We start from the raw sequence: 48,643 nt of genomic DNA, 5'->3' as shown, positions 1-48,643 counted from the left end.
GAGCATGTCGCGCAAAAGTGGGACCCGGTTTTGCGCAAAAAGACATGCGACACAATAAGGTTAGAGTGGATGGCGTGAATGCGAATGAACGCGATACTCTCTAAAAAACGCCCCGAAGGGGGGCGTTCTTGCACGTTCAGGAAACGCGTTCAAACTGCGTGTATCACTGCCCCCGCAGCTTTTGGGCGCGCAGCTCAGTGCACGCTGACCGGGGTGTAATCATTCTGTCGCGCCATGACAAAGGCCAATGTCCGGTCGGTGACCACTGCCATTTGCTCGCCTTCTTCGTGGTGAATTGCATATAGCTGCACAACATCAGGCAATTGCGCGCGAATTTCTTCGGGCAGGTCGCTGGCCTTGATGGGCCGGACATAGACGATGGGCCGGTTGGATGATTTCACGGGATAGGCATTTTCCATAGGGGTATCCTTTCCTTGATGCCGGGTGCGGGAACTGGTGTTCCCCGATGCACGCCCGCAACCTTCGCAGGTTACGGCATAAACCTTAACGTCGCGTGACACTGCGATGCGCTAGCCCCGCTTGATTGCGATGGTTTGCACCGTGTCTTCGGGTTCCTGACGGATCAGGTCGATATGCAAAAGGCCGTTTTCCAAACGAGCCTGATCCACATCAACCCCTTCGGCCAGGGCAAAAACCCGCTGGAACTGGCGCGCGGCGATGCCACGGTGCAGAAAAACGCGGTCTTCCCTGGTGTCGTCCTGCTGTTGGCCGCGCACCATAAGCTGCCGTTTTTCCACCGTGATGGCCAGATCCTGTTCGCCAAACCCCGCCAGTGCAAGGGTAATGCGAAAGCTGTTCTTGCCCGTCACTTCAATATTGAAGGGGGGATAACCATCTGCGCCCGTGCGTGCCGTGCGTTCCACAAGGCGTTCAAGCTGGTCAAACCCCAATAACAAGGGGTGGGACGGAAATGTAAGTTTGCTCATCAGCCCGGCCCTTTCATAAGCGACATTGCTGCAGGCCCCGTCGCGGCGGCCTTGGTTAAATATATGGGGCCGATATGCCAAACCGCAAGATATGCCCGCCTTGAAAGATGAATCCGCGCCCAATTGCACAAAAGCTTTTGCGACGCGGAATTTCCGGCTATTGTGCAGGCAGGTTACAAAAAGATGACGGGCAAAAATGAACTCTCCTGTGGAATTGGATCATGAAGGCGTGCTGCGCGTCAAACTGGAAGTGTTGCGCCAGAAACACCGTGATCTGGACGAGGCGATTGACGCCTTGCAGGAAAAGGGCGCGTTGCAGCAATTGACCATCCAGCGCCTGAAGAAGGAAAAACTGCGCCTGAAGGACCAGATTTCCCGCATCGAGGATGAACTGACCCCCGATATCATTGCCTGATGCAATTGCACCTGCGCGGCCCATCGCTATAGTGCGCGCAATCATTTTTTTGCGGGGGCAAGATGTCAGGTGTGAAGGTGGGAATCATCATGGGCAGCCAGTCCGACTGGCCGACCTTGCGTGACGCGGCAACAGTGCTGGATGAACTGGGCATACCCTACGAGTGCCGAATCGTTTCCGCGCATCGCACGCCTGACCGCCTGTGGGACTACGGGCGCACAGCGGTTGCGCGCGGCTTGCAGGTCATTATTGCAGGGGCGGGGGGGGCTGCGCATTTGCCCGGCATGATGGCGTCAAAAACCCGCGTGCCGGTCATTGGCGTGCCGGTTCAGACCCGCGCCTTGTCGGGGGTCGACAGCCTGTATTCCATTTTGCAAATGCCGCGCGGTTTTCCAGTGGCGACAATGGCCATCGGGGCCGCAGGGGCGGCAAACGGGGCGCTGTTGGCGGCGGGCATTCTGGCGCTGAATGATGCGGAGATTGCCGCAAGGCTGGACAAGTGGCGCAGTGATCTGTCCGCCTCCATACCAGAGGAACCGATTGATGAGTGAAGCGCTTGAACCGGGCCGGGTGATCGGCATTCTGGGCGGCGGGCAATTGGGGCGCATGCTGTCAGTGGCGGCGGCGCGGCTTGGCTATCGCTGCCACATCTTTGACCCGGCGCCGCAACCGCCTGCGGGCCATGTCGCTGAAAAGGTGGTGACGGCCCCTTGGGATGATGCGCGCGCCCTGCGCGACTTTGCCGCCGGTGTTGATGTGATTACGTTTGAGTTTGAGAATATCCCCACTGCCACGCTGGATGTGCTGGAACCGCTGCGCCCCATTCGTCCGGGCAGGCGGGCGCTGGCGGTGTCACAGGACCGCTTGACCGAGAAGGATTTTCTGCGCGATCTGGGCTTGCAGACCGCGCCCTATGCCGCTGTCAGCAGCGCGGCCGACCTGAACGCCGCGCTGGCCGCGATTGGCACCCCTGCCATCCTGAAAACCCGCCGTCTGGGCTATGATGGCAAGGGGCAGGCGCGGTTGCAAACCCCCGATGACGCAGCCGCCGCATGGGACGCCGTGCAAGCTGCCCCCGCCATTCTGGAAGGGTTTGTCAGCTTCAGCCATGAAGTGTCTGTCATCGCAGCGCGTGGCCTGACGGGCGAAGTGGCGGCCTATGACCCCGGTGAAAACCTGCATCAGGACGGGATATTGCGCGAAACCCGCGTGCCTGCGCGCCTTTCGCCTGCGTTGCGCAGTGATGCTGTGTTGATGGCGGCGCGCATTCTGAATGCGCTGGACTATGTGGGCGTTCTGGGCGTGGAATTGTTTGTTACCGCTGACGGGCTGGTGGTCAATGAAATTGCGCCACGCGTGCATAATTCTGGCCATTGGACACAGAATGGCTGTGCGGTTGACCAGTTTGAACAGCATATCCGCGCGGTTGTGGGCCTGCCCTTGGGGGATGGCGGGCGTCATGCAGATGTGGTCATGGAAAACCTGATCGGGGATGATATGGACAGGGTGCCTGCGTTGCTGAAAACGCGGGATGCGGCGGTGCATCTGTATGGCAAACCCGAACGCCGCGCGGGGCGCAAGATGGGGCATGTGAACCATATCCTGCGCCCGAAAGGCTAGACCGCTGCGGTCAGCCGCCGTTTTCGGGCGCGGGCGTCAGGTTGCGCAGAATATCGGGTTTGACCCAGCGGCTTAGCGTGTCCTGATCGGGCATATGCTGCAGCACGTTGCGCTCCAGCATGGATTGGAACGCGCCCGGTTCTGTCAGGCTGCCCAACGGGGTGGGCGTGGCCAGATAGCGCAGCGCGTCGGGCAGGGTCATGTCATGGTCAAACTGGCCTTCTTCCAGAAATTCCAGCGTATGGGCAATGACAAGCGGGTTGTTCATGATGAATGTATGCGTTGCCGAAATCACGATATGGTCGCGCATTCCGTCCAGTCTGGTGCTTTCGACCGACACTTTGCCATCATCCGCCCCGTCGATCAGCGCAGATAAAAGCGGGTTCAGCGACACATCCCCTGCGATGATGCCAAGGTCATAACTGGGAAAGGCGGGCAGGGTCTGCGGGGTGGAGTCGTCGCTGGTGCCCAGTTCCAGACCGGCGGGGCCGTTGATCCATGAAAAAGCTTCAATATCGGAAAAATAATCGACCAGTTCCGACCCGTGATTGGGCGGTGCCAGCATGACCACGCGGCCCATCATGTGTTGGGGGCGGTTGCGTGCCAGCCAGCCCCGCGCCAGAATGCCGCCCATGGAATGGGTTACAAAATGCACCGGGCCAGCGTCGCAGTCCTGCACGGCCAGCCCCACATGCCCCAACAGCTCGTTTATGGGCGCAGCCGTTGACGGGTAGCCGTGATTGACAGTCTGGTAGCCGTGCAGTTGCAGCGCTTCTTCCATCACAGCCATCGAATGCTCGCTGCGTGCCAGCCCGTGCAGCAGCACGACGCAATCGGCCATGGCGGGGGCGGGCAGAAGAAAAAGTGTCGTCAGAAGTTTTTTCATACCCCCAGTATAGGCCCGCTGTCGGGGCTGCACCAGTGGCACAACGCACCGATGACGCATTTGGGACATGCCAAGACAGGGGGCATTCCCCCATCCTGGCCCGATATGCGTCCGGGTGGGGACGTCAGCCCTGTTCGGCCAGATATTTTTCCGCGTCCAGCGCAGCCATGCACCCCATCCCCGCGCTGGTCACGGCCTGACGATAGGTGTGGTCGGTCAGGTCGCCTGCGGCAAACACACCGGGGATTGAGGTGCGCGTGCTGCCCGGTTCCACCCAGACATAACCGCCTTCCTGCATTTTCAGCTGGTCCTTGACCAGCGCGCTGGCGGGGCTGTGGCCGATGGCGATGAACACACCCGCGCAGGCGATGTCCTGTGTCGTGCCTGTGGCGACATGGCGCAGGCGCACCCCTTCGACACCGGGGGCGGCAGAATCGCCCAGAACCTCGTCCAGATTGTGGTCCCACAGAACCTGAATCTTGGGGTGGTTCAGCAAACGGTGCTGCAGTATTTTTTCCGCACGCAGGCTGTCGCGGCGGTGCACCAAGGTGACCTTGGACGCAAAATTGGTCAGAAACAGCGCTTCTTCCACAGCGGTATTGCCCCCGCCAATGACCACGACTTCCTTGCCGCGATAGAAGAACCCGTCACAGGTGGCGCAGGCGGATACGCCCATACCCTTGTATTTCTCCTCGGACGGCAGGCCCAGCCAGCGCGCCTGCGCGCCTGTGGCCAGCACAATGGCATCGGCGGTATAGGTGGTGCCCGTGTCGCCCTTGGCGGTGAAGGGGCGCTTGGACAGGTCCAGTTCCGCAATATGGTCCGAGATGATTTCGGTGCCCATTTCGCGCGCATGCGCTTCCATGCGCACCATCAGGTCCGGCCCTGTGACCATGGAATCGCCGGGCCAGTTTTCCACTTCAGTGGTGATTGTCAGTTGCCCGCCGGGTTGAATGCCCTGCACCAGCACTGGTTCCAGCATCGCGCGCGCGCCATAGACCGCCGCAGTATAGCCCGCAGGGCCAGAGCCGATGATCAATAGCCGTGTGTGGCGGGTGTCCGTCATGGTCATGTCCTTCATCACTGTCGTTCAGGCGCAATGTAGGCATGTAGAGGGTCAGCACAAGGCCCATTGATGGTGCCCATTGCGTGCGGCGGGGCTGCGAACAATTTATTGCGCAACTTTGAAAGATTATTGCGCGTGCGCCTGCTTCGGCATACATAAGGCGCAAATATCAAGGAGAGTTCGCATGTCAGGCAGCAAGCTTGATCCCATTGACCGCAAGATCTTGGCGGAATTGCAGGCCGATGGCCGCATGACCAATGTCGAACTGGCCAAGCGTGTGGGAATTTCGGCGCCGCCCTGCCTGCGGCGGGTGCGCACGCTGGAAGATGCGGGGTATATTCGCGGCTATCACGCGCAGGTCAATGCGCGCGATCTGGGCTTCGAGGTGCAGGTCTTCGCAATGGTGGGCCTGAATTCTCAGGCCGAGGCCGATTTGTCGCGGTTTGAACAACGCTGCCGGGATTGGCCCTTCGTGCGCGAATGTCACATGCTCAATGGCGAGATTGATTTCATCCTGAAATGCGTGGCCCCTGACCTGTCCAGTTTTCAGCGCTTCCTGACCGAAGACCTGCTGGCCGCCGACAATGTGGCAACTGTCAAGACCTCGCTGGTCATTCGCTGCGCGAAGGCCGAACCGGGGGTGCCGTTTGACGTGCTGGAAGCGCGCGCCGTGGATGTGGGCTAGGGTATGTCGCGTTCATCCGCATTCCCGCCACATACCATAACTTATTGATTTTCAAGGTTCGAGAAACTCAAAACCGGTTCCCACTTTTGGGCAACCTTCTCCTGCTTGGCTAGCTGTTTGCGGCCCATGGGGTGGCATTGCTGCGCCCCGGCCCGCGCCAGAACCGCCACATCAACGCCAGCGCTGCCGCACTTAGCCCGACCGCAAGCCCGGCCCATATCCCCTCGCCGCCCCAGCCCAGACGAATGCCCAGCACATAGGCCACAGGCAGGCCCAGCCCCCAATAGCTGAAGGCCGCAATCCACATGGGCATGCGCGTGTCCTGCACGCCGCGCAACAACCCCATGCCCATGACCTGCGCACCATCTGCCAGTTGAAAGAACGCGGCAATCACCAGAAATGACGCGCCAATGGCAATAATCGTGTCGCGCGCCGGTTCATCAGGCCCAAGGAACACGCCCACAAGTTGCGGGCCAAAACCGATATACACCACCATGGTGGTCAGCGCGAAACTGATCGACACAAAACTGGCCGCCAGCGCCGCCCCGCGCAACGCGCGCTGGTCGCGCTGCCCGCGCGCACGCCCCACAAGCACTGTGCCCGCATTGGAAAAGCCCAGATGCACCATGAACAACAACGCCGTGATTTCCAGCGCGATGCCATGCGCGGCCAATTCATGCGTGCCCAGCCAGCCCACCATCACGGCCGCCGCCGAAAACAGCGCCGTTTCCGCAACCAGGGCCACCCCGATGGGCCAGCCCAACCGCCACACAAGGCCCATCGCCACCCAATCGGGCCGCCAGAAGCGTTGAAACAGCGCATAGCGCCGCAGCGCGGGCAGCATTGCACAATACAGCGCCAATCCCGCAATCGTGGCAAGCTGCACCCCAATGGACGCCAGCGCCGCCCCGCGCACGCCCAGTTCGGGCGCACCAAGATTGCCGAAAATCAAAACCCAGTTCAGCCCGATATTCAGCACCACCGCACCCAATGTCAGCAACAGCGCAATCTGTGTGCGCCCCAGCGCTGCCAGATAGTTTTTCAGCACCATCACCGCCAGCGCAGGCACCATCGAAAACCCGATAATCCGCAAATAGGCTTCGGCAAGGGGCACCACATCGACAGGCTGGCGCACAAGCGTCAGAAATGCGCCCGAGAACCAGAAAAACGGCAACACCCCGATGCCAAACGCGATAGACAGCCAAAGCCCCATACGGGTGGTGCGGCGCACCTCTGCGTCGTCATCTGATGCGGCTGCCGTGGCCACCATGGGCATGACTGCATTGGCAAAGCCGGTGCCGAATATGAACACTGTGAAAAACAGCGCCGCCCCTATGACACCGGCTGCCAGATCAAGCACCCCATACCAGCCCAGCATGATGGTATCGGTGACTGCCAGCAGAAATTGCGCCAGATGGCTGCCGGCCAGCGGCACCCCCAGTGCAAGCACTGCGCGCAAGTCCTTTCCGAAAGGGTGTGTTCGCCACATCATGCGCCACGCTTTACGCGCGCGGTGACACTTACGGCAAGGGGGGTCATAGGTTTTTTAACATGTTCAGCGCCAAAATCACGATGATCAGCCCCGCGCCCAGTTCCAGCACCGGCACAAGTCCCGACACGCGCCCCAGACGCCGCGCCGCCCCCAATGCGCCATCGCGCGCCAGCACCGCCAGCGCCGCAACCCCCATCGTCACCGATGCCGTGCCAAGCGCCATGACCAGCGCCCCAGCGATACCTTGCCAGACCAGCCCCATGCGCCATGTCAGGATCAGCAGAAACAACGCGCCGGTGCAGGGGCGCAGCGCAATTGCCCCGATCAGCGCTGCAGCGTCGCGCCAGCCTTGCAACTGCGCCACGTCTTCCACACTGGGGCCATGGCGGTGACCGCAGGTGTCGCATATCCCCGCGTCAGGCCCATGCGTGCTGACCGGCCCGGCACGCCCCTGTGCGCGCAGGCACCGTCGCGCCCCGCGCCACACCAGCCACAGCCCCACCATGGCAATGGCCACAAGGCTGGCACGGTCCAGCCAGACTTCGCCCATATGCTGGACACTGGCCCGCGTGGCATTGAACACCAGCACCCCGCCATAGACCAGCACCACCGCGCTGATCCCTTGCGCAACGGAAGCCGCAAGCCCGACGCCCATCAGCCGCCCCATGGGGGCGCGGGTGCCTGCACCATATGCCCCCAGCAGGAACTTTCCATGCCCCGGCCCGGCGGCATGGGCAACGCCATAGGCAAAGCACATCGCCCACAACGCCACCAACGCGCCCGGCTGGCCCGCATGCAAGGCGCGCAACCCGTCTGCCAGCTGTGACTGGAACCTGTGCTGCGCCGCTTGCGCCCAATCACTGACGCCGTTCAGCCCGTCCGCGCCCCACAGCACCAGCAACGCAAGCGTCCCCAGCGCGGCCAGTGTCAAGATGGCGGCGCGCATAGGATGCGGACCTCCTCGGAAAACAGGGCGCCAACAGGGGGAAATTCGGCCTCCATATCGCCGCCTGCGGCCAGCAATTCGTCAAGGGCCGCGTCCAGTTGCGTGCCCGCCGCGTCCCAGTCGGGTTCGAATATCCGCATCTCGCAGCGCGCGTCGCCAATGACCTTCGGTATCGTGGTCAAGGTATAGCTGGTGTAATAACTTGGGTCATGGATGGAGACGGTCCATTCGACCCCCGGTTCGGGCAGCTCGTCAAACCGGCGCAAATGCGAGGAGCGCAATTGCCCCTCCACATAATCCGATGTCCAGTCCACAGGGCCGCTTAACCCAAGCGCGCGCCCGTCCTGCGCCACATGGGTGTCGCCATGATACCCGTCAATCCAATTCATGTCGAACCCGTCCAGACGCGGGCGTTCCGCTTCGGTCACGGTGCCGCTGAAACTTGGGTCAAGCCCCAGATCGCTGACCAGAAGCATGGAAAAAAACGGGTCATATTCCCAGTATATGCGCAAGGCTTCGGGCTGGCCATTTGCGTCAAGGATCAGATCAAACTGCGCTTCCACAAAGATATGGGGATGGGCCTGCGCGACCTGACCGACCACACACAGGGCCAGTGCTGCGCTGGTCATACGGTTGGTGATCAGTGCCATTGCATCCATCCTACCCTTTTGACAGCGGCCCGGGGCCTGCGCGTGGAACCGCGCGCGCAGTGCTGCACAAAACCTGACATCATGCCCGCGCCGGGGCCAGACCGCAGGCGTGCGATGTCATGCGTAGCGGCCACCCTGATATGGTTCAACCAACGCATGGGCGCAACAGGCGGCATTCTGCCCGTGGGGTGGTGCGCAAGGGGGGGCGGGTGGGGCGTGCCGCCCCACGGGCAGGGTGCCGCCTGCATGACCGCCCTAGAAATCCAGCCCCAGATCCAGCACCTGCGCGGAATGCGTCAATGCGCCCACTGAAATGTAATCAACCCCTGTTGCCGCCACTTCAGCAATACGGGCCAGCCGCATGTTCCCCGAGGCTTCCGTCACCAGACGTCCGGCCACCATGGACACTGCGCGCGCCAGCGTTTGTGTATCCATATTGTCCAGCAACACCACATCCGCGCCGCCCGTGTCCAGCACCTGTTGCAACTGGTCCAGCCGGTCCACTTCAATTTCAACGCGCATCATGTGGCTGGCGCGCGCGCGCGCGGCGCGCAAAACGGGGCCAATCCCCCCCGCCGCCGCAATATGGTTGTCCTTGATCAGGATCGCATCCGAAAGCCCGAACCGATGCGCAAACCCGCCGCCATGCAGCACAGCCTGCTTTTCAACCACACGCAGCCCCGGCGTTGTCTTGCGCGTGCAGGTGATGCGCGCCTTTGTTCCCGCCGCCTGCGCCACAAAGGCCGCTGTCAGGGTGGCAATCCCCGACAGGCGGCCTGCAAAATTCAGCGCCACCCTTTCGCCCGACAAGATGGATGCGGCCGCGCCGTCCAGTGTCAGGATGGTCTGGCCCGCTGCAACCTGCGTCCCGTCCGGTGCCAGAACATCAATCTTCAGGTCCGGGTCCACCAACCGGAAGGCAATGCAGGCCAGTTGCACGCCCGACACCACGCCCGCATCGCGCGCATTCACCGCCGCGCGGTAGCGCACGTCCTGCCCGATGACCGCGCGCGTTGTCACATCGCCATTGGGGCCAAGATCTTCCAGCAGCGCCGCGCGCACCAGCGGTTCCAGCAACAGATCGGGCAAAGGGGGGAAGTCGGTCATTCCTGTGGCATCCTGACAGTGGCGCGCAAGGCGCGCGCCTGTTCAAAGGTCATAAAACTGCGATGGGCCTGCGCGGGGTCGGCCTGCGGGAAGTCATCGCGCCAATGGGCGCCGCGGCTTTCGCACCGCGCATAGGCGCTGGCGGCAATCATCGTCGCAGTGGCACACATATTCCTGAAATCGGGGCTGTCTGCATAGGTGTTTTCCAGATCTTCCAGCACCGAAAGCGCGACCGCCAACCCTTGCGCGGTGCGCCGCACACCGACATGCGCGCTCATGGTCTGGCGCAACTGCGTGACCGCACTGCCATCCAGCCCCACCCCGCCCGCAGGAAAGTCCAGCGCGACTGCGGGCACATCGGACGGGCCGTTCAGCCCCAGCGCCATATCGGCAGCCGCCGCACGCGCGAAAACCAGCGCTTCCAGAACCCCGTTCGAGGCCAGACGGTTCGCCCCGTGCAACCCCGTGGACGCCGCTTCGCCGCAGGCCCACAGCCCTGGCAAGCTGGAACGGCCCTGCCGGTCGGTGGAAACTCCGCCCATATGGTAATGTGCCGCTGCCGCCACAGGCACGGGCGCTGCGCAAGGGTCCAGCCCCGCGCGTCTGCAGGCGTCAAACACCGCAGGGTAGCGCTGCGCCAACTGCCCCCCTGCGCCAGCGGCGCGCATATCCAGCATGGGGCGTTGCCCTGCCTGCATCTGGGCAAACACTGCCCGGGCCACAATGTCGCGTGGCGCAAGGTCGCCCAGCGGGTGCTGGCCATCCATGAAATACACGCCCTGATCATTCACCAGCCGCGCCCCAGCACCGCGCAGCGCTTCGGTGGCAAGGGGGGCAGGGTCCAGACCCAGATCCATGGCTGTGGGGTGGAACTGGATGAATTCCATATCGGCCATCATGGCCCCTGCACGCGCCGCCAGCCCCATGACCTGCCCGCGAATGCGCGGCGGGTTGGTGGTCAGCGCGTATAACCCGCCCGAGCCGCCACCGGCCAGCAACACTGCCGGTGCGCCCAGTTGCACGGCCTGCGACCCGCCCGCCGCGCGCGCCAGCCATATGCCTGTCACGCGCCCGTCTGCCACGTCCAGCGCCTGCGCCACGACGCCTTCCATCACCTGCACTGATGGTGTGGCGCGCACTGTGGCAATCAGCGTTTCCATGATCTTCTTGCCCGCCTGATCGCCCTTGACGCGCACAACGCGCGCTGTGGAATGCGCGGCTTCATGGTTTAGCTGGAACTGCCCGTCCGCATCGCGGTCAAACGGGGTGCCGCGTGCGGCAAGGTCAAGGATATGGTCCCGCGCGGCCAGGGTGACCATGCTGGCCACACCCGCATCAACCGTGCCTGCACCCGCTGCCAACGTGTCGCTGGCATGGGCTTCGGGGCTGTCATGGGCGGCCATTGCGGCCGCGACCCCGCCCTGCGCCCAGGCTGATGATGCCCCTTCGCCCAACGCCTCGGGCGAGATGACAAGCACGGGGTGCGGTGCCAGCGACAACGCCGCATATAACCCGCCAAGCCCCGCGCCCACAATAACCACACGGTCCGTGCGCAACACCCGTTCAGGCCTTCTTCGCTGAAAGGTCAATCATGCGCTGCACTGCCAGACGCGCCTTGTCGGCCACAGCGGGGTCAACCTCAATGGGGGTGGTCATGGTGTGCAGCGACCACAACACCTTTTCCAGCGTAATCATTTTCATATAGGGGCACATGTTGCATGGCCCGATGAATTCCACATCCGGGTGCGCATCCGAGATGTTTGACGCCATGGAACATTCGGTCACCAACATGGCGCGGTCGGGGCGTTCGCGGCTGACATAGTCCAGAATTCCTGCGGTAGAGCCGGAAAAATCAGCCTCGGCCACCACATCGGGGGGGCATTCGGGGTGGGCTATGATCCGGGTGCCGGGGTTCCAGTCGCGGAAGTCGCGGATATCCTGCGCAGTGTATTGTTCATGCACGATGCACGACCCATCCCACCACACAATGCGCTTTTCGGGCACCTGCGCGGCCACATTCTGCGCCAGATACTTATCGGGCGTCATGATGATGGTTTGGGCATCCAGCGCGCGGATGATCTGCACTGCATTGGACGATGTGCAGCAAATGTCAGATGCGGCCTTCACCTCGGCGGTGGTGTTGACATAGGTCACCACGGGCGCGCCGGGATAGCGCGCGCGCATTTGCGCCACACCCTCGGCGGTAATGCTGTCGGCCAGCGAACAGCCCGCGGCCATATCGGGCATCAGAACCGTTTTCGCGGGGTTCAGGATTTTCGATGTCTCCGCCATGAAATGCACACCGCATTGCACGATGACATCAGCCTGCGTGCGCGTTGCCTCGATCGCCAGTTGCAGGCTGTCGCCCACCACATCGGCCACACCATGGAAAATCTGGGGTGTCATGTAATTATGCGCCAGAATGGCAGCATTGCGTTGTTTTTTCAACGTGTTGATGGCGGCCACATAGGGTGCGTGAATGGCCCAGTCCACGGGCGAGACAACCCGCGACATGCGCGCGTATTCCGCCCCCATGCTGGCGGCCAGTTCCGGGTTTGGGGCCAGATCATAAATCGCGCGCAAATCCTGACGAATGGCAGGCATATCCAGCATGGCAAGGCTCCGGTCACAATCCACGCCGATAGCGGCGAGAGGGTTTGATATGGTGAGAAGATGATGCGGTTCAAGAATTATCAAGCCCAAAGGGCCTAATTCTGCGCGGAGTGTTCCGCGGCTTCGGGGGGGTGGCGTTTCCTCCTGCGGCCTTTGACCCAAGGTCTTGACGCACCACTTAACCCTTTGGACCTGCGCTGTCCAGCCAAGCGCGAAAGCGCGATGTCGCTTTGGACCCTATTGCGCCGCAAACCGGCGATTGGCACAGCGCGAAGGCAAGTATCAAGATGGCATGAATCAGCACGCCCTGTTCCGCCGGTTTGCTTTGGCATATTCCGGCGGACCTGGGCGACCATGCAAAAGGGCGGGGTGTCCAACACATGACAGAAGCAGCAGAACAGGCGGCAGCACGGCGCGGACGCGGGGGCGGGGGGGCAGCACGGCGCGCCGCGCGCAGTGCCGTCAGCGTGGAAACCGCGCGTTTTATCACCCGCAACATTCCTGATTTTGACGTGTTGAACGAAGAAGCGCTGTGCATCATCGAAGCTAACGCTGAAACTGTGCTGGCCGAAATCGGCGTAAATTTCGTGGATAACCCCGAAGCGCTGGACCGCTGGCGTGCCGCCGGCGCCGAGGTGTCGGGCGAACGGGTGCGCATACCGCGCGGCCTTGCGCGCCAGCTATGCGCCACAGCGCCCGCCAGTTTCACCCAGCATGCCCGCAACCCCGCCCGCAATGTCGATATTGGCGGGCGCAATCTGGTGCTGGCGCCAGTCTATGGCCCGCCGTTTGTGCGCGATGCGGCCAGCGGGCGGCGCTATGCCACGATGGAAGATTTCCGCAATTTCGTGAAGCTGGGCTATATGTCGAAATGGCTGCACCATTCGGGCGGCACTGTGTGCGAACCCACTGACGTGGCCGTGAACAAGCGCCATCTGGATATGTTGCAGGCGCATATGCTGTATTCCGACAAGCCCTTCATGGGGTCGGTCACCGAACCCGTGCGCGCTGCGGATTCGGTGGAAATGGCGAAACTGTTATTCGGGGGCGATTTCGTTGACCAGAATACGGTCATGACGTCGCTGATCAATATCAACAGCCCGCTGACATTTGATTCCGTGATGATGGGGGCGCTGGAAATCTATGCGCGCGCCAATCAGGCCTGCATCATCTCGCCCTTTATTGTGGGGGGGGCGATGGCCCCCACCACGGTTGCGGGCACCCTGACACAGGTTCTGGCCGAGGTGTTGGCGGGCGTGGCCTATAGCCAGCTGGTGCGCCCTGGCGCGCCGGTGATTTTCGGCGCCTTCGTCACCTCCATCGACATGAATTCCGGCGCGCCCACCTTTGGCACGCCCGAAGCGTCATTGATTACCTATGGCGCGGGGCAACTGGCGCGGCGACTGGGGTTGCCCTACCGGTCGGGGGGGTCGTTTTGCGGGTCAAAACTGCCCGATGCGCAGGCCGCCTATGAAACCGCCAACAGCCTGAACATGGCGCTTCTGGCGGGGGTGAATTTCATGCTGCATGCCTGCGGCTGGCTGGAAGGCGGGTTGGTGTCATCATATGAGAAATTCGTCATGGATGCCGACCAGCTGGGCGCGCTGCACCATCTGGCGCGTGGGGTGGATATGTCGGACAATGGCCAAGCCATGGACGCGCTGCGCGAAGTAGGGCCGGGCGGGCATTTTCTGGGGTGCAACCACACGCAGGAGAACTTCAAATCCGCCTTCTGGCGGTCCGACCTGCTGGATTACAAACCCTTCGAGACATGGGACGAAGAAGGCGCGCGCGACACGCAAGCGCTGGCCAGTGCGCGGGTGGCGAAAATGCTGGGCGATTATCAGCAACCCGCCCTTGACCCGGCCATTGCCGAGGCGCTGCAAGCTTTCGTGGACAAGCGCAAGGCGTCCGAACCCGATGCATTCGGCTAGAGCATGTCGCGCAAAACTGGGACCCGGTTTTGCGCAAAAAGACATGCGACACCATAAGGTTAGAGTGGGTCGCGTGAATGCGAATGAACGCGGGCACGCGCTAGCGCATATCGTGCAAAAGTGGTTTCCACTTTTGCGCGATATCCTCTAACTTATTGATTTTGAGTGTTTTATAAGCTCAAAACCGGGAACGGTTTTGGGCCTGTTGAACATGCGGATTGAAGAAACCGCCCCGTGTTGCGTGCGTTCTATCGGGCAACCAAACAGTCAGCCGCGCGCATGCCAATGAATGCGGCACATTTTAGTCTGTGCTGCGCTGCGCCAGCTTGCGCACCAAAACCTCGCGCAAATCCTGCATGGCCCACAGCAATTCATCTGTTGCCGCGTCCAGTTCTTCGGGGCTGGCGCGAAATTGCGCCCAATGTGCGATATGGCCAATGTCTGTTACGGCGCGCGCGGCGCGCCCGTCCAGCCCGTTGCCATGGGCCAGCCAATCCGCAATCAGCGTGTGTTCTTCATCTGTCAGGGTGTGGTTCTGGGCCACGCGCACCTCGCCTGTCGCGGCCTCAATCCCCGCGATGCGGTGCATTTCCGTGCGCCGCAAGCGCGGGTCATGGCGGATTTGCAGCAGCATCGCGCCATTGGGGCGCGGGCGAAAATAATATCCGCGCGCGCCCTGCGTCATGTCACTTCAACCCTGCGCAGAAGGACTGGATGCGCGTGCAGGCTTCGCGCAGGGCCTCGTCAGATGTGGCGTAACTGACGCGGAAGCAGGGCGATGTCCCAAAGGCCGCGCCAAACACCACCGCCACGCCGGTTTCTTCCAGCAGCGCGGTTGCAAAGGCTTCATCATCGACAATATGCGCGCCGCCTTCCGATGTCTTGCCAATACAGCCCGCGATGCTGGGATAGACGTAGAACGCGCCTTCGGGCACCGGGCAGTCAATGCCTTCGGCGGCGTTGAGCATGTCCACGACCATATCGCGGCGGCGCTGGAACACCTTGTTGTTTTCGGCAATGTAATCCTGCGGGCCGTTCAGCGCCTCGACCGCGGCCCATTGGCTGACCGAACAGGGGTTCGATGTGGATTGGGACTGAATCTTGCCCATGGCCTTGATCAATTCCACCGGCCCCGCCGCGTAGCCAATGCGCCAGCCCGTCATGGCATAGGCTTTTGACACGCCGTTTACAGTCAGCGTGCGGTCATACAGTTTCGGTTCAACCTCGGCAGGGGTGCAGAAGGTGAAATCATCATAAACAAGGTGTTCATACATGTCATCGGACATGACCCATACATGGGGGTGGCGCAGCAACACATCGGTCAGCGCCTTCAATTCGTCCCATGTATAGCCCGCGCCAGTGGGGTTGGACGGCGAGTTGAAGATCAGCCACTTGGTTTTCGGCGTGATCGCGGCTTCCAGCGCGTCGGGCGTCAGTTTGTAAGCTGTGTCTGCGGTGGCTTCGGCAATCACCGGTTCGCCGCCCGCCAGCAGCACCATGTCCGGGTAGCTGACCCAATAGGGCGCGGGAATCACCACCTCATCGCCGGCATTCAGCGTGGCCATCAGCGCATTATACAAAACCTGCTTGCCGCCTGTGCCAATGGTCACTTGCGCGGGCGTGTAGTCCAGCCCGTTATCGCGCTTGAACTTGGCGCAGATGGCTTTTTTCAATTCGGGAATGCCATCAACGGCGGTGTATTTCGTTTTTCCCGCATCAATGGCCGCTTTTGCCGCGTCCTTGATGTTGGCGGGCGTGTCAAAGTCGGGTTCACCCGCGCCCAGTCCGATGACATCCTTGCCTGCGGCTTTCAACTCCGCGGCCTTGGTGGTCACCGCGATGGTCGGCGAAGGTTTAACGCGAGAGAGAGTGTCGGACAGGAAGGCCATGAGGCATACTCCGTTGCAGGGCAGAAATTTGTATCTTGGGCGTGCATGTCATAGGTTGCCCGTGACACCCGTTCAAGCATTATTCAATCCCGTTCAAATCCGGAAGGAAGAGATATGACCGAACAGACGCAGCCCAATGACTGGTATGCCCCTGACCATGCCACATTCGGTGACAGGTTGACAGCGGCGCGCGAAGCGCAGGGATTGACACAGTCGCAACTGGCCGGGCGGTTGGGCATCAAGCTTCAAACCCTGACGGGGTGGGAAAACGACCGGTCAGAACCGCGCGCCAACAAGCTGCAAATGGTTGCGGGGCTGTTGAATGTGTCCATGGGCTGGTTGTTGACAGGCGAAGGCGAAGGCGTGTCCGAACCTGCAACCCCCGAAGAACTGGCTGAAGATGCACAGGCCCTGCTGAAAGATTTGCGCGCCATGCGCGCCGAGACGATGCGCCTTGCAAACCGGATGGGAAAAGCGGAAAAACGGCTGCGGATGATCCTGAAAGAGACGATCTGAATGACCCTGACCCCCGAACAGACCCGGTTGAAAATGTTGCGCATGCGGTCCTGGCGGCGCGGAATGAAGGAAATGGACCTGATCCTTGGTCCCTTCGCCGACCGCCATCTGGACAGCCTGAGCGCGCCTGAACTGGACGATTATGACAGGCTGCTGTCGGAAAATGATCAAGACCTGTATTTGTGGGTAACAGGGGCGCAGACGGCCCCTGACGACCTGCTGCCGATGCTGTCCATGGTTGCGCGCGCGGCAGGTGTCACAAAAACTGGATAGTCCACCGCCGGGTTAACCCAATATTTGGGTGTTGCTGTCATTCTTGCCACTGAGCCGCGATGATGGAGATGATGGTGAGTGTTCAGCAAAACCTGGGAACGGCAGCGCGTTCGGAATACATGCGCCGCTATCTGGAAAATCTTGCGCTGCTGGAGCGGTTGCACCGGCTGATGCTGGACCTGATCAAGGACGAATTCGAACGTCTGGGGGTTGTGAATGTGAACCCTGTTCAGGCGTTGTTGCTGTTCAACATTGGCGAGAATGAAGTGACAGCGGGCGAATTGAAATCGCGCGGGTATTATCAAGGGTCCAACGTCTCGTATAACCTGAAAAAGCTGGTCGAACAGGGGTATATGCACCATCAGCGCTGCCCCGTTGACCGCCGCGCCGTGCGCGTGCGCCTGACGCCGAAGGGGGTTGCGGTGCGTGACCGTGTTTCGGCACTGTTTGAACGCCACGCACAGGAATTGCAGGCCGAAGGGATTGTCGATTTCGATGCGCTGGACGGTGTCGCCCGTAGTCTGCGCAGGATTGAACGGTTCTGGGGCGAACAGATTCGCTATATCTACTAAGGGGCGCCGCCATTGCGGGCCAGTTTTGGACAGATGATGATGAATATTCACCGCAATAGCCCCTGTTGACGTCAGGGGGCATCCTGCGGCCCGGACGCAGACAGCGCTGTCGCGCAGGAAAAAACGCTGCCATAACGGGGCAGGGCCGGTTCTGGGACTGTTGCAGGATGCGCGACATGCGAAACGCTTTCGGGAAAATGCGCGCCGCGTCACATGTTTATTTTGCGCATGCGCCGGGCAAAACGCACCCCGCCAGCGCGGGAACATGCCCAATTTGCATCACCCCTGCGGCATTCGGGGGGCGGGGGCGCTGCGGCGGGTGAAATCCATAATATGATATGCCATGCTACAGCTGTTGAAGCGATATTTTCGCCGGGGTCGCAAATAACGGGCCTTCGGGGGTTTTGCCGCCTGTGCGGTTGAATAGATATTTGCAGCGCTGTCGCAACGCCAGCACGCAACCATGTCTGGACAGCCTTTGTCAGGCGGGTTAGACAGGGCATGATAGCGCTAACGCGGTCATTGCGCCGCAGGATCAGGAGGGGTTTCATGGTCGCTCGCGTCATTCCGGTAGAGTGTTTTGATCTTGTTATATTTGGTGCCACAGGCGATCTGGCGCGGCGGAAAATCCTGCCGGGGCTGTTTCGCAGATGGAAAGAAGGCCAGATCCCCGAAGGCTGCACAATCGTGGGGGCCGCGCGCAGCAGCTTTACCCAGACGGAGTTTCGCGCCACGGTGCGCGACGCGCTCAGTGAATTTTTACCTGCCGCGGAACTGGAACCGGCAACTGTCGACAGTTTTCTGGGCATGCTGGATTATGTCACTATTGATGCGCGCGGCACAGATGGCTGGGAGGAACTGGCGGGCAAAATGCGCGCGGATGTGGTGCGCGCGTTCTACTTCTCGGTGGCGCCCGCGCTGTTTGGCGATCTGGCGCAGCGCCTGCACACGCGCGGCATCGCGCACCGCCAGTCCCGAATCGTGGTTGAAAAACCTTTTGGCAATGATCTGGCCAGCGCGCGCGCGCTGAACCAGACGCTGGCCGAGTATTTCAACGAGGATCAGATTTACCGGATTGACCATTATCTGGGCAAGGAAACGGTCCAGAATCTTATGGCCGTGCGCTTTGCCAATATCCTGTTTGAACCGCTGTGGAATGCGCAATTCGTGGATCATGTGCAAATCACGGTGGCCGAAACTGTGGGTGTGGGGGGACGCGGCGAATATTACGACAAATCCGGTGCAATGCGCGACATGGTGCAAAATCATATGATGCAATTGCTGTGCCTGATTGCGATGGAGCCGCCCCATTGTTTTGAACCTGACGCCATGCGCGACGAAAAACTGAAGGTCATTCGCGCGCTGGACCCTGTGACACCTGCCGAAATTGTGCGCGGTCAATACCGCAGCACGGGCAAGGATGATTACCTGACCGAATGCGGCGACCCCGCATCGCGCACCGAAAGTTTCATTGCGCTGAAGATGCATGTGTCCAACTGGCGCTGGAAGGGCACACCGTTTTATTTGCGCACTGGCAAGCGCCTGAAATCGCGCGTGTCCGAAATTGCCGTCAGCTTCAAGGAACCGCCCCATTCGATTTTTGGCGAATCGAACCAGTGGCGCGAAAACGTGCTTGTCATACGCCTGCAACCTGATGAAGGTATGGATTTACGCGTGATGATCAAGGAACCGGGGCCAGGGGGGATGCGCCTGAAGGATGTGGCCCTGGACATGAGTTTTGCCGAGGCACTGGGCAGTGATCTGGATATTCCCGACGCCTATGAACGGCTGATCATGGATGTGATCCGGGGCAACCAGACGCTGTTCATGCGCGGCGACGAGGTGGAGGCCGCATGGGCATGGGTTGATCCAGTCATCGGCGCGTGGGAAAAGCGCGAGGATCAGCCCGAACCCTATGAGCCGGGATCAACCGGGCCGGAAGGGGCGCTTATGCTGATGCACAAGGACGGACGCCGCTGGCGGGAGATCAGATAATGGAATTGCACACCTATCCTGACCGCGAAATGATGATGCTGCGCGTGGCGCAGCGTATTGCGTCGGAATTGGGGGAAACGCTGCGCGCCACGGGACGCGCCAGCCTGTCGGTGCCCGGTGGCACCACGCCGGGGCCTGTGTTTGACACGCTGTCGGGCGCGGATCTGGATTGGGGCAATGTGGCGGTCATGCTCAATGATGAACGCTGGGTGCCCGAAGACAGCCCGCGCTCCAACACCCGGCTGCTGCGCGAGCGTTTGCTGACGGGGCGCGCTGCGGGCGCGAAACTGGTGCCGCTTTATGCCAACACGCCCACCCCCGAAGAGGCGCTGGACGATCTGGCCGCTGGCGTGGCAGTGCATGTGCCGCTATCGGTGCTGCTGCTGGGCATGGGGGCGGATATGCACACGGCCAGCTTGTTTCCGGGCGCGGACAATCTGGCGCTTGCGTTGAAAAACGACGCGCCCCCCCTGATGGCCATGCGTGCCGATGCCGCAGGCGAGCCGCGCATCACCCTGACCGCGCCGGTCCTGAAATCGGCGCTGCGGGTGCATATTCTGATTACCGGGCCTGAAAAGCGCGCGGCGCTGGAACGGGCGCAGAAACTGCGCGCGCAGGACGCGCCGGTGGCCTGTGTTCTGGATCAGGCGCAGGTGCATTGGGCGGAATGATTTAAGACCGGGGCTGACGCCCCGGTTTTTTTGAGTATTTTTGGCAAGATGAAAACTGTTGGAACAGTGCAAGCAACAAGGGGCAGGCGATGAGTGTGTGGGGCGAGCTGGCGAAGAATCAGCGTTTGGCAGAGGGGCGGCATATTCTGGACCTGTTCGCCGCTGATGAATCCCGCGGCACGGATTTTACAGTGCGTGCGGGCGAGATGGTGCTGGATTACGCCAAGACCAATATAGACCCTGATGCGCGGCGGTTGCTGCTGGCGCTGGCGCATGAGTGCGGGGTTGAGGACCGGCGTGCCGACATGTTTGGCGGGGTGCGCATCAATGAAACCGAAGCGCGCGCGGTGTTGCATATCGCCCAGCGTGCGGGGGATGAGGCGGTTATATCTGTTGACGGGGTGGATGTGATGGCGCGGTTGCGCGCCATTCGTGCGCGCGCCTATGGGTTTGCGCAAGATGTGCGGCAGGGCCGGTTTCGTGGACAGGGCGGGGCCATCACCGATGTGGTCAATATTGGCATTGGCGGGTCCGATCTGGGCCCGGCGATGGCGACGCTGGCGCTGGCGCCATGGCATGACGGGCCGCGTGTGCATTATGTGTCCAATGTGGACGGTGCGCATATTGCCGATACGTTGAGGGGGCTTGATCCTGAAACCACGCTGGTGATCGTTGCGTCCAAGACGTTTACCACGATTGAAACCATGACCAATGCGCGCACTGCGCGCGAGTGGATGGGCGCGCGCGTGTCCGACCCTGCCGCACAATTTGCCGCTGTGTCCACTGCGCTGGACAAGACCACTGCCTTCGGGATTGCGCAAAAGCGTGTCTTCGGGTTCGAGGATTGGGTGGGCGGGCGCTATTCGATGTGGGGGCCAATCGGTCTGGGGCTGATGATGGCGGTTGGCGCGCAGAATTTTGAGGCGATGCTGGCGGGCGGGCGGGCCATGGACGCCCATTTCTGTGAGGCCCCGCTGGAGCAGAACATGCCGGTTTTGCTGGCTTTGGTCGGCTTGTGGCACAACCAGATTTGCGGCCATGCCACGCGTGCGGTTTTGCCCTATGACCAGCGGCTGGCGCGGTTGCCGGCCTATTTGCAGCAATTGGAGATGGAGAGCAACGGAAAGCGCGTGGATATGGCAGGCCGCGATCTGGACCGCCAGTCCGGGCCGGTTGTCTGGGGGGAGCCGGGCACCAATGGCCAGCATGCCTTCTACCAGCTGATCCATCAAGGGACGCGCGTTGTGCCATGCGAATTCCTGCTGGCCGCGCAAGGGCATGAACCGGATCTGGCGCATCAGCACAGGCTGTTGGCTGCCAATTGTCTGGCCCAGTCCGAGGCCCTGTTGCGGGGCCGCACCCTGGAGGAGGCGCGCGCGATCATGGCCGCCAAAGGGCTGGAGGGGGAGGAGTTGGACCGCCAGGCACGCCACCGTGTGTTCCCCGGAAACCGCCCGTCCACGACGCTGGTTTACCCGCAATTGACGCCGTTTACCCTTGGCCAGATCATTGCGCTGTATGAACACCGCGTCTTTGTGGAAGGGGTGGTTCTTGGCATCAATTCCTTTGACCAGTGGGGGGTGGAACTGGGCAAGGAACTGGCCGTCGCACTTGCCCCCTTGCTGGAGGGGGATGCGGCGGATGCGGCGTCAAAAGACCCCTCTACGCGGCACTTGCTGGCCTATCTGCGCGCGCATCAAAGCGCCTGAGGCATGGTGGGGCACAAGCGATTGGCGCTTGTGCCCCACACGCTGGTTCAGAATTCCACGATCGTGTCGAAATCGCCCGGGGCTTCGGCGGCGGGGGCGAAATAGCTGTCAACATCGAGGGTGACTGTCGCGCGGGTGCCATCTTCGGAAATGACGCCGCTGGAACTTTCGATGCGGGCACCGGTCACGGACAGGCTGATGGACATGCCCGCCAGCATCTGGCGCATCATCGCCATCATGGCGGGGTCTGCATCTTCGCCAGCCAGATCTTCGGCAATGGTGCTAAGCGGCAACATGACCTGTGTGCGGTTGCCCCCCAGATGGGTGATGGAGCCTTGCATGTCGTCATTGGGCGCATCAACCCCGTCAGGGCGCATGATTTCGTCATAGGTGCCGGTCTGGTCAAAATCGCAGCGCGCATGCGTGTCCGTCAGGGTCAGGGTGCCGCCGTCTTCTTCGGAACAAAACGACCCGTCCCCCCCGCTCATGTCAAAGACCTGGCGTTGCATTTGCATGAAACCTGTCATGCGGGCGGTATCTTCGTCCAGAATTTCAAGGGACAGGTCCACTTCAATACAGGCCGATAGCGCCAGAACGGCAGGCAGGGTGAACAGAAACTTGCGCATGGCGTATCCTTGTTGCTGTGGGGTTTTCCCGCACAGCAAATCAGAAAATACCGGCCGGGGCCAGATGAAACTCAGGCTATTGCCGTGGCGGATGGGGGAAGGGTCAGCTGCCCGTGCAATGCGCGCCGGTAGGTGCCTCGCCCGATCCCAGTGCGAAGGGGGCGGGGGCGGCGAACAGGTCCGGCGCACCGCTGCGCGCCAGATCCAGTGCCAGAATGACCAGCACCAGCCCCACAGCAAGCCCGCCGACCACGGGGCGCGGCATCATGCGAAACCCGGTCATGCTGCCACCCCGCGCGCGAAGGCGGGCCGCAGCATGTGCGGGCGCAGCCTGATTCCCAGCAGGGACCCTGCGAAGGCCGCCACCATCCAGACCCAGCCATGCAACGAGCCTGTGGAAATGCCGCTGAAGAACGCCCCGACATTGCACCCGAACGCCAGCCGCGCCGAATAGCCCAGCACCACGCCCGCCAGCAACACCCAGCCATAGGTTCCGGCGGTCAGCGCCTGCGCGGGCGCGCCGGGGTCACTGCGCCAGCGCATGACGGCAAACGCGCCCACCAGCAGCCCGATATTGGTCAGTGATGTGACATCGGTCAGGATGGATGCGTCCAGGCGCGCAGCATTGCCGGGGGCCGCCCAAAACGCTATCGCGCCGACATCCGCGCCCCCCGCCTGCGCGATTTTGGCCCCCCACAGCCCCAGCCCGTAAACAATGCCCCATGGCTGGCCTGCCACCACCAGATTGGCCAGTGCCAGCGCCGCAATCAACGCCGCAGCCCACCACAGGCGCGCAGGCGGAAGGCGTTTGCCCGGTGCCGCGCGCAGCGCGGTAACCACCGCCAGTGCGGCCAGCCCCGCCAAGGTGACGATCAGCCCGCCTTGCGCGCCCAGCATCCCTTGCAGCGACATCACCGGCAATGCGCCAAGGCCCGTCCACCAGCCCAGATGCACTGTGCCCGCGAAACTGCCAATGATGAACCCCGCCAGCGCGATCAACCCCACCAGATTGCCGCTGCCCGCGTTTATCAGCGTGCCCGACCCGCAGCCCATGACCAGTTGCATGGCCGCGCCAAACACGAACGCCCCCAGTATCATGGCCAGCCCGACAGGGGCATGCGCGCCGTTCAGTTCCTGTGGATGGGCCGCCATCAGCGGGAATGCCACAGCCGCCACCAGGGCTATGGCGATGAATTGCGCGATCAATCCGCGCCCGTCGCGGTCGGTTACAATCATGCGCCATGGCCCGGCAAAGCCGAAGCGCAACCCTTCCAGCACCAGCCCGAAGCCAAGCCCAATCATGACCAGAAGCCCCGCGCGCGGCCCCGCCATGATGAATGTGAACCCTGTCAGCACAAGCAACAGCAGGGCCACGGAAAACCGGCGCATGAACATATGGTTGGACCTTTCTGAATGGCGTGACGCGCGCAATTTGCGCGCGCCATCAAAAACCTTGGAAACGCCGGGTTTGCTTAGAACAACCCGTCAACCCAACGCTTGGTAGACATCCACAGATACGCAATGCGGCTGGGTTCATTGTCCAGTGAATTCCCGCTGGCAGCATATTCGGCCATGCTTTCGGCGTAAAGGCGGGTGTTTTCGACATTTGCCAATTCGCTTAGCGCAAACCAGTTCAGCGCCGCCCAGTGGCCGGTATTGCAAAACGACACTGTGATGGGCGCTTCGGTCAGGCCCTGCTGCGTGGCGATTTCGCGGGCGCGATCCGGGCTAACCATGCGGTTGCCTTCGAAGAAATCCGAGAATTCAAGGTTTTCGGCCCCGCGCACAGTCCCCGGTCGTGCGATGGACCATGTGAGCCCCTGAAAGAAGCCTTCGGGGCGGCTGTCAACCAGACGCGCATCGCCAGTATCGACCAGTTCGGCCACTTCCGCAGTTGAAATATACCATTCATTCGACCATTCCCCGACAAAATCGGATACTGTGGGGTCAACCGCTTGCGTGGAGACGGGCAGGCCCGCTTCCGCCCAGGCCGCGAACCCGCCGTTCAGCAACGCCAGATCCTGCACGCCAAGGGATTTCAGCGTCCAGTATACCCGCGCCGCTGCGCCCATGTCTGACGGGGTGGTGCCCGCATGCACGATCACAGTTGGAATATCAGCCGTGATGCCAACGCGCGTTGCCTCTGCCTCATACTCAAGTTCATCGCGCAGGGCACCGGGGTTGTCGGGGCCACCGCGCCATTGCGCATAGGGCGAGAAGGCAGAACCGGGGATATGCCCCTGCTCAAAATCGCCGGTAACATGGATCACGCGGATGTCTTCGTTGCTGTCCAGATACGCCGCAAGTTGGGCGGGTTCCAGCAGGGGCGACCAGTCTTGCGGGGCAGCAAAAGCAAGACTGGGCAGCGCGGCAAGGGTCAGGGTCAAGGCGGTGTGGCGCAGCATGTGCAGGCTCCTGTTAAAATCGGGGCAGAAGGGGCGGTCCCTTCTTGATGCGCCCCAGCTAGGGGCGTGGGGGCGTTTGGGCAAGGGGCAGTGCAGGCGCGCATGCCTGCCGCGCGTGGCGAATTTCCGGCATGCAGGCGCAAAGGTGGAACAGTTTCCAGCCCTGCCACCATAGTGGGAAAGACGTCCTGATTTACGCCAGTGCCGCGATGATACTGGTCTTAATTTCCATCTGCGCCGCCGAAACGGGCATATGCATCGTCATGCGGCCCGCGGGCTTGCCATCAGGGCGTGGTCAGTCTAGCTGTCTGCGGGAAATGAAGGAGCACCCGCCATGGCTGAGACATTGCTGGATCAGGCTTTTGCCGCATCAGAGGCCGCGCCCGATGATGTGGCCGCGCGCCTGCGGTTTTATTCGCGGCTGGTCGAGGGGGAGTTGTATCTGCTTCTGGAAAGCGAAGCCACCGGCGACAACATAACCCCCAAAGTGTTCGAGCTGGAAGACGGGCCTATTGTTGTCGCGTTCGATCTGGAACAGCGGCTAAGTGAATTTACCGGCCTGCCTGCGCCCTATGCGGCGCTTTCGGGGCGGGCGCTGGTGGAAATGCTGGCGGGCAGTGTGCCGCCTTTGGGGCTGGGGTTGAATTTGGGGGTTGCGCCATCGGCGCGGTTGCTGCCGCCCGAAATCATGGACTGGCTGGCCCAGACGCTGGCCGACCACCCCGAGGAATTGCACGAACGCGCGCAAGCGCTGCTGCCGCCCAAGGGCCTGCCCGAAGCGCTGCTGACCGCGCTGGACCAACGCCTTGCGCGCATGGAGGGGCTTGCCGACATGGCCTATCTGGTGGCCGCGCAATATGACGGGGGGCGGCGGGGGCATATGCTGGCCTTTGTCGATGCCGCAGACGGGGCCGAGGGGGCGCTTGCGCGTGCCGTGCATGGTGCCCTTAGCTTTTCGGGCATCGAGGCGGGCATGCTGGATGTCACCTTCATTTCATCCACGGACGGGCGGGCGGCGGAATTTGCGCGTGTGGGGTTGCGGTTCGATTTGCCCCGCCCGCAGGTTGCGCCCGCGCCCAAACCGCCCGGAATGGACCCCGATGTGCCGCCAAAACTGCGCTAGGGGTCGCTATTTTTGGGGTATTATTATACCTAAATAATAAATCATTGAAATAAAACAATTTTATTGGAAAATTCCCGCTTGACCTGACTGCGAAAACCCCTAAAACGCAGCAATCCCGCATGCAACCCGCATGTGGCAATGTTCAATCTCTCTGCAAGGTCTCATCATGAAAACCTACACAGCCAAACCGGCGGAGATCGAAAAGAAATGGATCCTGATTGATGCAGAAGGCATCGTTCTGGGCCGTCTTGCTTCGATCATCGCAATGCGCTTGCGCGGCAAGCACAAGGCAACCTTCACCCCGCATATGGACATGGGCGACAATGTCATTGTCATCAATGCCGACAAGGTGCAGTTGACTGGCAACAAGCGCAACAAGCCCAATTACTGGCATACTGGCCATCCCGGCGGAATCAAATCGCGCACCACTGGTCAAATTCTGGAAGGCAAGTTTCCGGAACGTGTTGTCATGCAAGCGGTCAAGCGCATGCTGCCCGGTGGCCCCCTGTCGCGCCAGCAAATGACCAATCTGCGCGTTTATGCCGGTGCCGAGCATCCGCATGAAGCACAACAGCCCGATGTGCTGGATGTGCGCGCGATGAACACCAAGAACACGCGGAGTGCATGATCATGTCTGAAGATCTGAAAACCCTCGACGATCTGAAATCCGCCATCACCCCAGTGGCTGAAGATGCCCCTGTGCGTGAACCCGTGCGTGACGATCTGGGCCGCGCCTATGCGACCGGCAAACGCAAGGATGCGGTCGCCCGCGTCTGGATCCGCCCCGGTTCCGGCAAGGTTGTCGTGAATGGCAAGGAAATGTCCGTCTATTTCGCGCGCCCCGTGCTGCAGATGATCCTGCGCCAGCCGTTTCAGGTTGCCGGTGTTGTCGACCAGTTCGACGTGATGGCAACTGTGGCCGGTGGTGGCCTGTCGGGTCAGGCCGGCGCGGTCAAGCATGGCATTTCCAAAGCCCTGCAACTGTATGATCCCAGCCTGCGCGGCGCATTGAAGGCGGCAGGGTTCCTGACGCGCGACAGCCGCGTTGTGGAACGCAAGAAATACGGCAAGCCAAAAGCACGCCGCAGCTTCCAGTTCTCCAAGCGTTAAGCTGCGTTTCCTGCCTGCAATACACCGTCCGAACAGCGATGTTCGGGCGGTTTTCTTTTGCCCTTTCCCTTTCCGGCCAGAGTTGATTAACTGACCCTGAACCAAAGGAGGGATGCATGTATAAACATATTCTGGTGACCGTCGCCTATGATGAAGGCCATGACGCTGCCCCTTCGTTGCACGTGGCGCGCGCCCTGGCCGAGGAGGGGGCGCAGATCAGCCTTATTCATGTCATGGACCCGCCGCCGAGCTTTGCTATCAGCTATTTGCCTGACGGCTGGCGCGAGGATCTGCGCACTGCAATCGAAGCCGATTTGCAGGCGCTTGCGGGCGGCTGGGACAACACGGCCGTTCATGTCACCGAAGGGGATGCGGCGCAGCAAATTCTGGATGTTGCGCAAATGCAGGCGGTGGATTGCATTGTCATTGCGTCGCACAGGCCGGGCACGCAGGGGCTGTTTCTGGGGTCCACGGCGACCAAGGTTGTGTCGCGCGCGCAATGCGCCGTGCATGTGGTGCGCCGCGCGTGAGTATTACACAGGTTGCAGACCATCGGGTGATGTTTGTGATGGCTGTTCAGGCGGAATACGGGCCGAACCTGCGCGCAAGATTCGCGCCTGTGCTGACAGGCATCGGCCCGGTCGAGGCGGGCGTGGTCACAAGCGCCACCCTTGCCGCCCTGTGCAACGCGGAAGGGGGGCTGCCTGACCTTGTGGTGTCGCTGGGGTCTGCGGGGTCGGCGCGGCTGGACCATTGCGGTGTCTATCAGGCGTGCGCGGTTGCTTACCGCGATATGGATGCATCGCCCTTGGGGTATGTGCGCGGGGTGACGCCGTTTCTGGACATGCCTGCCGAACTGCCGCTGGGCCATGCAATCCCCGGCCTTGCACAAGCCAGCCTGTCCACGGGGGGCGCTGTGGTGTCAGGGAATATGTATGATACGATTGCGCAGGATATGGTCGATATGGAAAGCTTCGCAGTGCTGCGCGCCTGCCAGCGTTTTGATGTGCCATTGATTGCGTTGCGCGGCATTTCGGACGGCAAGGCCCCGCTGGCGGGGTTGCATGACTGGACCGAATATCTGCACATCATTGACGAAGGGCTGGCGCAGGCTGTGGACAAGCTGGAAACCGCCTTGGGCGCGCGCCAGATTGACCTTCGCGCAAAGCATTAAGTGCGACCTTCAAGTATATGATTTATATGTAAATCCTGGTATATCTCTGGCCAAGGGATGTCAGGATTTCATAGCCGATGGTGCCGATCTGGTCGGCAATGTCATCGACGCCTTGATGCGCGCAGAGCAGGTCCAGCGTTTGCGGGGCTGCCTCCAGCGCGCTGACATCAATGGTCAGCAAATCCATCGACACACGCCCCACCAGCGGGCAGGCCGTGGTCCCGTGCCACAGCGTGGCCTTGCCAGACAGGGCGCGATGAATGCCATCCGCATACCCCGCCGCAATCGTGGCAAGGCGCATGTCGCGCGGGGCAGTGTAGCTGTTGCCATAGCCCACAGTTTCGCCTTGGCGCACATCGCGCGTCTGGATGACCGGGATGGACAGGCGCACCACGGGGCGCGCGGCCCCGTAGGGTTGCCCGCCATACAGCCCGATTCCGGGGCGCGTGATGTCGAAATGATACTCCCGCCCCAGCAGCACGCCGCCTGTGGCTGACAGGGACCGCGCCACAGCGATTCCGTCGGTCATACGCCGGAATTCCGCCAGTTGTTGTGCGTTCATCGGGTGGTCTGGTTCATCTGCGCAGGCCAGATGTGACATGACCAGCTGGCACGGACCGGCCAGCAAGTCAGGGCCAAGCGCTGCCCAATCCGCCGCTTCCATGCCAAGCCGGTTCATGCCGGTGTCAAGCTGCACCCCATACGGGTGGTCGGGCAGGGCCGCGCGGTGGCGCTGCACCTGTTCGGGCGCGTTCAGCATGGGACACAGGTTGGCGTCGCGCAAAAGAGCTGCATCGCCCTGCATATGCCCGCCATAGACATGGATGGGCAGGTCCGGGCCAAGGGCCGCGCGCAGCGCCACCCCTTCTTCGGCGATGGCCACAAAAAACCGCCTTGCACCCGCCTTGGCCAATGCTGTTGCCACAGGGCCCGCCCCCAGACCGTAGCCATTGGCCTTGACCGTCGCGGCCGTTTCAACGCCTGCGCCTGAAGCGGCATTCAGCGCCGTCCAGTTGGACTGCAGGGCGGATAGATCGATATGAAGCTGTGCGTTTCCCATGCCGCCGCGATTGCGCCAAGCCCGCGCCAAGGTCAAGATGCAAAATGCGCCTTTGGCCACGGTGCCGGGCAAGTCCGCATACATCATGGCGGGGGTGGGATGGTGCTGCTGGAGAGATTTGAACTCTCGACCTCTCCCTTACCAAGGGAGTGCTCTGCCCCTGAGCTACAGCAGCGTAACACGGTGGCTACGGGCGGCTAGGTAGTCCGAAAAAATTTTGCACGCAACCCCCAATCTGGACGCTTTTTGAAACTTCGGATACCAAGGGCGCATGAGCGTAGAAAAACCCACCCCCGCCCGCAGCCCGAAAACCCCGCCCGACCCGCGCGCAGCACGGTTGAAAGCGGCGCTGAAAGCGAATATCGCCAGACGCAAGGCACAGGCACGCGCGCGCGACGGGCAGGACATGTCCAACGATCCCGTCGCGCAGGACACAGACCATCATAACGAATAAGGGCACGCAGTATGGATTCGATCGTCATTACCGGCAATGGTCCCCTGAACGGGGTCATTCCCATTGCAGGGGCCAAGAATGCGTGTCTTACGCTGATGCCCGCCACGTTGCTGACCGACCAGCCGCTGACGCTGACCAATGCGCCGCGCCTGTCGGACATTCGCACCATGACGGAACTTCTGGAATCACTGGGCGCAGAAGTGGCCAGCCTGCAGGACGGGCAGGTGCTGGCGCTGTCCAGCCATGACCTGAGCAGCCACCGCGCCGATTATGACATTGTGCGCAAGATGCGCGCGTCGATTCTGGTTCTGGGGCCGATGCTGGCGCGCGACGGGCATGCGGTGGTGTCGCTGCCCGGCGGCTGCGCGATTGGCGCGCGCCCGGTGGATTTGCACCTGCGCGCGCTGGAAGCGCTGGGGGCGGAACTGGATTTGCGCGATGGCTATGTGCATGCAAAAGCGGTGGGCGGGTTGCGGGGCGCGCGATTCGAATTTCCCATCGTATCGGTGGGGGCTACGGAAAACGCGCTGATGGCGGCCACACTGGCGCGCGGCACGACGATTTTGGAAAACGCCGCGCGCGAACCCGAAATCGTGGATCTGGCGCAATGTCTGCGGCGCATGGGCGCCCAGATCGAGGGCGAGGGGACGAGCACAATCACCATTCAGGGCGTGGCCACCCTTGGCGCGGCCACCCATCCTGTTGTGACCGACCGCATTGAGTTGGGAACCTATATGCTGGCCCCGGCCATTGCGGGCGGGTCGGTAGAACTGCTTGGCGGGCGGCTGGATCTGGTGCAGGCTTTTGCAGATAAGCTGGCCCAGGCCGGGGTCGAGGTGGAAGAAACCGCGCGCGGGCTGCGTGTCACGCGCAAGGCGGATCGGTTGCGCGCGGTCAATGTGGCAACCGAACCTTTCCCCGGTTTTCCCACCGACCTGCAGGCGCAGTTCATGGCCGCCATGTGCACCGCCGAGGGCGAATCGGTGCTGGAAGAACATATTTTCGAGAATCGCTTCATGCATGCGCCGGAACTGGCGCGCATGGGGGCCAGAATTGACGTGCATGGCGGCACCGCGCGGGTCACGGGCGTGAACACGCTGCGCGGTGCGCCGGTGATGGCCACGGATTTGCGCGCGTCGGTGTCACTTATCCTTGCCGGGCTGGCGGCCGAAGGGGAAACTGTGGTCAGCCGCGTCTATCACCTTGATCGCGGCTATGAACGGGTCGAGGAGAAACTGGGCGCCTGCGGGGCGCGTATTGAACGGATCAGCAAATCATGAATGATGCGCGGTTTGAAGATGGCGCAGACCGTCCCTTGCGGGTGCAGGCCCTTGATGCGGAGGATCTGAAAATCCTGTCTGCACTGGTGCAGGATGCTGTCCTGCCCGTGTCGGAAATGGCATGGGACGCCCGCAAACGCCGCTTTGCCATGCTGATAAACCGCTTCCGCTGGGAAGATCACCCCCGCGCGGATGCCGCAGGCGGCGATTATGAGCGCGTGCAGGCGCTGCTGGTGGTCAGTGACGTGTTGGGCGTGGCCAGTCACGGGTTTTCGCGCAAGGACACCGATCTGGTGCTGTCGATCCTGTCCATCGGCTTTGAGGCGGGCGAAGATGGCAGCGGGCATGTGTCCATCCTGCTTGCAGGGGATGGCGAAGTCCGGTTGTCGGTTGAATGTCTGGATGTGGCGCTATCTGACGTGACGCGGCCCTATCGTGCCCCGTCCGGCAAGGCGCCGCGCCACCCGTTGGACAAGGATATCTGATGCCTGTATTTCTGGACAGCCGCGATGCGGAATTTGAAACGGCCTTTCGCACCTTGCTGGGCGCAAAACGCGAAGAGGCCGTGGATGTCGATGACACAGTTGCCGCCATCATCGCGGATGTGCGCAAACGCGGGGATGCCGCTGTCATCGAATTGACTGCGAAATTCGACAAGCTGGACCTGACGCCCCAGACACTTGCGTTTTCGCGCGATGAAATCGATGCCGCTTGCGCCACTGTGCCCGAAGCCGAACGCGCAGCGCTGGAACTGGCAGCGGCGCGCATTCGCGCCTATCACGACCGCCAGCGCCCGCAGGACATGCGCTGGACCGATGAGACGGGCGCCGAACTGGGTTGGCGCTGGGGGGCTGTCGCGGCAGCGGGGCTGTATGTGCCGGGGGGGCTGGCCAGCTATCCATCCTCGGTTCTGATGAATGCCATTCCCGCGCAGGTGGCAGGGGTTGGCCGTCTGGTCATCTGCGCGCCCACACCGGGCGGCAAGGTCAACCCGCTGGTGCTGCTGGCGGCCAGATTGTCGGGCGTTGAAACTGTCTACAGGATTGGTGGCGCGCAAGCCATTGCGGCGCTGGCTTATGGCACGCAAACCATTGCGCCGGTCGACAAGATAACCGGGCCGGGCAATGCGTTTGTGGCAGCGGCCAAGCGCCGTGTGTTTGGGCATGTGGGTATCGACATGATCGCAGGCCCGTCTGAAATTCTGGTCATCGCCGATGGTCAGTCAGACCCGGACTGGATTGCGCTGGACCTGCTGTCACAGGCCGAACATGACGAAAGCGCGCAATCCATCCTGATCACCACTGATGCGGCCTTTGGCAAGGCCGTGGCGCAAGCCGTGGAAACGCGCCTTGAAACACTGGAGCGTCGCGCCATCGCGGGGGCAAGCTGGCGCGACTATGGCGCGGTCATCACAGTGCGCGACCTGACGGAAGCCGCAGCCCTGTCCGACCGGATTGCACCCGAACATCTGGAACTGTGCGTGGCGGATGCGGAGGCGCTGCTGGCGCAGATCACCCATGCGGGTGCGGTGTTTCTGGGCCATTGGACGCCCGAGGCGATTGGCGATTACATTGGCGGGCCGAACCATGTCTTGCCCACTGCACGCTCGGCGCGGTTTTCATCGGGCCTGTCGGTGCTGGATTTCATGAAACGCACAACATTGGCGCGCATGACGCCTGCGGCGCTGGCCGCCATTGGCCCGGCTGCGGAACAACTGGCCGTGTCGGAGAGCCTGCAGGCCCATGGGTTAAGCGTGCGCGCAAGGCTGGACCGGCTGAACCGCTGAGGCCGGTTTCACATTCGGCGTTGTGCGGTTGAGTATTTTTGGCAAGATGAAACATGGGCAGGATCAGAACATCTTTGGGCGTGCCGGGCCGGAAAGAAGGAGAAGCGCATGACCATCCGCCTGTGTGTGTTTGATGCCTATGGCACGTTATTTGATGTGGACGGGGCGGCGCGCAGGGCCGCAAGCGCACCTGGCGGGCAGGCATTGGCGCAGATCTGGCCGCAGCTTTCGGCCAATTGGCGGCGCAAGCAGTTGGAATACACATGGTTGCGTGCAGCGGCTGGCCATCACGCCGATTTCGCGCAAGTGACTGAAGACGCGCTGGATTGGGCGTTGGAGGAGGCGGGGCTAGAAGGCGCGGCGTTGCGTGCGCGCTTGTTGGCGCTGTATCTGGAATTGCCGGTTTTTCCCGAAGTGCCAGACAGTTTGCAGGGGTTGGCCGCGCACGGCATGGCGCTGGCGATCTTGTCGAATGGCACGCCTGACATGCTGGCCAGTGCGGTGCGCGCGGCGCGGCTGCAGGACATGTTTCAAGCGGTTTTGTCGGTCGAGGATGTGGGCGTGTTCAAACCTGCCGGTGCAGTATATGATATGGTGGGCGCGCGTTTGGGCGTTGCGCCGCAAGAGGTGCTGTTCATCTCATCGAATGGCTGGGATATCTGCGCAGGCGCCGCTTACGGGTTTCGCACGCTGTGGGTGAACCGGGCGGGGGCGCCCATGGACCGCCTGTTCGGGCGGCCGGATGCAATGGCCCGCGATTTGCGGGATGTGGGCGCGCATTTGGGGGAGGGGTAGATGCCGTTTTTCACGGCCTCGGATGGGGCGCAGTTGCATTACAGTGATGTAGGGCACGGCCGCGCGCTGGTGTGTCTGGCGGGGCTGACGCGCAACGGGCGGGATTTCGACTATCTGGCGCCACATTTGCCACCGTTGCGGTTGATCCGGCTGGATTATCGCGGGCGCGGTCGGTCGGAATGGACGGGGGCCGACAGCTACACTGTGCCGCGCGAAGCTGCGGATGTGGTGGAATTGCTGGACCATCTGGCGCTGGAGCAGGTGGCGGTATTGGGCACCTCACGCGGCGGTATCATTGCGATGTATCTGGCCGCGATGGCCCATGACAGATTGCGTGGAATTTGCCTGAATGACATTGGCGCAGTCATCAACATGTCGGGGCTGATGCGGATTGCCGACTATGTCGGGCGCACGCCGTCCGCGCGGACCCATGCCGAAGCGGCGCTGGCGCTGGCGCGCGCGTCCTGCGAATTCAGCGATGTGCCCGCGGGCCGCTGGATGCAGGAGGCGCGCACGCATTTCGTCCAGACAGATCAGGGGTTGGACCTGACCTATGACCCTGCGCTGCGCGATGCGTTTCTGGCCGCGCTGGAGGGGGGCGGCAGCGGCGATATGTGGCCGCTGTTTGACGCCTGCGCCGGTTTGCCGCTGGCCTTGATTCGCGGCGCGAGCTCCGATTTGCTGAGCGCAGACACTGCGCAGCACATGCTGGATCGCCGCGCCGATATGATTTTCGAAGAAGTTCCGGGGCGGGGCCATATCCCGTTTCTGGACGAGGCAGAATCGCTGCGGGCGATTCATCAATGGTTGGGAATGTGCCTGTGAATACTATGCCTGTGAATATTGACATGATCGAAGCGGCAAACGCGCGCCTGAAGGGCCACGCGCGGCGCACGCCGCTGTTGTCGTCCCCGTTTCTGGACAAGATTGCGGGGCGTCGGGTGTTCGTCAAGGCGGAATGCCTGCAGCATACTGGCAGCTTCAAGTTTCGCGGGGCGTGGTCTGCTGTTTCCGCGTTGCCAGATGATGTGCGCGGGGTGATCGCTTTTTCATCGGGCAATCATGCGCAGGGCGTGGCCTATGCGGCGGGCCTGCGCGGGTTGTCGGCGGTCATCATCATGCCGCGCGATGCGCCGGCCATCAAGATTGCCAATACCCGTGCGCTGGGCGCCGAGGTGGTGCTCTATGACCGTGCCTCGGAGGATCGGGATGCGCTGGGTGCCAGACTGGCCGCTGAACGCGGGCTAAGCCTGATCCAGCCCTTTGACCACCCGCAGGTTATCGCAGGGCAGGGCACAACCGGGCTGGAAATTGCCCAACAGGCCGCAGAACACGGCGTCACATCCGCGCAGGTGCTGGTATGTTGCGGCGGCGGCGGGCTGACATCGGGGATTGCGCTGGCGCTGGAACGCCATGCGCCTGACATGCTGGTGCGCACAGTTGAACCCGAAGGGTTCGATGATGTGGCCAAATCCCTGGCGCAGGGGCAGGTTGTCACCCACAAGCTGCGCACGGGCCTGTGCGATGCGATTGTAACGCCTGCACCGGGGCAGCTGACATGGCCCGTCATGCAGCGGCTGTGCGGGCCGGGGCTGGTGGTCAGTGACGCGCAGGTTCTGGCGGCAATGGCACTGGCGTTCGAGCGGCTGAAGATTGTCGCGGAACCGGGCGGCGCGGTGGCGCTGGCGGCGGCGCTGTTCCTGCCTGACCAGATCGCCGGTGACAGCGTCATCGTGACCGTCTCGGGCGGTAATGTCGACCGCGATGTATTCCAGCGGGCGCTGGATGCTGCGCGCGCATGAACACCTCTGCGGGCGGCTTGCACTATCAACTGTCCGGCCCGCCAACGGGGACCGTTCTGGTGCTGTCGTCCAGCCTTGGTTGTGATGCGCGGGTCTGGGCACCGCTTTTGCCCCATTTGCCCGACCGCTTGCGGGTCGTCTGCTATGACCATCGCGGCCATGGCAGGTCAGTTGCGCCAAAGGGGCCGTATTCCATGGGCCAGCTGGTGCGCGACACGGAAACCCTGCTCGATGATCTGGGCGTGGGGGCATGCGTTTTTCTGGGGCAGGGGCTGGGGGGCATGGTGGGCCAGGCCCTTGCGACGAAACGCCCAGACCTGCTGCGCGCACTGGTGCTGTCGGGCACCGCGGCACGGCTGGACACTGCCGCAATCTGGCAGGCGCGCGCAACTGCGGTGCAGGCGCAGGGCATGGCCGCGATTGCCGCGCAGGTGCTGAAAGGGTGGTTCACGCCTGCGTTCTTGCGCAGCCCCGCGGCAGCGCCCTGGCGTGATATGTTGCTGGACTGCCCGCCCCATGGCTGGGCGGGCTGCGCGCAGGCCATTGCGGGCAGTGATTTCTACACCACCACAGCCGCCTTGCGCATGCCGGTTCTGGGGCTTGCGGGGGACCGCGACGCGCTGACCCCGCCGGATCTGGTGCGCGAAACCACGCAGCTGGTGCCCCACGCGCAATTCGCGATCATCCGCCGTGCTGCCCATCTGGCCCAGATCGAACAGCCCGAAGCGCTCGCGCAGCATCTGACCGGATTTCTGGCACGCCATGATCTGCTTGCAGCACGCGCCTTGTGATTTCATCTTGCCAAAAATACTCAAATTCTGCGCCTGCCTGCCGCGCGGCCCCGTAAAAATCGAAAACCCGTTTCCCATCGCGCCCGCGCCGCGCTAGGATATGGGCACATAACCAAGGCTTGACCCCATGACTGACAGCCAAACCCCCTATCAGGTTCTGGCGCGCAAATACCGCCCCGAAAATTTTGCCGATCTTATCGGGCAGGATGCGATGGTGCGCACCTTGCGCAATGCTTTCGCGGCTGACCGCATTCATCATGCCTTTGTGATGACCGGCATTCGCGGCACGGGCAAAACCACGACGGCGCGAATCATCGCCAAGGGGTTGAACTGCATTGGTGTGGATGGCCAGGGCGGGCCGACCACTGAACCTTGCGGGCAGTGCGAACATTGCCGCGCCATCACCGATGGTCGCCATGTTGATGTCATGGAAATGGACGCAGCCTCGCGCACCGGGGTGGGCGATATCCGGGAAATCATTGACAGTGTCGCCTATCGCGCGGCGTCTGCGCGCTACAAGATCTATATCATCGACGAAGTGCACATGCTGTCGAATTCGGCCTTCAACGCATTGTTGAAAACGCTTGAAGAACCGCCTGCGCATGTGAAATTCATCTTCGCCACAACTGAAATCCGCAAAGTGCCCGTCACGGTCCTGTCGCGCTGCCAGCGGTTTGATTTGCGCCGCGTGGAACCCGAAGTGATGATTGCCCATCTGGGCCGCGTCGCACAGGCCGAAGGCGGGCAGGTGGCCCCGGATGCGCTGGCGCTGATCACGCGCGCCGCCGAAGGGTCGGTGCGCGATGCCATGTCGCTTCTGGATCAGGCCATAAGCCACGGGGCGGGTGAAACCAGCGCCGATCAGGTGCGCGCCATGCTGGGGCTTGCGGACCGTGCGCGGGTTCTGGACCTGTTTGACCATATCATGCGCGGCGATGCGGGCGCGGCCCTGTCGGAATTGTCCGCGCAATATGCTGACGGGGCGGACCCTATGGCGGTGTTGCGTGATCTGGCGGAAATTACCCATTGGCTAAGTGTCACCAAAGTGACCCCTGATGCGGGCAATGACCCCACCATCAGCCCTGATGAACGCGACCGCGGCGCCGCCATGGCGCAGGCCCTGCCCATGCGGGTGTTGACGCGGGCCTGGCAAATGCTGCTCAAAGCGCTGGAAGAAGTGGCCGCCGCCCCCAATGCCATGATGGCCGCTGAAATGGCGATTATCCGCCTGACCCATGTGGCCGACCTGCCCAGCCCCGAAGAGCTGCTGCGCAAATGGCATGACCAGACCCCGCCCGTTGGCGGTGGTGGGGTGGGCACTGCGCGGACGCCTGCGGGGGCGGCCGCGGGCACCATGGCGCGCGGCGGGGCGGCGGGTTCGGTACCCTCTCGCGGTCATACGGGCGCGGGCGCGCCACAAGCGGCGCTGGCAGGCGCGGCCCCCGCGCTGGCGTTTTATCCGCAATTCGAGGATGTTGTGGCGCTTATTCGCGCACAGCGCGACATGGCCCTTCTGGTCGAGGTGGAAACCTGCCTGCGTCTGGTGCGCTACAGCCCCGGCCGCATTGAATTTGAACCCACACCGGATGCAGCGCCTGATCTGGCCGCGCGCCTTGCGGGACGGTTGCAGGGCTGGACGGGCGCGCGCTGGGGCGTGTCGGTCACCTCCAAAGGGGGCGCGCCCACGCTGGCCGAAACCCGCGCGCGCGACCGCAGCGCGCAAGAAACCGAGGCGATGGAAAATACCTTGGTGGCGGCAGTCTTTCAGGCATTTCCACAGGCGCGAATTGCCGATATCCGTGATCTGACAGCGCCCGATGCGCAGATCGAGAGCGAAGCACTTGCCCCCGTCGAGGATGAGTTGGACCCTGACTGGGATCCGTTTGACGACACATAAGAACGAAAGGACACTGACATGTTCAAGGGAATGGGCGGACTTGGCGATATGGCCAAGATGATGAAAGCCGCGCAGGAAATGCAAGGCAAGATGGCCCAGCTTCAGGAGGATTTGAAATCCGTTATCGTGACGGGCGAATCCGGGGCGGGGCTGGTGCGCGCCACCGCCACGGCCAAGGGGGAATTGACAGGGCTGGACATCGATCCGTCGATCTTCAACCCCGATGAAAAGGAAGTGGTCGAGGATTTGATTCTTGCGGCCATCAAGGATGCACAAGCCAAGGCCGAAGCCCGGTCCAAGGAAGAAATGGGCAAAATGGCCGAAAGCCTGGGCCTGCCGCGTGACATGAACCTGCCGTTCTAGACGCAGCGCATGGACCGCGCCCCCAATGATATTGAAGCGCTGATTGCGCAGCTTGCGCGGCTGCCCGGTCTGGGGCCGCGGTCTGCACGGCGTCTGGTGCTGCATCTGATCCAGCGCCGTGACCAAAGCTTGCGCCCGCTGCTGGCGGCGCTGGACCGGGTGACGCACTCAGCGCAGGCCTGTGCGCAATGCGGCAATATATCCACCGCGCCGGTCTGCGCGATATGCACAGATGAAACCCGCCGCGCCACGGGCGAATTATGCGTGGTCGAGGATGTCGCGGATTTATGGGCGATGGAACGTGGCGGCGTGTTCAAAGGGCAGTATCACGTCCTTGGCGGCACGCTTTCGGCACTGGACGGGATTGAACCGGATGATTTGCGCATTCCCCAACTGGTTGCGCGGGTGGGCGATGGGGGGGCGCGCGAAGTCATCCTTGCGCTTGGGGCGACTGTCGACGGGCAGACGACCGCGCATTACATCGCGGATGTGCTGACCCCCACCGGGGTCAAGATCACAGCGCTTGCGCAGGGCGTGCCCATGGGCGGCGAGCTGGATTATCTGGATGACGGCACCATCGGCGCGGCGTTGCGCGCGCGCAAGGATTTCTGACACCGCAAAAGGGGCCGGCGACGGGCGACAGGCTACAGGCGGATCGCTGAAATCAGGCGGCCATAATCGGCCTGTCCTTCATGCACCGACCGGCGATAGGAATAGAACATTTTGGGGTCGCCATAGGTGCAATGCCCTGTCCAGCAGACATCGCCAATACCGGCCGCACGCAGTCGGAACAGGCCAAACCCCGTCAGATCGAACTGATAGCGCCCGTTCTGGCCATTGGCAAAGAAGCGGGTATGGCCGGGGTCATCTGCGATGAAATCTTCCAGAAATTCCGGTCCCACCTCATAGGCGCGCTGGCTGATGCACGGGCCTATGACAGCGCAGGTGGTGGCGCGCGTGGCCCCAAGGGCTTCCATCGCGTCAAGGGTGTTTTCCAAAACCCCGCCCAGTGCCCCGCGCCACCCCGCATGCGCCGCGCCAATGACACCGGCTGCATGGTCGGCAAACAGCACGGGCTGGCAATCAGCGGTCAGAATGGCCAGCCCCAGCCCGGGGGTGTCCGTGACCATGGCATCGGCCTTTGGCAAGGGCGCGCCATCGGGCAGGGGTGCGTCCAGTGTGACGACATCGGCGGAATGGGTCTGGTGCAGGCTGACAAGGGCCTTGGGCGCAAGTTGCATGGCATCTGCCACGCGGGCGCGGTTGGTGCGCACTGTTTCGCTTTGGTCAGATGACCCCGGCCCGCAATTCAGGCCCGCAAATATGCCCGAGGATGCGCCGCCGCGCCGGGTGAAAAACCCGTGGCGCAGGGGGGACAGGCTGTCGGCGGTCAGTATCTCCAGGGTCATGGTCCAAATCCCGGTGGGGCAGGGGCGGTGTCAGGATACAGCGCAAGCGCCTTGAACAGGTGACCCATTTCTTGCGGGTGCGTCAAGCGCCGATGCGCGGCAATATGGGCCTGCAGCGCCGCCCCGTCCAATGCAGTGGCAAGGGTTTGGGCGCGTTGCGTGATTCCCAGCCGTTCCAGAAAAACCCCTTGCGGGGTCAGGGTGGTGGCGCGCAGGGGGGTGGCCGCAAGGGCAAGCCCCTCGAAATCGACATGGGCAGTCAGATCGGCCTGACCGGGATGGGCCAGCGGGTCATCGGGGGCGTGCTGGCGCAGGGCCTGGAATGTGTCGCCGCGACTGCGCCAGTCCCCGTAATCGACGATCAGGGCAATGCCGCCATGTTGCGCGATGCGCGGCCCCAGTGCGGCCATCACGGCCCCCGCTGGCGCGCAGGTTTCGACCATCTGGCCCGGTGCAGTATCCTCCAGCCGGTGTTCCAGCGCCGCCAGCGCCGTGACAGGCCCCAGCCCATAAGCCAGCCGCCCGTCCTGCACCCCCACCATGCGTTCGCGCCAGCCCGTGTCCACGCGCAGAAACTGGCGAATGGGCAGCGCGTCGAAAAATTCATTGGCCACCACGAATAGCGGTGCATCGGGCAGGGTGTCGGCGCTGTCATGGAACTGCGGGTCGGGCAGGCATTGGGCCTGCAGGCGCCGCAACACGGGCGAAGCTTCGACAAGGTGCAGGCGGGCCGCATCCTGAAAACCCGGCACAGCGCGTGTGGCGCGCAGAATATCGGCCATCAGCGTGCCGCGCCCGGGGCCAAGTTCGGCCAGCGTGAAGGGCGCGGGGCAGCCCTGATCCATCCAGACCTGTGCCATGCACAGCCCCAGCATTTCGCCAAACATCTGGCTGATTTCGGGCGCGGTCGTAAAATCGCCCTTGCGCCCAAGCGGATCGCGCGTGGTGTAATAGCCGTGCTGCGGGTGTAACAGGCAGGTGGTCATATAGTCCGCAATGGGGATTGGCCCCAAACCGGCAATCTGGCGGATCAATATGTCGCGCAGCGCTGTCATGCGCGGCGTGCGCGCCATATCAGGGCCGCGCCGATGAAAATCATGGGCAAGGACAGAACCTGTCCCATGCTGATACCCGCCTGACCCAGCGTCACGACATGGCCCAGCGGGTTGTCAGGCGTGATGAATTGCGCATCGGCCTGACGCCAGAATTCCACAGTGAAACGCGCCAGCCCATACCCCGCAACGAATAGCCCCGTCACGGCACCGGGGGTTTTCAGCCAGCCCTTGCGCCAGACAAGCCAGGCCAGAACAGCAAACAGCACAGCCCCTTCAAGGGCGGCTTCATATAGCTGCGTGGGGTGGCGCGCGCACAGGGCCACCGGCCAGTCCCATGGGCAGCTTTGCGCGTGCGGGCCGGGAAACACAACGCCCCATGGCGCGGTCGTGGGACGGCCCCATAATTCGGCGTTGACAAAATTGGCCAGACGCCCCAGCCCGATGCCGACAGGGGCGACCAGCGCCATGGCGTCAGCCAGTTGCAGGGCAGGCACGCCGTGGCGGCGGCAAAAGACCAGCCCCGCGACAGCCACCCCCGCAAGCCCGCCATGAAACGACATGCCCCCTTCCCAGATGCGCAGGATTTCCGCAGGATAGGTCATGTAATAACTGGTCTGGTAAAACAGCACGAACCCCAGCCGCCCGCCCAGAATGACCCCGATAATCACATAGGTCAGCAACCCTTCGACCTTGGCGGGGGGCATTGGGGCGGTGTCGGCAGGCCACAGGGCAGGGCGTTTCATCAGCGACTGGATAATCCACCACCCCAGCAAGAACCCCGCGATATAGGCCAGCGCATACCAGCGCAGCGCGAAACTGAAACTGCCCAGATCGATCTGGAAAATTTCCGGCGATATGTCGGGGAACATGATAGCAAGGGGAAGGGTCATTCACGGGCCTTGAAACTGGAAACCTGCGCCTGTCTGACGCGGGCGGTGCGCGGAAGTCAACCTTGAGTTTTGCCCGCCAAGGTCACATATAGGATAAAAGCCAAATGCCGAAGGGGCCAAAATGCAAAGTCGCAACCGTTTTCTGGATGACATGTCACAATTGATGACCAATGCCATGGGCGTGGCCCAGGGTGCGCGCACCGAGGCCGAGACGGCGATGAAAAGCCTGCTGGACCGCTGGCTGGCAGACCGGGAATTTGTCACCCGCGAAGAATTCGACGCCGTGCGCGCCATGGCCCAAAAAGCCCGCGAGGAGAATGAAGCGCTTAAAGCCCGCCTTGACGCGCTGGAAGGGCGCGACGAAGCGGCATCGTGACCCATGTCTGACCGGCCCCCGCAGGGCGCAGCCCTGAATGGGGGCTGTGCGCGCCAGTGGACCGCAGCTTCCCTTTTGGGCGGTTGATGCAGGGTTTCGCGCGCAAGATGGCATAAAGCGCTGTCTTGTGGGGCGGAAATGTCCTTTTGCAGCTATCGCTGCAAGACCACATTCAGAACGGTATCTGTCATGTATATCCCGCCCCATTTCCTTGAGATTGACCAAGCCGAGATTAATTCGGTCATGGAAAGCGCGCCGCTGGCGTGTATCGTCGCACAGACATGCGAAGGGCTGATCGCCAATCATGTTCCTGTGCTGGCCGCCCCGGATGGAGGATTGATCGGCCATGTGGCGCGCGCGAATGACATGCATCATCTGATCCCGGCGGGCCAGCAGGTGATGGTGATATTTCGCGGTGATGACGGCTATGTTTCCCCGAATTTCTATCCATCGAAGGCCGCGCATCACCGGCATGTGCCAACCTGGAACTATCAGGTTGTGCATGTCTATGGCTGTATCCGTTTCCAACATGACACGCAGGCGAAACGTGCGGCCGTCGGTTTGTTGACACGCCTGCACGAGCGACGGGTGAATGGCACGTCAGCCTGGCGGATGGCGGATGCGCCTGTTGACTACATGGAAGATATGCTTGCGGGCATCGTCGCCTTCAGGATTGACGTAAACCGCGTCCTTGCGAAATCGAAGCTAAGCCAGAACCGCGAGGAAGCTGATTTTCACGGTGCGGTTTCCGGACTGCGCGCCACCGGGCACGAAAATTTGGCCAATCGCATGGCGCAACGCCGCCCCGAGCCGCAGTAAAACGCGGCATCCGGCACCGCCCGTCACAGGGTGCCTGTTTGCGCAATTTCGGAAAAAGCCCTCAGGCTTTTCCCGTTTATAATATCGTTAGAGAATATCGCGTTCATTCGCATTCACGCCACATGGTCTAACTTATTGATCTCGCAGGTTCGAGAAGCTCAAAACCGGGTCCCAGTTTTGAGCAACATGCGCTAATCTGCATTCAAAATAAGCGCGCGCAGGTCTGACCTGATAGCGTCAAGCCGCGCTTCGGCGGCTGCGATTTCAGTGCGACCTGATGCGATTTCATCGTCAATCGCATCGACACGCGCGCGGCGGTCCTGATTGGCGCGGCTGTCATCGCCCAGTTGCACGATCACGCCAATCAGCCGTTCCTGATCTGCGATCAGGGTGTCTTCGGCCATTTTCAGGCGGGTAATCTCGCGTTGCAAGCGGGCTTCATCGGCGCGCAAATCCTGCAACTGCGCCAGCAGGGCCTGCATGTCGGCATCGGCCATGCGCGCCGACCAATAGCCCAGCGCATCCATGTCCAGATCCAGCAAGGCCACGCGCTGTTGGGTCTGGCGGTGCTCGATCACCTCATGCGTGGTCAACGCCCCTTCGGGCACATCAACGGTGAAGCGCATGTCATCCAGCCCCTGCACGCCCCCGTCTGTCTGAACGCTCCAGCCCTGCCGCAGGGGGTGCGCGATTGTCAGCACCCGCGCGCCCTGCGCTGCGCCTTCAATGCGGTAGGTGGTGCGCTGTTCAAGCCGTTCCTGCACCAGCATCACACCATCGACAATGCGCGCGGACTGCACGGTTTCCGCCCGCGCCACGTTTTCGCGCACGGTCATGGCCGTGTCGCGGGCGAATTCCACGGTTTCGCTGTCGCCGGGGGGCAGTTCGGGGATCATGGCGTCGCCCGCATGGCCGCGCCCGTCTTCATACAGCGTCATGACCCCTGCAGGCAGGCGCAGTGGCAGCGGGTTTTGCACGACGACGGCCAGCATCGGATGTTGCGCGCCGCTGCCCCCGCGATAGAGTGTCAGGCGCGCATCTTGCAGGGTTTCGCGCAGAAATGGCAGGCTGATGATATCCCCCGCCTTCAGGGTAACGGGCGTTGACAGCGTAAAGCGCGAAAAACTGTCGCCGTCATCCATGGTAACGGGGGCCGCGTCATAGGCCGCTTCAAACGCCATATTGCGTTGCAGGGGGGCGCTGGCCATCAGTTCGGGCATGGCACCAGACGCGGCAGTGCCTGCGGCCAGTTTGCGGGTGCCGGGCTGGCGGTCATACAACTGCACCTGTAACGCCTGCACTGCCCCTGTCGCAAGGGTCAGGTCCACATCCTGCCAGTCATGGCCAGTGGCGTTCTCGACCACGGCCCAGCCTGTCAGGATGGTGCCGTCCGGCCCGCTTTCGGCGCGCCATGCGGTTTTCCAGACAGGTGCGGATTGCAGCCATGCAAGGGAAATATCCTGCGCGTCGGCGGTCGTGCCCTGTGCTGACATGGTCAGATGAACTTGCAGCATATGCCCCTGACCGGCAGCGCGCAGGGCGTCAAGCCCGCGGTCAATAGCTGCGTTATCCGCTGCATCGCGGAAGGTCAGTTGGGTGGCATCGTCCAGCAGGATCTGGCCAATCTGCCCGGTGTCGGACCGCAGCGCCAGCGCGACGCACCCTTGTTGTGCGTCCGTGGTGCACGGCACATCGCGCACCCCCATGATGCGCCCCTGAAGCTCAATGCCGCGCCGTGTGGCAGTGACAGGCGCGCCCGTCATCGCATCCAGCAGCATACGCAGGTCTTGCAGCGCGGCAGGGTCAAAGGGCAGCGCGGCGAAGCTGTCGTCAAATCCGCCGGGACCTGTCATCGTCAGGGTGGGCAGCGTGCCACTGCCCCCTGACAGGCGCAGGGATTTCAGGAAATCATCAATATCGGCGCGGCGCACTGGCAAAACCAGCCCGTCCCTGTCAAGACGGGCCTGCGCTTCGATAAGCGCAAGCCCTGCCGTGGACAGCGTAACCGCGCGCAACGGCGTGTCGGCCAGCGCAGGCAGGCCAAGGCCCGCACACAAGATGACAATCGGGACGGGGCGCAGGGAAATGGGGCGCATCGGGGAATTCTCCAATTCTGGGGACGTCCAGCCTAGACGCTGAGCCTCTGGTCCCGCAAGCGACACTTATGTGAATGGGCAGTTTGCCGCCTTGGGGGCTGGACCTGTCTCAAGCTTGGGGCTATTGCGAGGCCATGGCACAAGACGATGATCATCCCGAAGACAAGAACGCCCTTGTGGCCGAACCGCTGCGCCGTGCGCTGGGGTCACGCTATTTGCAATATGCGCTGTCCACCATCATGCATCGCGCGCTGCCCGATGCGCGTGACGGGCTGAAACCGGTGCACCGGCGCATTCTGTTCGCAATGCGCGAACTGAAGCTGTCACCCACTGGCGGCTTTCGGAAATCGGCCAAGATTACCGGCGATGTGATGGGCAATTACCACCCCCATGGCGACGCTGCGATCTATGACGCGATGGCGCGGCTGGCACAGGATTTCAACGTGCGCTACCCGTTGGTCGACGGGCAGGGGAACTTTGGCAATATTGACGGCGACAATCCTGCCGCCGCCCGCTATACCGAAGCGCGCATGACCAAAGCCGCCGAGGCGCTGCTGGAAGGCTTGTCCGAAAACGCTGTGGATTTCCGCCCCAATTATGACGGCACGCTGGAAGAACCGGTTGTGTTGCCCGCGGCCTTCCCGAACCTTCTGGCCAATGGGTCCAGTGGTATTGCCGTGGGCATGGCCACCAACATACCCCCCCATAATCTGGATGAGTTGATCGAAGGGTGCCTGGCACTGATTGCCACCCCCGAGCTGCCGGATGAAGACCTGATTGCGCTGATCCCTGGCCCCGATTTTCCGACGGGCGGCGTGGTGGTGGAACCGCGTGACGCAATTCTTGCCGCCTATCAGTCCGGGCGCGGGTCGATCCGGGTGCGTGCGCGCTGGCAGATTGAGGATCTGGGCCGCGGGCAATGGCAGGTTGTCGTTACCGAAATTCCCTTTCAGGTGCCCAAATCCCGCCTGATCGAAAAACTGGCCGAAGTGATCCAGACCCGCAAGGTGCCGCTGCTGGCCGATGTGCGCGACGAGTCGGCCGATGATGTGCGCATTGTTCTGGAACCCAAGACCCGCAGTGTGGACCCTGACCTGATGATGGGGATGCTGTTCAAGAACAGCGATCTGGAAACCCGTTTCAGCCTGAACATGAATGTTCTGATTGACGGTCTGACGCCCCGGGTCTGCAGCCTGCGCGACGTGCTGCGCGCGTTTCTGGACCACCGCCGCGACGTGTTGCAGCGCCGCAGCCAGCACCGCCTGAACAAGATTGATCACCGTCTGGAAGTGCTGGAAGGGTTTATCATCGCCTTCCTGAACCTTGACCGCGTGATTGACATCATTCGCTATGATGACGCCCCACGCGCGGCATTGATGCGGGAAGTCTGGGGGCGGGAATTTGTCCGCGCGTCCTCCGAGGCGGATTATATCCCGCCCCCCGAAGGTGAGGGGGAGTTGACCGAGCTTCAGGCCGAATCCATTCTGAACATGCGCCTGCGGTCCTTGCGCCGCCTGGAAGAAATGGAACTGGTGCGCGAGCGGGACGAATTGCTGCGCGAACGCGCGGGACTGGAAGACCTGCTTGCGTCCGATACGCTGCAATGGAAAACCATCAGCGCCCAGTTGCGCGATGTGCAGGCCATTTTTGGCAAGGCCACCGATCTGGGACGCCGCCGCACCGATTTTGCCGAAGGGCATGATGTCGAGGATGTGCCGCTGGAAGCCATGATCGAACGCGAACCCATTACAGTGGTGTGTTCCAAAATGGGTTGGATCCGCGCCATGAAAGGGCATATCGCGCTGGATCAGGGCTTCAAGTTCAAGGATGGCGATGAGGGGCGCTTTGCCTTGCATGCCGAAACCACCGACAAGATTGTTCTGTTCGGGTCCAACGGGCGGTTTTACACGCTGCTGGGGGCCAATCTGCCCGGTGGGCGCGGCATGGGGGAACCTGTGCGCCTGATGGTGGATTTGCCCAATGAAGCGGATATTGTCGATCTGTTCACCCACCGGGCGGGCGCGCGGCTGGTCGTTGCCTCCAGTGCGGGGGATGGGTTCGTCGTGCCCGCAGATGAAGTGGTCGCCCAAACCCGCAGCGGAAAACAGATTCTGAACCTCAAGCCCGGGGTGCGCGCGCATGTCTGCCGCTTTGCCGAAGGGGACCATCTGGCGGTTGTCGGTGAAAACCGCAAATTGCTGGTCTTCCCCATGTCCGAATTGCCCGAAATGGCGCGCGGCAAGGGGGTCAGGCTGCAATCCTACAAGGATGGCGGCTTGTCAGACCTGACAACACTGACCCTGGAAAAAGGGTTAAGCTGGAAGGACCCCGCAGGGCGCACGCGTCTGGAAGCGGACCTGTCGGAATGGCTGGGCAAACGCGCCAGCGCCGGGCGTATGGCCCCGCGCGGGTTTCCACGCGACAACCGCTTTGCCTGAGGCCACGCGCGGATTTGCGCACCCCGCCAGATTGCGCTAGACCATGGTTGAACGGGTAAAAGGTGCGGAATATGGAACTTTCGGGTTTGAAAGCGCGTGTTTTTGGGGCGCTGGCAGCGCTTTCGTTGTTGGGGGCCTGCACCAGCGGGGCGCAACTGGGCGAAGAACGCGCCGAATTGGGCAATTTCCGGTTGGGCCATGCGATTGTCGTTGCGGAAAATGCAGTTGTCGGCCCCGCATCCCGCCGCGCCGAACCTGAAGCATGGGAAGCGGCGCTGACTGCGGAAATCGAACGCCGCTTCGGGCGCTATGACGGGGACAAATTCTATCATGTGGCCATTGCGGTGCAGGGCTATGTTCTGGCAATTCCCGGTATTCCGATTGTGGCCGCGCCCAAATCCGTTCTGATTGTCGGGGTTACTATCTGGGATGACGAAGCCCAGACCAAACTGAATGACACGCCCCATCGAATCACTGTGCTTGAAAGCCTGTCAGGGGAAACCGTGGTCAGTTCGGGGCTGACGCAATCGGCGGAACAGCAAATGCAGAACCTGTCGGAAAACGCCGTTGCCGCAATCGAACGCTGGATCGTGTCCAAGCCTGAATGGTTCCCCCCGCGCGACGAGGCTGATGAGGGGCAAGTGGCAGGCGCGGCCCCGGAAGAATGAAACGCCCCCACGGGCAGATTTCCAGATTCCCGCAGATGTGCGCTTGATTTTTCGCGCCTGACTGGATAACAGGCGCGCGTGTCATCTCGGGGTCGTATCTGCGGCTCAGCAACAAAGGGTGCCGAAACCATGGCAAAGCAAAAGTTTGAACGCAATAAACCGCATGTGAACATCGGGACGATCGGGCATGTTGACCACGGCAAGACCACGCTGACGGCAGCGATCACCAAGTATTTCGGT

At 62.1% G+C, this 48,643-nt stretch carries 53 protein-coding genes and 1 tRNA gene; 32 read left to right on the top strand and 22 right to left on the bottom strand.

Annotation, left to right across the window (positions count from 1 at the left end; all coding sequences use genetic code 11):
• Positions 1 to 194: 194 nt before the first annotated feature.
• Together ACTZWY_RS15945 and ACTZWY_RS15940 are read right to left on the bottom strand one after the other, a co-directional pair.
• Entirely contained in the window at positions 195 to 419 is a 225-nt protein-coding gene (locus tag ACTZWY_RS15945) for a DUF1150 family protein (RefSeq protein ID WP_444791692.1), read from the bottom strand.
• A gap of 111 nt (positions 420 to 530) precedes the next feature.
• On the bottom strand, positions 531 to 947 hold the full coding sequence (locus tag ACTZWY_RS15940) for an Hsp20 family protein (RefSeq protein ID WP_444791691.1): 417 nt from the start codon (positions 945 to 947) through the stop codon (positions 531 to 533).
• Between the two features lie 196 nt (positions 948 to 1,143).
• Here ACTZWY_RS15940 and ACTZWY_RS15935 point away from each other — a divergent pair, with 196 nt between their 5' ends.
• The 3 genes from ACTZWY_RS15935 to ACTZWY_RS15925 all read left to right on the top strand — a co-directional run bounded on the left by ACTZWY_RS15935 (position 1,144) and on the right by ACTZWY_RS15925 (position 2,982).
• On the top strand, positions 1,144 to 1,362 hold the full coding sequence (locus ACTZWY_RS15935; RefSeq protein ID WP_444791690.1) for a YdcH family protein: 219 nt from the start codon (positions 1,144 to 1,146) through the stop codon (positions 1,360 to 1,362).
• 62 nt (positions 1,363 to 1,424) lie between these two features.
• The gene (gene purE, locus ACTZWY_RS15930) at positions 1,425 to 1,913 is read left to right on the top strand and encodes a 5-(carboxyamino)imidazole ribonucleotide mutase (protein WP_444791689.1); all 489 of its coding nucleotides are present in this window, start codon (positions 1,425 to 1,427) and stop codon (positions 1,911 to 1,913) included.
• Positions 1,906 to 2,982 carry a 5-(carboxyamino)imidazole ribonucleotide synthase gene (locus ACTZWY_RS15925; protein ID WP_444791688.1) on the top strand — a complete coding sequence of 359 codons (1,077 nt, stop codon included), beginning with the start codon at positions 1,906 to 1,908 and terminating at the stop codon, positions 2,980 to 2,982. Before purE ends, ACTZWY_RS15925 begins: the two co-directional genes overlap by 8 nt.
• 10 nt (positions 2,983 to 2,992) lie before the next feature.
• On the opposite strand, the gene ACTZWY_RS15920 is transcribed toward ACTZWY_RS15925, so the two are convergent.
• The gene (locus tag ACTZWY_RS15920) at positions 2,993 to 3,868 is read right to left on the bottom strand and encodes an esterase/lipase family protein (protein WP_444791687.1); all 876 of its coding nucleotides are present in this window, start codon (positions 3,866 to 3,868) and stop codon (positions 2,993 to 2,995) included.
• A gap of 124 nt (positions 3,869 to 3,992) precedes the next feature.
• The gene (trxB, locus tag ACTZWY_RS15915) at positions 3,993 to 4,934 is read right to left on the bottom strand and encodes a thioredoxin-disulfide reductase (protein WP_444791686.1); all 942 of its coding nucleotides are present in this window, start codon (positions 4,932 to 4,934) and stop codon (positions 3,993 to 3,995) included.
• 184 nt (positions 4,935 to 5,118) lie between these two features.
• On the opposite strand from trxB, the gene ACTZWY_RS15910 reads away from it, so the two are divergent.
• Positions 5,119 to 5,619, top strand: coding sequence for an Lrp/AsnC family transcriptional regulator (locus tag ACTZWY_RS15910; RefSeq protein WP_444791685.1), 501 nt, complete (start codon positions 5,119 to 5,121; stop codon positions 5,617 to 5,619).
• A gap of 109 nt (positions 5,620 to 5,728) precedes the next feature.
• Here the strand turns inward: ACTZWY_RS15910 and ACTZWY_RS15905 are convergent, their stop codons facing one another.
• The 6 genes from ACTZWY_RS15905 to nadA all read right to left on the bottom strand — a co-directional run bounded on the left by ACTZWY_RS15905 (position 5,729) and on the right by nadA (position 12,427).
• The gene (locus tag ACTZWY_RS15905) at positions 5,729 to 7,108 is read right to left on the bottom strand and encodes an MATE family efflux transporter (RefSeq protein ID WP_444791699.1); all 1,380 of its coding nucleotides are present in this window, start codon (positions 7,106 to 7,108) and stop codon (positions 5,729 to 5,731) included.
• 46 nt (positions 7,109 to 7,154) lie between these two features.
• Positions 7,155 to 8,057, bottom strand: a complete 903-nt coding sequence (locus ACTZWY_RS15900; RefSeq protein WP_444791684.1) for a nickel/cobalt transporter — start codon at positions 8,055 to 8,057, stop codon at positions 7,155 to 7,157.
• Positions 8,039 to 8,707: a DUF1007 family protein gene (locus ACTZWY_RS15895; protein WP_444791683.1), complete on the bottom strand. Its 669-nt coding sequence runs from the start codon at positions 8,705 to 8,707 to the stop codon at positions 8,039 to 8,041. The genes ACTZWY_RS15900 and ACTZWY_RS15895 overlap by 19 nt, the downstream gene beginning before the upstream one ends.
• A 255-nt stretch (positions 8,708 to 8,962) precedes the next feature.
• On the bottom strand, positions 8,963 to 9,814 hold the full coding sequence (gene nadC / locus ACTZWY_RS15890; RefSeq protein WP_444791682.1) for a carboxylating nicotinate-nucleotide diphosphorylase: 852 nt from the start codon (positions 9,812 to 9,814) through the stop codon (positions 8,963 to 8,965).
• Entirely contained in the window at positions 9,811 to 11,373 is a 1,563-nt protein-coding gene (locus ACTZWY_RS15885; RefSeq protein ID WP_444791681.1) for an L-aspartate oxidase, read from the bottom strand. The genes nadC and ACTZWY_RS15885 overlap by 4 nt, the downstream gene beginning before the upstream one ends.
• Positions 11,374 to 11,377: 4 nt before the next feature.
• Positions 11,378 to 12,427 (bottom strand): quinolinate synthase NadA, encoded by a 1,050-nt coding sequence (nadA, locus tag ACTZWY_RS15880; RefSeq protein ID WP_444791680.1) that lies wholly within the window; start codon positions 12,425 to 12,427, stop codon positions 11,378 to 11,380.
• A gap of 380 nt (positions 12,428 to 12,807) precedes the next feature.
• Between nadA and ACTZWY_RS15875 the strand changes: the two genes are divergently transcribed.
• Entirely contained in the window at positions 12,808 to 14,361 is a 1,554-nt protein-coding gene (locus tag ACTZWY_RS15875; RefSeq protein WP_444791679.1) for a trimethylamine methyltransferase family protein, read from the top strand.
• A 301-nt stretch (positions 14,362 to 14,662) separates the two neighbouring features.
• On the opposite strand, the gene ACTZWY_RS15870 is transcribed toward ACTZWY_RS15875, so the two are convergent.
• Both ACTZWY_RS15870 and ACTZWY_RS15865 read right to left on the bottom strand, forming a co-directional pair.
• Positions 14,663 to 15,046, bottom strand: a complete 384-nt coding sequence (locus ACTZWY_RS15870; protein ID WP_444791678.1) for a hypothetical protein — start codon at positions 15,044 to 15,046, stop codon at positions 14,663 to 14,665.
• A 1-nt stretch (position 15,047) separates the two neighbouring features.
• Entirely contained in the window at positions 15,048 to 16,250 is a 1,203-nt protein-coding gene (locus tag ACTZWY_RS15865; protein WP_444791677.1) for a pyridoxal phosphate-dependent aminotransferase, read from the bottom strand.
• A gap of 114 nt (positions 16,251 to 16,364) precedes the next feature.
• Here ACTZWY_RS15865 and ACTZWY_RS15860 point away from each other — a divergent pair, with 114 nt between their 5' ends.
• From ACTZWY_RS15860 to pgi, 6 genes are all read left to right on the top strand, one after another.
• Entirely contained in the window at positions 16,365 to 16,766 is a 402-nt protein-coding gene (locus ACTZWY_RS15860) for a helix-turn-helix domain-containing protein (RefSeq protein ID WP_444791676.1), read from the top strand.
• Entirely contained in the window at positions 16,767 to 17,039 is a 273-nt protein-coding gene (locus ACTZWY_RS15855; RefSeq protein ID WP_444791675.1) for a succinate dehydrogenase assembly factor 2, read from the top strand.
• 68 nt (positions 17,040 to 17,107) lie between these two features.
• Positions 17,108 to 17,611 (top strand): MarR family winged helix-turn-helix transcriptional regulator, encoded by a 504-nt coding sequence (locus tag ACTZWY_RS15850; protein WP_444791698.1) that lies wholly within the window; start codon positions 17,108 to 17,110, stop codon positions 17,609 to 17,611.
• Between the two features lie 549 nt (positions 17,612 to 18,160).
• Positions 18,161 to 19,606 (top strand): glucose-6-phosphate dehydrogenase, encoded by a 1,446-nt coding sequence (gene zwf / locus ACTZWY_RS15845; protein WP_444791674.1) that lies wholly within the window; start codon positions 18,161 to 18,163, stop codon positions 19,604 to 19,606.
• Positions 19,606 to 20,277 (top strand): 6-phosphogluconolactonase, encoded by a 672-nt coding sequence (pgl, locus tag ACTZWY_RS15840; RefSeq protein ID WP_444791673.1) that lies wholly within the window; start codon positions 19,606 to 19,608, stop codon positions 20,275 to 20,277. The genes zwf and pgl overlap by 1 nt, the downstream gene beginning before the upstream one ends.
• An 89-nt stretch (positions 20,278 to 20,366) precedes the next feature.
• Positions 20,367 to 21,986, top strand: a complete 1,620-nt coding sequence (gene pgi, locus ACTZWY_RS15835) for a glucose-6-phosphate isomerase (protein WP_444791672.1) — start codon at positions 20,367 to 20,369, stop codon at positions 21,984 to 21,986.
• A gap of 47 nt (positions 21,987 to 22,033) precedes the next feature.
• On the opposite strand, the gene ACTZWY_RS15830 is transcribed toward pgi, so the two are convergent.
• From ACTZWY_RS15830 to ACTZWY_RS15815, 4 genes are all read right to left on the bottom strand, one after another.
• On the bottom strand, positions 22,034 to 22,612 hold the full coding sequence (locus ACTZWY_RS15830; RefSeq protein ID WP_444791671.1) for a hypothetical protein: 579 nt from the start codon (positions 22,610 to 22,612) through the stop codon (positions 22,034 to 22,036).
• A 103-nt stretch (positions 22,613 to 22,715) separates the two neighbouring features.
• On the bottom strand, positions 22,716 to 22,895 hold the full coding sequence (locus ACTZWY_RS15825) for a hypothetical protein (RefSeq protein ID WP_444791670.1): 180 nt from the start codon (positions 22,893 to 22,895) through the stop codon (positions 22,716 to 22,718).
• A complete protein-coding gene (locus ACTZWY_RS15820) occupies positions 22,892 to 24,001 on the bottom strand; it encodes a YeeE/YedE thiosulfate transporter family protein (RefSeq protein ID WP_444791697.1) in 1,110 nt (369 codons plus the stop codon). The genes ACTZWY_RS15825 and ACTZWY_RS15820 overlap by 4 nt, the downstream gene beginning before the upstream one ends.
• A gap of 83 nt (positions 24,002 to 24,084) precedes the next feature.
• Positions 24,085 to 25,017, bottom strand: coding sequence for a sulfurtransferase (locus ACTZWY_RS15815; RefSeq protein WP_444791669.1), 933 nt, complete (start codon positions 25,015 to 25,017; stop codon positions 24,085 to 24,087).
• 334 nt (positions 25,018 to 25,351) lie between these two features.
• Between ACTZWY_RS15815 and ACTZWY_RS15810 the strand changes: the two genes are divergently transcribed.
• The 5 genes from ACTZWY_RS15810 to ACTZWY_RS15790 all read left to right on the top strand — a co-directional run bounded on the left by ACTZWY_RS15810 (position 25,352) and on the right by ACTZWY_RS15790 (position 28,424).
• The gene (locus ACTZWY_RS15810; RefSeq protein ID WP_444791668.1) at positions 25,352 to 26,140 is read left to right on the top strand and encodes an SseB family protein; all 789 of its coding nucleotides are present in this window, start codon (positions 25,352 to 25,354) and stop codon (positions 26,138 to 26,140) included.
• Positions 26,141 to 26,306: 166 nt separating this feature from the next.
• Positions 26,307 to 26,768 (top strand): 50S ribosomal protein L13, encoded by a 462-nt coding sequence (rplM, locus tag ACTZWY_RS15805; RefSeq protein WP_444791667.1) that lies wholly within the window; start codon positions 26,307 to 26,309, stop codon positions 26,766 to 26,768.
• A 2-nt stretch (positions 26,769 to 26,770) separates the two neighbouring features.
• Positions 26,771 to 27,250 carry a 30S ribosomal protein S9 gene (gene rpsI, locus ACTZWY_RS15800; protein WP_444791666.1) on the top strand — a complete coding sequence of 160 codons (480 nt, stop codon included), beginning with the start codon at positions 26,771 to 26,773 and terminating at the stop codon, positions 27,248 to 27,250.
• Between the two features lie 116 nt (positions 27,251 to 27,366).
• A complete protein-coding gene (locus tag ACTZWY_RS15795) occupies positions 27,367 to 27,780 on the top strand; it encodes a universal stress protein (protein WP_444791665.1) in 414 nt (137 codons plus the stop codon).
• Positions 27,777 to 28,424, top strand: coding sequence for a 5'-methylthioadenosine/S-adenosylhomocysteine nucleosidase (locus tag ACTZWY_RS15790; RefSeq protein ID WP_444791664.1), 648 nt, complete (start codon positions 27,777 to 27,779; stop codon positions 28,422 to 28,424). The genes ACTZWY_RS15795 and ACTZWY_RS15790 overlap by 4 nt, the downstream gene beginning before the upstream one ends.
• A gap of 22 nt (positions 28,425 to 28,446) precedes the next feature.
• Here ACTZWY_RS15790 and alr read toward each other — a convergent pair whose 3' ends face one another.
• Both alr and ACTZWY_RS15780 read right to left on the bottom strand, forming a co-directional pair.
• Positions 28,447 to 29,484: an alanine racemase gene (gene alr / locus ACTZWY_RS15785; RefSeq protein ID WP_444791696.1), complete on the bottom strand. Its 1,038-nt coding sequence runs from the start codon at positions 29,482 to 29,484 to the stop codon at positions 28,447 to 28,449.
• 100 nt (positions 29,485 to 29,584) lie between these two features.
• A tRNA-Thr gene (locus ACTZWY_RS15780) sits at positions 29,585 to 29,659 on the bottom strand.
• 96 nt (positions 29,660 to 29,755) lie between these two features.
• Between ACTZWY_RS15780 and ACTZWY_RS15775 the strand changes: the two genes are divergently transcribed.
• The 11 genes from ACTZWY_RS15775 to recR all read left to right on the top strand — a co-directional run bounded on the left by ACTZWY_RS15775 (position 29,756) and on the right by recR (position 39,264).
• Positions 29,756 to 29,938: a hypothetical protein gene (locus tag ACTZWY_RS15775; protein ID WP_444791663.1), complete on the top strand. Its 183-nt coding sequence runs from the start codon at positions 29,756 to 29,758 to the stop codon at positions 29,936 to 29,938.
• An 11-nt stretch (positions 29,939 to 29,949) separates the two neighbouring features.
• On the top strand, positions 29,950 to 31,218 hold the full coding sequence (gene murA, locus ACTZWY_RS15770) for a UDP-N-acetylglucosamine 1-carboxyvinyltransferase (RefSeq protein ID WP_444791662.1): 1,269 nt from the start codon (positions 29,950 to 29,952) through the stop codon (positions 31,216 to 31,218).
• A complete protein-coding gene (locus ACTZWY_RS15765; RefSeq protein WP_444791661.1) occupies positions 31,215 to 31,703 on the top strand; it encodes a DUF2948 family protein in 489 nt (162 codons plus the stop codon). The genes murA and ACTZWY_RS15765 overlap by 4 nt, the downstream gene beginning before the upstream one ends.
• Positions 31,703 to 33,004: a histidinol dehydrogenase gene (hisD, locus tag ACTZWY_RS15760; RefSeq protein ID WP_444791660.1), complete on the top strand. Its 1,302-nt coding sequence runs from the start codon at positions 31,703 to 31,705 to the stop codon at positions 33,002 to 33,004. The genes ACTZWY_RS15765 and hisD overlap by 1 nt, the downstream gene beginning before the upstream one ends.
• A 108-nt stretch (positions 33,005 to 33,112) precedes the next feature.
• Entirely contained in the window at positions 33,113 to 33,799 is a 687-nt protein-coding gene (locus ACTZWY_RS15755) for a haloacid dehalogenase type II (protein WP_444791659.1), read from the top strand.
• Positions 33,800 to 34,624 (top strand): alpha/beta fold hydrolase, encoded by an 825-nt coding sequence (locus ACTZWY_RS15750; RefSeq protein WP_444791658.1) that lies wholly within the window; start codon positions 33,800 to 33,802, stop codon positions 34,622 to 34,624. It begins immediately after the preceding gene.
• 5 nt (positions 34,625 to 34,629) lie between these two features.
• On the top strand, positions 34,630 to 35,601 hold the full coding sequence (locus ACTZWY_RS15745) for a threonine ammonia-lyase (protein ID WP_444791695.1): 972 nt from the start codon (positions 34,630 to 34,632) through the stop codon (positions 35,599 to 35,601).
• Positions 35,598 to 36,392: a 3-oxoadipate enol-lactonase gene (pcaD, locus tag ACTZWY_RS15740; protein WP_444791657.1), complete on the top strand. Its 795-nt coding sequence runs from the start codon at positions 35,598 to 35,600 to the stop codon at positions 36,390 to 36,392. The genes ACTZWY_RS15745 and pcaD overlap by 4 nt, the downstream gene beginning before the upstream one ends.
• Positions 36,393 to 36,519: 127 nt before the next feature.
• The gene (locus ACTZWY_RS15735; protein WP_444791656.1) at positions 36,520 to 38,289 is read left to right on the top strand and encodes a DNA polymerase III subunit gamma/tau; all 1,770 of its coding nucleotides are present in this window, start codon (positions 36,520 to 36,522) and stop codon (positions 38,287 to 38,289) included.
• 18 nt (positions 38,290 to 38,307) lie between these two features.
• Positions 38,308 to 38,652: a YbaB/EbfC family nucleoid-associated protein gene (locus ACTZWY_RS15730; RefSeq protein WP_444791655.1), complete on the top strand. Its 345-nt coding sequence runs from the start codon at positions 38,308 to 38,310 to the stop codon at positions 38,650 to 38,652.
• A gap of 9 nt (positions 38,653 to 38,661) precedes the next feature.
• Positions 38,662 to 39,264 (top strand): recombination mediator RecR, encoded by a 603-nt coding sequence (gene recR, locus ACTZWY_RS15725; protein WP_444791654.1) that lies wholly within the window; start codon positions 38,662 to 38,664, stop codon positions 39,262 to 39,264.
• Positions 39,265 to 39,296: 32 nt separating this feature from the next.
• Here recR and pgeF read toward each other — a convergent pair whose 3' ends face one another.
• The 3 genes from pgeF to lgt are packed head-to-tail and all read right to left on the bottom strand — an operon-like array spanning position 39,297 to position 42,006.
• The gene (pgeF, locus tag ACTZWY_RS15720) at positions 39,297 to 40,061 is read right to left on the bottom strand and encodes a peptidoglycan editing factor PgeF (protein ID WP_444791653.1); all 765 of its coding nucleotides are present in this window, start codon (positions 40,059 to 40,061) and stop codon (positions 39,297 to 39,299) included.
• Positions 40,058 to 41,116, bottom strand: a complete 1,059-nt coding sequence (locus ACTZWY_RS15715; RefSeq protein WP_444791694.1) for a class I SAM-dependent methyltransferase — start codon at positions 41,114 to 41,116, stop codon at positions 40,058 to 40,060. Before ACTZWY_RS15715 ends, pgeF begins: the two co-directional genes overlap by 4 nt.
• Positions 41,113 to 42,006: a prolipoprotein diacylglyceryl transferase gene (gene lgt, locus ACTZWY_RS15710; protein ID WP_444791652.1), complete on the bottom strand. Its 894-nt coding sequence runs from the start codon at positions 42,004 to 42,006 to the stop codon at positions 41,113 to 41,115. Before lgt ends, ACTZWY_RS15715 begins: the two co-directional genes overlap by 4 nt.
• A gap of 121 nt (positions 42,007 to 42,127) precedes the next feature.
• On the opposite strand from lgt, the gene ACTZWY_RS15705 reads away from it, so the two are divergent.
• A complete protein-coding gene (locus ACTZWY_RS15705; protein WP_444791651.1) occupies positions 42,128 to 42,382 on the top strand; it encodes an accessory factor UbiK family protein in 255 nt (84 codons plus the stop codon).
• A 189-nt stretch (positions 42,383 to 42,571) separates the two neighbouring features.
• Positions 42,572 to 43,201, top strand: coding sequence for an FMN-binding negative transcriptional regulator (locus ACTZWY_RS15700; protein WP_444791650.1), 630 nt, complete (start codon positions 42,572 to 42,574; stop codon positions 43,199 to 43,201).
• A gap of 191 nt (positions 43,202 to 43,392) precedes the next feature.
• On the opposite strand, the gene ACTZWY_RS15695 is transcribed toward ACTZWY_RS15700, so the two are convergent.
• Positions 43,393 to 45,297: a hypothetical protein gene (locus ACTZWY_RS15695; RefSeq protein ID WP_444791649.1), complete on the bottom strand. Its 1,905-nt coding sequence runs from the start codon at positions 45,295 to 45,297 to the stop codon at positions 43,393 to 43,395.
• Between the two features lie 134 nt (positions 45,298 to 45,431).
• Here ACTZWY_RS15695 and ACTZWY_RS15690 point away from each other — a divergent pair, with 134 nt between their 5' ends.
• The 3 genes from ACTZWY_RS15690 to ACTZWY_RS15680 form a co-directional block, all read left to right on the top strand.
• The gene (locus tag ACTZWY_RS15690) at positions 45,432 to 47,735 is read left to right on the top strand and encodes a DNA topoisomerase IV subunit A (RefSeq protein ID WP_444791693.1); all 2,304 of its coding nucleotides are present in this window, start codon (positions 45,432 to 45,434) and stop codon (positions 47,733 to 47,735) included.
• Positions 47,736 to 47,806: 71 nt separating this feature from the next.
• Positions 47,807 to 48,403 (top strand): hypothetical protein, encoded by a 597-nt coding sequence (locus ACTZWY_RS15685; protein ID WP_444791648.1) that lies wholly within the window; start codon positions 47,807 to 47,809, stop codon positions 48,401 to 48,403.
• Positions 48,404 to 48,532: 129 nt separating this feature from the next.
• Positions 48,533 to 48,643: GTP-binding protein (locus ACTZWY_RS15680; RefSeq protein WP_444790901.1), on the top strand; the 111-nt coding region annotated here is incomplete at its 3' end.

Source organism: Roseinatronobacter sp. NSM, from assembly GCF_052379845.1.
In the GTDB taxonomy this organism is placed as follows: Bacteria; Pseudomonadota; Alphaproteobacteria; order Rhodobacterales; family Rhodobacteraceae; genus Roseinatronobacter.
Note: the sequence above shows the minus strand (reverse complement) of the source record. Positions and strands in the feature narration are given on the sequence as shown.

Bases quoted from the DNA above. Each gene is read 5' to 3' on its own strand.
- ACTZWY_RS15945 (WP_444791692.1), bottom strand. From the start codon at position 419: ATGGAAAATGCCTATCCCGTGAAATCATCCAACCGGCCCATCGTCTAT.
- ACTZWY_RS15940 (WP_444791691.1), bottom strand. From the start codon at position 947: ATGAGCAAACTTACATTTCCGTCCCACCCCTTGTTATTGGGGTTTGAC.
- ACTZWY_RS15935 (WP_444791690.1), top strand. From the start codon at position 1,144: ATGAACTCTCCTGTGGAATTGGATCATGAAGGCGTGCTGCGCGTCAAA.
- purE (WP_444791689.1), top strand. From the start codon at position 1,425: ATGTCAGGTGTGAAGGTGGGAATCATCATGGGCAGCCAGTCCGACTGG.
- ACTZWY_RS15925 (WP_444791688.1), top strand. From the start codon at position 1,906: ATGAGTGAAGCGCTTGAACCGGGCCGGGTGATCGGCATTCTGGGCGGC.
- ACTZWY_RS15920 (WP_444791687.1), bottom strand. From the start codon at position 3,868: ATGAAAAAACTTCTGACGACACTTTTTCTTCTGCCCGCCCCCGCCATG.
- trxB (WP_444791686.1), bottom strand. From the start codon at position 4,934: ATGACGGACACCCGCCACACACGGCTATTGATCATCGGCTCTGGCCCT.
- ACTZWY_RS15910 (WP_444791685.1), top strand. From the start codon at position 5,119: ATGTCAGGCAGCAAGCTTGATCCCATTGACCGCAAGATCTTGGCGGAA.
- ACTZWY_RS15905 (WP_444791699.1), bottom strand. From the start codon at position 7,108: ATGTGGCGAACACACCCTTTCGGAAAGGACTTGCGCGCAGTGCTTGCA.
- ACTZWY_RS15900 (WP_444791684.1), bottom strand. From the start codon at position 8,057: ATGCGCGCCGCCATCTTGACACTGGCCGCGCTGGGGACGCTTGCGTTG.
- ACTZWY_RS15895 (WP_444791683.1), bottom strand. From the start codon at position 8,707: ATGGCACTGATCACCAACCGTATGACCAGCGCAGCACTGGCCCTGTGT.
- nadC (WP_444791682.1), bottom strand. From the start codon at position 9,814: ATGACCGACTTCCCCCCTTTGCCCGATCTGTTGCTGGAACCGCTGGTG.
- nadA (WP_444791680.1), bottom strand. From the start codon at position 12,427: ATGCTGGATATGCCTGCCATTCGTCAGGATTTGCGCGCGATTTATGAT.
- ACTZWY_RS15875 (WP_444791679.1), top strand. From the start codon at position 12,808: ATGACAGAAGCAGCAGAACAGGCGGCAGCACGGCGCGGACGCGGGGGC.
- ACTZWY_RS15870 (WP_444791678.1), bottom strand. From the start codon at position 15,046: ATGACGCAGGGCGCGCGCGGATATTATTTTCGCCCGCGCCCCAATGGC.
- ACTZWY_RS15865 (WP_444791677.1), bottom strand. From the start codon at position 16,250: ATGGCCTTCCTGTCCGACACTCTCTCTCGCGTTAAACCTTCGCCGACC.
- ACTZWY_RS15860 (WP_444791676.1), top strand. From the start codon at position 16,365: ATGACCGAACAGACGCAGCCCAATGACTGGTATGCCCCTGACCATGCC.
- ACTZWY_RS15855 (WP_444791675.1), top strand. From the start codon at position 16,767: ATGACCCTGACCCCCGAACAGACCCGGTTGAAAATGTTGCGCATGCGG.
- ACTZWY_RS15850 (WP_444791698.1), top strand. From the start codon at position 17,108: ATGATGGTGAGTGTTCAGCAAAACCTGGGAACGGCAGCGCGTTCGGAA.
- zwf (WP_444791674.1), top strand. From the start codon at position 18,161: ATGGTCGCTCGCGTCATTCCGGTAGAGTGTTTTGATCTTGTTATATTT.
- pgl (WP_444791673.1), top strand. From the start codon at position 19,606: ATGGAATTGCACACCTATCCTGACCGCGAAATGATGATGCTGCGCGTG.
- pgi (WP_444791672.1), top strand. From the start codon at position 20,367: ATGAGTGTGTGGGGCGAGCTGGCGAAGAATCAGCGTTTGGCAGAGGGG.
- ACTZWY_RS15830 (WP_444791671.1), bottom strand. From the start codon at position 22,612: ATGCGCAAGTTTCTGTTCACCCTGCCTGCCGTTCTGGCGCTATCGGCC.
- ACTZWY_RS15825 (WP_444791670.1), bottom strand. From the start codon at position 22,895: ATGACCGGGTTTCGCATGATGCCGCGCCCCGTGGTCGGCGGGCTTGCT.
- ACTZWY_RS15820 (WP_444791697.1), bottom strand. From the start codon at position 24,001: ATGCGCCGGTTTTCCGTGGCCCTGCTGTTGCTTGTGCTGACAGGGTTC.
- ACTZWY_RS15815 (WP_444791669.1), bottom strand. From the start codon at position 25,017: ATGCTGCGCCACACCGCCTTGACCCTGACCCTTGCCGCGCTGCCCAGT.
- ACTZWY_RS15810 (WP_444791668.1), top strand. From the start codon at position 25,352: ATGGCTGAGACATTGCTGGATCAGGCTTTTGCCGCATCAGAGGCCGCG.
- rplM (WP_444791667.1), top strand. From the start codon at position 26,307: ATGAAAACCTACACAGCCAAACCGGCGGAGATCGAAAAGAAATGGATC.
- rpsI (WP_444791666.1), top strand. From the start codon at position 26,771: ATGTCTGAAGATCTGAAAACCCTCGACGATCTGAAATCCGCCATCACC.
- ACTZWY_RS15795 (WP_444791665.1), top strand. From the start codon at position 27,367: ATGTATAAACATATTCTGGTGACCGTCGCCTATGATGAAGGCCATGAC.
- alr (WP_444791696.1), bottom strand. From the start codon at position 29,484: ATGGGAAACGCACAGCTTCATATCGATCTATCCGCCCTGCAGTCCAAC.
- ACTZWY_RS15775 (WP_444791663.1), top strand. From the start codon at position 29,756: ATGAGCGTAGAAAAACCCACCCCCGCCCGCAGCCCGAAAACCCCGCCC.
- murA (WP_444791662.1), top strand. From the start codon at position 29,950: ATGGATTCGATCGTCATTACCGGCAATGGTCCCCTGAACGGGGTCATT.
- ACTZWY_RS15765 (WP_444791661.1), top strand. From the start codon at position 31,215: ATGAATGATGCGCGGTTTGAAGATGGCGCAGACCGTCCCTTGCGGGTG.
- hisD (WP_444791660.1), top strand. From the start codon at position 31,703: ATGCCTGTATTTCTGGACAGCCGCGATGCGGAATTTGAAACGGCCTTT.
- ACTZWY_RS15755 (WP_444791659.1), top strand. From the start codon at position 33,113: ATGACCATCCGCCTGTGTGTGTTTGATGCCTATGGCACGTTATTTGAT.
- ACTZWY_RS15750 (WP_444791658.1), top strand. From the start codon at position 33,800: ATGCCGTTTTTCACGGCCTCGGATGGGGCGCAGTTGCATTACAGTGAT.
- ACTZWY_RS15745 (WP_444791695.1), top strand. From the start codon at position 34,630: ATGCCTGTGAATATTGACATGATCGAAGCGGCAAACGCGCGCCTGAAG.
- pcaD (WP_444791657.1), top strand. From the start codon at position 35,598: ATGAACACCTCTGCGGGCGGCTTGCACTATCAACTGTCCGGCCCGCCA.
- ACTZWY_RS15735 (WP_444791656.1), top strand. From the start codon at position 36,520: ATGACTGACAGCCAAACCCCCTATCAGGTTCTGGCGCGCAAATACCGC.
- ACTZWY_RS15730 (WP_444791655.1), top strand. From the start codon at position 38,308: ATGTTCAAGGGAATGGGCGGACTTGGCGATATGGCCAAGATGATGAAA.
- recR (WP_444791654.1), top strand. From the start codon at position 38,662: ATGGACCGCGCCCCCAATGATATTGAAGCGCTGATTGCGCAGCTTGCG.
- pgeF (WP_444791653.1), bottom strand. From the start codon at position 40,061: ATGACCCTGGAGATACTGACCGCCGACAGCCTGTCCCCCCTGCGCCAC.
- ACTZWY_RS15715 (WP_444791694.1), bottom strand. From the start codon at position 41,116: ATGACAGCGCTGCGCGACATATTGATCCGCCAGATTGCCGGTTTGGGG.
- lgt (WP_444791652.1), bottom strand. From the start codon at position 42,006: ATGACCCTTCCCCTTGCTATCATGTTCCCCGACATATCGCCGGAAATT.
- ACTZWY_RS15705 (WP_444791651.1), top strand. From the start codon at position 42,128: ATGCAAAGTCGCAACCGTTTTCTGGATGACATGTCACAATTGATGACC.
- ACTZWY_RS15700 (WP_444791650.1), top strand. From the start codon at position 42,572: ATGTATATCCCGCCCCATTTCCTTGAGATTGACCAAGCCGAGATTAAT.
- ACTZWY_RS15695 (WP_444791649.1), bottom strand. From the start codon at position 45,297: ATGCGCCCCATTTCCCTGCGCCCCGTCCCGATTGTCATCTTGTGTGCG.
- ACTZWY_RS15690 (WP_444791693.1), top strand. From the start codon at position 45,432: ATGGCACAAGACGATGATCATCCCGAAGACAAGAACGCCCTTGTGGCC.
- ACTZWY_RS15685 (WP_444791648.1), top strand. From the start codon at position 47,807: ATGGAACTTTCGGGTTTGAAAGCGCGTGTTTTTGGGGCGCTGGCAGCG.